55 protein-coding genes (1 of these 55 cut by a window edge) are annotated in these 57019 nt (G+C 65.1%); 21 read left to right on the forward strand and 34 right to left on the reverse strand.

Annotated features, from left to right (window positions below; genetic code table 11):
* From QM712_RS22645 to QM712_RS22660, 4 genes are all read left to right on the forward strand, one after another.
* The coding region (locus tag QM712_RS22645; protein ID WP_415025363.1) for an adenosylcobinamide-GDP ribazoletransferase at positions 1 to 321 on the forward strand (321 nt) is incomplete at its 5' end.
* Positions 322 to 325: 4 nt separating this feature from the next.
* The gene (gene bluB, locus QM712_RS22650) at positions 326 to 958 is read left to right on the forward strand and encodes a 5,6-dimethylbenzimidazole synthase (protein ID WP_415025364.1); all 633 of its coding nucleotides are present in this window, start codon (positions 326 to 328) and stop codon (positions 956 to 958) included.
* Between the two features lie 328 nt (positions 959 to 1286).
* On the forward strand, positions 1287 to 2330 hold the full coding sequence (locus tag QM712_RS22655) for an ABC transporter substrate-binding protein (protein WP_415025365.1): 1044 nt from the start codon (positions 1287 to 1289) through the stop codon (positions 2328 to 2330).
* Positions 2327 to 5020, forward strand: a complete 2694-nt coding sequence (locus QM712_RS22660) for an ATP-binding protein (RefSeq protein WP_415025366.1) — start codon at positions 2327 to 2329, stop codon at positions 5018 to 5020. Before QM712_RS22655 ends, QM712_RS22660 begins: the two co-directional genes overlap by 4 nt.
* 9 nt (positions 5021 to 5029) lie before the next feature.
* Here QM712_RS22660 and QM712_RS22665 read toward each other — a convergent pair whose 3' ends face one another.
* Positions 5030 to 5653 (reverse strand): TetR/AcrR family transcriptional regulator, encoded by a 624-nt coding sequence (locus tag QM712_RS22665; protein WP_415025367.1) that lies wholly within the window; start codon positions 5651 to 5653, stop codon positions 5030 to 5032.
* Positions 5654 to 5778: 125 nt separating this feature from the next.
* On the opposite strand from QM712_RS22665, the gene QM712_RS22670 reads away from it, so the two are divergent.
* Positions 5779 to 6660 carry an alpha/beta fold hydrolase gene (locus tag QM712_RS22670; RefSeq protein ID WP_415025426.1) on the forward strand — a complete coding sequence of 294 codons (882 nt, stop codon included), beginning with the start codon at positions 5779 to 5781 and terminating at the stop codon, positions 6658 to 6660.
* Between the two features lie 143 nt (positions 6661 to 6803).
* On the forward strand, positions 6804 to 7370 hold the full coding sequence (locus tag QM712_RS22675) for a hypothetical protein (RefSeq protein WP_415025368.1): 567 nt from the start codon (positions 6804 to 6806) through the stop codon (positions 7368 to 7370).
* Positions 7371 to 7396: 26 nt separating this feature from the next.
* On the opposite strand, the gene QM712_RS22680 is transcribed toward QM712_RS22675, so the two are convergent.
* A complete protein-coding gene (locus tag QM712_RS22680; RefSeq protein WP_415025369.1) occupies positions 7397 to 8308 on the reverse strand; it encodes a LysR substrate-binding domain-containing protein in 912 nt (303 codons plus the stop codon).
* Between the two features lie 129 nt (positions 8309 to 8437).
* Between QM712_RS22680 and QM712_RS22685 the strand changes: the two genes are divergently transcribed.
* Positions 8438 to 9376, forward strand: a complete 939-nt coding sequence (locus tag QM712_RS22685; protein ID WP_415025370.1) for a ring-cleaving dioxygenase — start codon at positions 8438 to 8440, stop codon at positions 9374 to 9376.
* Positions 9373 to 9999: an alpha/beta hydrolase gene (locus QM712_RS22690; RefSeq protein ID WP_415025371.1), complete on the forward strand. Its 627-nt coding sequence runs from the start codon at positions 9373 to 9375 to the stop codon at positions 9997 to 9999. Before QM712_RS22685 ends, QM712_RS22690 begins: the two co-directional genes overlap by 4 nt.
* A 6-nt stretch (positions 10000 to 10005) precedes the next feature.
* Here the strand turns inward: QM712_RS22690 and QM712_RS22695 are convergent, their stop codons facing one another.
* Positions 10006 to 10581 carry an amino acid synthesis family protein gene (locus tag QM712_RS22695; RefSeq protein WP_415025372.1) on the reverse strand — a complete coding sequence of 192 codons (576 nt, stop codon included), beginning with the start codon at positions 10579 to 10581 and terminating at the stop codon, positions 10006 to 10008.
* A 16-nt stretch (positions 10582 to 10597) separates the two neighbouring features.
* Positions 10598 to 11272, reverse strand: a complete 675-nt coding sequence (locus QM712_RS22700) for a GntR family transcriptional regulator (protein WP_415025373.1) — start codon at positions 11270 to 11272, stop codon at positions 10598 to 10600.
* A 298-nt stretch (positions 11273 to 11570) separates the two neighbouring features.
* Between QM712_RS22700 and QM712_RS22705 the strand changes: the two genes are divergently transcribed.
* The 7 genes from QM712_RS22705 to QM712_RS22735 all read left to right on the forward strand — a co-directional run bounded on the left by QM712_RS22705 (position 11571) and on the right by QM712_RS22735 (position 17606).
* On the forward strand, positions 11571 to 12410 hold the full coding sequence (locus tag QM712_RS22705) for an alpha/beta fold hydrolase (protein ID WP_415025374.1): 840 nt from the start codon (positions 11571 to 11573) through the stop codon (positions 12408 to 12410).
* A gap of 116 nt (positions 12411 to 12526) precedes the next feature.
* Positions 12527 to 13312 (forward strand): ABC transporter permease, encoded by a 786-nt coding sequence (locus tag QM712_RS22710; RefSeq protein WP_415025375.1) that lies wholly within the window; start codon positions 12527 to 12529, stop codon positions 13310 to 13312.
* Positions 13302 to 14084, forward strand: a complete 783-nt coding sequence (locus QM712_RS22715; RefSeq protein WP_415025376.1) for an ABC transporter permease — start codon at positions 13302 to 13304, stop codon at positions 14082 to 14084. The genes QM712_RS22710 and QM712_RS22715 overlap by 11 nt, the downstream gene beginning before the upstream one ends.
* Positions 14085 to 14096: 12 nt before the next feature.
* Positions 14097 to 14876 (forward strand): ABC transporter ATP-binding protein, encoded by a 780-nt coding sequence (locus QM712_RS22720; protein ID WP_415025377.1) that lies wholly within the window; start codon positions 14097 to 14099, stop codon positions 14874 to 14876.
* 26 nt (positions 14877 to 14902) lie between these two features.
* Positions 14903 to 15856, forward strand: coding sequence for an ABC transporter substrate-binding protein (locus QM712_RS22725; protein ID WP_415025378.1), 954 nt, complete (start codon positions 14903 to 14905; stop codon positions 15854 to 15856).
* Between the two features lie 60 nt (positions 15857 to 15916).
* Positions 15917 to 17050: an FAD-dependent monooxygenase gene (locus QM712_RS22730; RefSeq protein WP_415025379.1), complete on the forward strand. Its 1134-nt coding sequence runs from the start codon at positions 15917 to 15919 to the stop codon at positions 17048 to 17050.
* Between the two features lie 100 nt (positions 17051 to 17150).
* Complete coding sequence (locus tag QM712_RS22735) at positions 17151 to 17606, forward strand: YbhB/YbcL family Raf kinase inhibitor-like protein (protein WP_415025380.1); 456 nt, start codon at positions 17151 to 17153, stop codon at positions 17604 to 17606.
* 226 nt (positions 17607 to 17832) lie between these two features.
* Here the strand turns inward: QM712_RS22735 and QM712_RS22740 are convergent, their stop codons facing one another.
* Entirely contained in the window at positions 17833 to 18807 is a 975-nt protein-coding gene (locus QM712_RS22740; RefSeq protein WP_415025381.1) for a magnesium transporter CorA family protein, read from the reverse strand.
* Between the two features lie 303 nt (positions 18808 to 19110).
* Between QM712_RS22740 and QM712_RS22745 the strand changes: the two genes are divergently transcribed.
* Positions 19111 to 19485: a hypothetical protein gene (locus QM712_RS22745; RefSeq protein ID WP_415025382.1), complete on the forward strand. Its 375-nt coding sequence runs from the start codon at positions 19111 to 19113 to the stop codon at positions 19483 to 19485.
* On the opposite strand, the gene QM712_RS22750 is transcribed toward QM712_RS22745, so the two are convergent.
* From QM712_RS22750 to QM712_RS22885, 28 genes are all read right to left on the reverse strand, one after another.
* On the reverse strand, positions 19460 to 21118 hold the full coding sequence (locus QM712_RS22750) for an amidase family protein (RefSeq protein ID WP_415025383.1): 1659 nt from the start codon (positions 21116 to 21118) through the stop codon (positions 19460 to 19462). The genes QM712_RS22745 and QM712_RS22750 overlap by 26 nt on opposite strands.
* Before the next feature lie 490 nt (positions 21119 to 21608).
* On the reverse strand, positions 21609 to 23105 hold the full coding sequence (locus tag QM712_RS22755) for an ABC transporter substrate-binding protein (protein WP_415025384.1): 1497 nt from the start codon (positions 23103 to 23105) through the stop codon (positions 21609 to 21611).
* 54 nt (positions 23106 to 23159) lie between these two features.
* Entirely contained in the window at positions 23160 to 24170 is a 1011-nt protein-coding gene (locus tag QM712_RS22760; protein WP_415025385.1) for an ABC transporter ATP-binding protein, read from the reverse strand.
* Positions 24167 to 25174: an ABC transporter ATP-binding protein gene (locus QM712_RS22765; protein WP_415025386.1), complete on the reverse strand. Its 1008-nt coding sequence runs from the start codon at positions 25172 to 25174 to the stop codon at positions 24167 to 24169. The genes QM712_RS22760 and QM712_RS22765 overlap by 4 nt, the downstream gene beginning before the upstream one ends.
* Positions 25171 to 26064 carry an ABC transporter permease gene (locus QM712_RS22770; RefSeq protein WP_415025387.1) on the reverse strand — a complete coding sequence of 298 codons (894 nt, stop codon included), beginning with the start codon at positions 26062 to 26064 and terminating at the stop codon, positions 25171 to 25173. Before QM712_RS22770 ends, QM712_RS22765 begins: the two co-directional genes overlap by 4 nt.
* A complete protein-coding gene (locus QM712_RS22775) occupies positions 26061 to 27011 on the reverse strand; it encodes an ABC transporter permease (protein ID WP_415025388.1) in 951 nt (316 codons plus the stop codon). The genes QM712_RS22770 and QM712_RS22775 overlap by 4 nt, the downstream gene beginning before the upstream one ends.
* A gap of 85 nt (positions 27012 to 27096) precedes the next feature.
* Positions 27097 to 28518 carry an amidase gene (locus QM712_RS22780; protein ID WP_415025389.1) on the reverse strand — a complete coding sequence of 474 codons (1422 nt, stop codon included), beginning with the start codon at positions 28516 to 28518 and terminating at the stop codon, positions 27097 to 27099.
* 124 nt (positions 28519 to 28642) lie between these two features.
* On the reverse strand, positions 28643 to 29578 hold the full coding sequence (locus QM712_RS22785; RefSeq protein WP_415025390.1) for a carbohydrate kinase family protein: 936 nt from the start codon (positions 29576 to 29578) through the stop codon (positions 28643 to 28645).
* A gap of 4 nt (positions 29579 to 29582) precedes the next feature.
* Positions 29583 to 31229, reverse strand: coding sequence for an FGGY-family carbohydrate kinase (locus QM712_RS22790; protein WP_415025391.1), 1647 nt, complete (start codon positions 31227 to 31229; stop codon positions 29583 to 29585).
* Positions 31230 to 31266: 37 nt separating this feature from the next.
* On the reverse strand, positions 31267 to 32040 hold the full coding sequence (locus tag QM712_RS22795) for an SDR family NAD(P)-dependent oxidoreductase (protein WP_415025392.1): 774 nt from the start codon (positions 32038 to 32040) through the stop codon (positions 31267 to 31269).
* A gap of 34 nt (positions 32041 to 32074) precedes the next feature.
* The gene (locus tag QM712_RS22800; protein ID WP_415025393.1) at positions 32075 to 33082 is read right to left on the reverse strand and encodes an ABC transporter ATP-binding protein; all 1008 of its coding nucleotides are present in this window, start codon (positions 33080 to 33082) and stop codon (positions 32075 to 32077) included.
* 14 nt (positions 33083 to 33096) lie between these two features.
* Positions 33097 to 33927, reverse strand: coding sequence for a carbohydrate ABC transporter permease (locus QM712_RS22805; RefSeq protein ID WP_415025394.1), 831 nt, complete (start codon positions 33925 to 33927; stop codon positions 33097 to 33099).
* Positions 33928 to 33930: 3 nt separating this feature from the next.
* The gene (locus QM712_RS22810; RefSeq protein ID WP_415025395.1) at positions 33931 to 34803 is read right to left on the reverse strand and encodes a carbohydrate ABC transporter permease; all 873 of its coding nucleotides are present in this window, start codon (positions 34801 to 34803) and stop codon (positions 33931 to 33933) included.
* 99 nt (positions 34804 to 34902) lie between these two features.
* Positions 34903 to 36216, reverse strand: a complete 1314-nt coding sequence (locus QM712_RS22815; protein ID WP_415025396.1) for an ABC transporter substrate-binding protein — start codon at positions 36214 to 36216, stop codon at positions 34903 to 34905.
* Positions 36217 to 36491: 275 nt separating this feature from the next.
* Entirely contained in the window at positions 36492 to 37442 is a 951-nt protein-coding gene (locus QM712_RS22820; RefSeq protein WP_415025397.1) for a sugar-binding transcriptional regulator, read from the reverse strand.
* Positions 37443 to 37449: 7 nt separating this feature from the next.
* Complete coding sequence (locus tag QM712_RS22825; RefSeq protein WP_415025398.1) at positions 37450 to 38115, reverse strand: HAD family hydrolase; 666 nt, start codon at positions 38113 to 38115, stop codon at positions 37450 to 37452.
* Positions 38116 to 38252: 137 nt separating this feature from the next.
* Positions 38253 to 39443 carry a multiple monosaccharide ABC transporter permease gene (gene mmsB / locus QM712_RS22830; RefSeq protein ID WP_415025399.1) on the reverse strand — a complete coding sequence of 397 codons (1191 nt, stop codon included), beginning with the start codon at positions 39441 to 39443 and terminating at the stop codon, positions 38253 to 38255.
* Positions 39440 to 41017, reverse strand: coding sequence for a multiple monosaccharide ABC transporter ATP-binding protein (gene mmsA, locus QM712_RS22835; protein ID WP_415025400.1), 1578 nt, complete (start codon positions 41015 to 41017; stop codon positions 39440 to 39442). The genes mmsB and mmsA overlap by 4 nt, the downstream gene beginning before the upstream one ends.
* 135 nt (positions 41018 to 41152) lie before the next feature.
* The gene (chvE, locus tag QM712_RS22840) at positions 41153 to 42226 is read right to left on the reverse strand and encodes a multiple monosaccharide ABC transporter substrate-binding protein (protein ID WP_415025401.1); all 1074 of its coding nucleotides are present in this window, start codon (positions 42224 to 42226) and stop codon (positions 41153 to 41155) included.
* Between the two features lie 71 nt (positions 42227 to 42297).
* A complete protein-coding gene (locus tag QM712_RS22845; RefSeq protein WP_415025402.1) occupies positions 42298 to 43176 on the reverse strand; it encodes an SMP-30/gluconolactonase/LRE family protein in 879 nt (292 codons plus the stop codon).
* On the reverse strand, positions 43176 to 44255 hold the full coding sequence (locus tag QM712_RS22850) for an aldose epimerase family protein (RefSeq protein ID WP_415025403.1): 1080 nt from the start codon (positions 44253 to 44255) through the stop codon (positions 43176 to 43178). The genes QM712_RS22845 and QM712_RS22850 overlap by 1 nt, the downstream gene beginning before the upstream one ends.
* Before the next feature lie 2 nt (positions 44256 to 44257).
* Positions 44258 to 45184 carry a Gfo/Idh/MocA family protein gene (locus QM712_RS22855; RefSeq protein WP_415025404.1) on the reverse strand — a complete coding sequence of 309 codons (927 nt, stop codon included), beginning with the start codon at positions 45182 to 45184 and terminating at the stop codon, positions 44258 to 44260.
* Complete coding sequence (locus tag QM712_RS22860) at positions 45181 to 45951, reverse strand: FadR/GntR family transcriptional regulator (protein ID WP_415025405.1); 771 nt, start codon at positions 45949 to 45951, stop codon at positions 45181 to 45183. The genes QM712_RS22855 and QM712_RS22860 overlap by 4 nt, the downstream gene beginning before the upstream one ends.
* Before the next feature lie 273 nt (positions 45952 to 46224).
* Positions 46225 to 47397, reverse strand: a complete 1173-nt coding sequence (locus QM712_RS22865) for a fumarylacetoacetate hydrolase family protein (RefSeq protein ID WP_415025406.1) — start codon at positions 47395 to 47397, stop codon at positions 46225 to 46227.
* A 111-nt stretch (positions 47398 to 47508) separates the two neighbouring features.
* Complete coding sequence (locus tag QM712_RS22870) at positions 47509 to 48486, reverse strand: HEAT repeat domain-containing protein (protein WP_415025407.1); 978 nt, start codon at positions 48484 to 48486, stop codon at positions 47509 to 47511.
* A gap of 2 nt (positions 48487 to 48488) precedes the next feature.
* Positions 48489 to 48722: a ferredoxin family protein gene (locus QM712_RS22875; protein ID WP_007593252.1), complete on the reverse strand. Its 234-nt coding sequence runs from the start codon at positions 48720 to 48722 to the stop codon at positions 48489 to 48491.
* A 34-nt stretch (positions 48723 to 48756) separates the two neighbouring features.
* Positions 48757 to 50499 carry a fumarate reductase/succinate dehydrogenase flavoprotein subunit gene (locus QM712_RS22880; protein WP_415025408.1) on the reverse strand — a complete coding sequence of 581 codons (1743 nt, stop codon included), beginning with the start codon at positions 50497 to 50499 and terminating at the stop codon, positions 48757 to 48759.
* Between the two features lie 103 nt (positions 50500 to 50602).
* The gene (locus QM712_RS22885) at positions 50603 to 51376 is read right to left on the reverse strand and encodes a ferredoxin--NADP reductase (RefSeq protein ID WP_415025409.1); all 774 of its coding nucleotides are present in this window, start codon (positions 51374 to 51376) and stop codon (positions 50603 to 50605) included.
* A gap of 190 nt (positions 51377 to 51566) precedes the next feature.
* Between QM712_RS22885 and QM712_RS22890 the strand changes: the two genes are divergently transcribed.
* The 5 genes from QM712_RS22890 to QM712_RS22910 all read left to right on the forward strand — a co-directional run bounded on the left by QM712_RS22890 (position 51567) and on the right by QM712_RS22910 (position 56264).
* Positions 51567 to 51863 carry a gamma-butyrobetaine hydroxylase-like domain-containing protein gene (locus QM712_RS22890; RefSeq protein ID WP_415025410.1) on the forward strand — a complete coding sequence of 99 codons (297 nt, stop codon included), beginning with the start codon at positions 51567 to 51569 and terminating at the stop codon, positions 51861 to 51863.
* A gap of 255 nt (positions 51864 to 52118) precedes the next feature.
* Positions 52119 to 52895: a Crp/Fnr family transcriptional regulator gene (locus QM712_RS22895; RefSeq protein WP_415025411.1), complete on the forward strand. Its 777-nt coding sequence runs from the start codon at positions 52119 to 52121 to the stop codon at positions 52893 to 52895.
* A gap of 179 nt (positions 52896 to 53074) precedes the next feature.
* Positions 53075 to 54496 (forward strand): ABC transporter substrate-binding protein, encoded by a 1422-nt coding sequence (locus QM712_RS22900; protein ID WP_415025412.1) that lies wholly within the window; start codon positions 53075 to 53077, stop codon positions 54494 to 54496.
* A complete protein-coding gene (locus QM712_RS22905; RefSeq protein ID WP_415025413.1) occupies positions 54493 to 55395 on the forward strand; it encodes an ABC transporter permease in 903 nt (300 codons plus the stop codon). Before QM712_RS22900 ends, QM712_RS22905 begins: the two co-directional genes overlap by 4 nt.
* Positions 55392 to 56264 (forward strand): ABC transporter ATP-binding protein, encoded by an 873-nt coding sequence (locus QM712_RS22910; protein WP_415025414.1) that lies wholly within the window; start codon positions 55392 to 55394, stop codon positions 56262 to 56264. The genes QM712_RS22905 and QM712_RS22910 overlap by 4 nt, the downstream gene beginning before the upstream one ends.
* A gap of 249 nt (positions 56265 to 56513) precedes the next feature.
* Here QM712_RS22910 and QM712_RS22915 read toward each other — a convergent pair whose 3' ends face one another.
* On the reverse strand, positions 56514 to 57019 hold the 3' portion of the coding sequence (locus tag QM712_RS22915) for a YeiH family protein (RefSeq protein WP_415025415.1). Its footprint extends 553 nt past the window's final position; only the last 506 of its 1059 coding nucleotides appear in the window; its start codon lies beyond the right edge, outside the window — the gene reads right to left on this strand; the stop codon is at positions 56514 to 56516.

The raw sequence follows: 57019 nt of genomic DNA on the forward strand, positions 1-57019 counted from the left end.
GCCGCCGCCCGCGCCGGCGTCCCGGCCTTCATGTCGCTGGTGCCGCCGGCGCGGCCCGACGGACTGTCCGCCAGCGCCGGGCAACCGCCGGGCCGCAGCGTCGCCATTGCCTTTGCGCTCGGAATCCTCGCCCTCGCCCTCGCGCTCGGACCCGGCAAGGCGCTCGCCGGTCTGATCCTGCTGTCGCTCACGGGCCTGATCCTGGCGCGGCTTGCCATTCGCCAGATCGGCGGCCAGACCGGCGACATCCTCGGCACGTTCGAGCAGGCCGGCGAGATCGTGATCCTGCTGGTGGCCGCCTCCATCCAGATGGGACGATGAGCCGATGGCCGCTTTCGACGACGCATTTCGCCGGCAGTTGCGCGAATTGTTCGTCTGGCGTCGCGACGTGCGCCGTTTCCGGACCGATCCGCTTCCGGCCGGCGCGATCGACCGGCTGATCGAGACGGCGTGCCTTTCGCCATCCGTCGGCCTCAGCCAGCCATGGCGCTTCGTCACCGTCGACGAGGCCGCGAGGCGCCGGGCCGTGATCGACGACTTCAAGGCTTGCAACGCCGACGCGCTGAGCTGCTACTCCGGCGAACGCGCGGCGCGCTACGCCGCGCTGAAGCTGTCCGGCCTCGAACAGGCGCCGGGCCATCTCGCCGTGTTCGCGGACAAGGCCAGCGATATCGGCCACGGCCTCGGCCGGGCGACCATGCCGGAGACCACCGAATATTCCGTGGTCGCGGCGATCACCGCGATGTGGCTCGCGGCGCGCGCCGACGGCATCGGACTCGGCTGGGTTTCGATCCTCAATCCCGCGCGCATCCACGTCATCCTCGACGTGCCGGCTTCCTGGAAATTCGTCGCCTATCTCTGCATCGGCTATCCCGAGGCGGAATGCGACCAGCCCGAACTCGAGCAGGCGAAGTGGGAACACCGGCGCGGCGCGGACGACGTCACGCTGCGGCGCTAGTCGGCTTCCGTCACTGCGGGCGCAGCAAAGCAATCCGGAATCCCATCGTGGAGACAGTCTGTATTGCTCCGTCGCAAGAGCTCTTCGCAATGACAACAGAGAGGACGCAGTTCTCGGCTGCGATCGGCCCTTGCCCACAGCCTGTACGGCACGGCACGAAGCGTGACGGAGGCGACAAAGCTCGAAACGCCGACTCTTTGCGCGCAGTCCTCGGTATCCCGCTGCCGGACCTTGCGAACGAACATTCACAGGCGCTTTCTTTGATCAATTGTGGACGTCAGCCTTTCGCGTTATTCACGTCCGCGGGGATCATCTTGCGAAACATGTCATGACCGAGCGGTCCGCTCCTGCCCGCGCGATGCCGGCGGTCGGCCGCCGCGATTTCATCCGGCTCGCCGGTGCGACTGCCGCGGGCTGGCTTGCGCTCGGCGCAGCGGCGGATCGCATGCGGGTCGTCGCCTCGATCACGGGATTGCCGCTCGACGACGAACTGACCCGGCGCAACATGACGGATACGACGACGTCCCGCCTGGGCGGCCTCATTGGAGGCCTGAAACAGCGCGGCTGGGTCGAAGGCGTCAATATCCGCTTCGAGGTCCGTTCGAGCTTCGGCGCGCCGGCGAAGCTGCAGGCCGCGATCCGGGAGCTGCTCGACCTCAAGCCGGACGTGATCCTGACAAGCTCCACGATCGAAACCGCTGCCGTCATGGCAGCCACCACGACGATCCCGATCGTATTCGCGACCGCCAACGATCCCGTCGGCAACCGCTTCGTCGCAAGCCTCGCGCATCCCGGCGGCAACGTCACCGGCTTCACGAGCAGCACCGCCGAAATGGGCGGCAAATGGCTTCAGCTGATCGAGGAGGCCGTTCCGGGTCTCACGCGCGTCGGCATCCTGTTCAATCCGGCAACGACGCCCCGTGCCGGACGGTTCTTCCTCGACTCCATCGAGCAGGAGGCTGCCGCGTCCGGCATGACCGTGGAGGCAGTGCCCGTCGACAGCGCGGCAGATATCGACGCGGCGATCAGTCGCTTCTCCAATCCGCCCAGGGCGGCGATGATCGCCCTGGTCGACAGCTTCCTCGTCATCAACCGCCAGGCGGTCGTCGCGGCTGCGGCCAGATATCGCGTCCCGATGATCTACCCGTTTCACTACTTCGTGGATGCGGGCGGGCTGATGAGCTACGGGCCGACGCTCGAAGTGCGCGCGGCCGACTATGTCGACCTCATCCTGCGCGGCACCAGGGCCGGCGACCTGCCGGTGCAATCGCCACGCAAATACGAGCTCATCATCAATCGCACGGTCGCCTCTTCGCTCGGGTTGAAACTGCCCTTCACCCTGCTCGCGCGCGCCGACGAGATCCGCGAGTGAACGAGGCGATCGACCAGAAACGGATGCGAACGCCGCTCGGCCGGCTGTTCCGCAAATACCTCTATTCGATCGTGGCGCTCGCCTTCGCCTCGCTCGCCATCAACACGGCGTTCGACGTCTGGTTCTCGTACCGCGAGCAGAAGCAGCTTCTTGCGGCAACCCAGCGCGAGCAGGCCGCATCCGCCGCGATCCAGATCGGCCAGTTCATCAGCCAGATCGAGAACCAGCTTAAATGGCTGTCGCGCCTGCCCGCCGAGCTCTCGACACACGAAGACGATCGCCTGAATGCCATTCGCCTCCTGCGCCTCTCGCCCGCGATCGCCGAGATCGCGCAGCTTGACTCGCAAGGCCGCGAGCAGGTCCGCGTCTCGCGCCGTGTCGCCGACAGGGTCGGCAGCCACGACGACCTCTCGGCCTCGCCGGCCTTCCGCGGCGCGAATGACAGCGCGACCTATTACGGGCCGGTCTACTTCTTCGGCGGCACCGAGCCGTTCATGACGCTCGCCGCGCGCGGCACCGGGCGCGATCCCAACGTGATCGTCGCCGAGGTCAATCTGCGCTTCATCTGGGACCTCGTCGCCGGGATCAAGGTCGGCAATACCGGCAAGGCTTATGTGGTCGATCGCATGGGACTTCTGATTGCGCATCCCGACCTGTGGCCGGCGCTGCGCCGCACCGATCTTTCCACGCATCCGGACGTCCGCGCCGCGCTCGATGGCGCGCCGCCGCCCGCGGCGGGTCTGGTCAAGCAGGATCTGTCCGGTCAGCGCGTCCTGTCGACATATGCGACGGTGCCCTCGCTCGGCTGGCTGGTGTTCGTAGAGCTTCCGGTCAGCGAAGCCTATGAGCCGATCTACGCATCGATCGGACGATCGACATTTCTCCTGATCGTCCTGCTGGCCTGCGCCGTCCTGGTCGCCTTCCTGCTCAGCCGCCGCATGACCGTGCCGATCCAGATGCTGACCCAGGGCGCACGGCGGATCGAGAACGGCGATCTCGGCCAGCGGCTCGCGATCAGGACGGGCGACGAACTGGAGGCGCTCGGCGACCAGTTCAACCGGATGGCTGCGCATCTTCGCGAGTCCTATGCCACGCTCGAACGCAAGGTGGCTGAACGGACCTCCGAGCTCGAAAAGGCGCGCGATCACGCGCTTGCCGAGCATGACGCCGCCGAGCGCGCGCGCAGTGCCGCAGTTGACGCCAACGAAACCAAATCCCGCTTTCTCGCCGTCGTCAGCCATGAGCTGCGCACCCCGCTGAACGGCGTGATGGGGGTGCTGCAACTGCTCGACGACGGCAATCTCGGCGAGGTCCGGCGACGCCACCTCGCCACCGCGGCCGCATCGGGCGAAACGCTGGTCGCGCTGGTCGACGCCATCCTCGAATATGCGCGCCTGGAGGCCAGCGCGGAGACACTCGAGACACGCGACTTCCGCCTCGACCAGCTCATCGAGACGGCGGCCGATTTGATGCGTCCGCAGGCGGTCGGCAAGCACCTCGCCTTCGACCTCGCTTGCGATCCGACGATCGACACTTCCGTGCACGGCGATCCCGTGCGGCTCAACCGCATCCTGCTGAACCTGATCGGCAACGCGATCAAATTCACCCCGCATGGCGGGATCAGCCTGAGCGCGACCGCGCGGCAGCACGACGACCACGTGCTGGTTCGCGTCGTGGTTCGTGATACCGGCATCGGGATCGCGCCCGAGATGCACGAGCGGATCTTCGAGGACTTCGTCCAGGCCGACGACAGCATCGCCCGGCGGTTCGGCGGAACGGGCCTCGGGCTCGCTATCGCCCGCCGCCTCACGCACCTGATGCGCGGCGAACTGAAGGTCGAGAGCACGCCGGGCATGGGCAGCGCGTTCACGCTCGAAGTGCCGCTCGGCCATGCCGCGAGCGGCATGGCTCAAGGTAACCTTCAGCCATCGTCGCGCCGGCTTCGCGTGCTGCTGGTCGACGACGATCCCGTCAATTGCGAGGTCGGCGAGGCCATCCTGAACCGGCTCGGCCACCGCACCACGATCGCGCGGAACGGCGCGTCCGCCGTCGCTCTCGCGCGCGATCAATCCTTCGACGTCATTCTGATGGACCTTCACATGCCCGACATGGACGGCGTGGAGGCGGCATCCCGCATCGGCCAGCTCGGACTGGCGCGAATGCCGCGCATCATCGCCGTGACGGCCGACGTGTCGCGCGGCGCCCGCGAGCGATTGGCGGGTGCCGGCATCGCCAGGATCGTCAGCAAGCCGATCCTGATCAATGCGCTCCGCGAAGCCATCGAGGACGATTCCGGCGACGAGGCGGCCGCGGCACCGTTCGCGGCAGGCGCATTGATCGACCGCCACTTTCTCGACGACCAGAGGGCGCTGCTGGGCGCCGCGCAGATCGCCAAACTGCACCTGCTCCTGCAGCAGACGAGCGAAGAGCTGATCGAGGACATCATCGAGGCCGCTGCGATCGGCGATCGCAGCCAGCTTGCCCGCATGGCTCACCAGCTCGGCAGCGCCGCAGGTGCGCTCGGCCTCGTCCGCCTGTTCGAGCGTTGCCGCGACGTCGAGCTGGCCGCCGCATCGATGTCCCTCGCCGCGTGCGAGGGCGCAGCCCGCGAGCTGGCATTGCTACGACAGGCCTCGATGAGCACGCTGGATGAACTGCTGCGGCCGGTCGAGCAGCGTCCGCTCGACTGACCCCGCGCATCAGGACGATGCGTTCCGCTTCCGGCGGGCGCGGTTCGTCTTCGGCCAGTGATTGAGAGCGACGTCGGCAACTCCCTGCAGCTGGCTTCGCGTGGCCCCGCCTGCCGCCAGCACGGCCATGCCGTAGATCAGGGCCGAAAGATAACGCGCGAGGTCGGCGGGATCGTCGTCGTCGGCCAGGTCACCGTCTTTCACCGCCTTCTGCAGCCGGCGCCGTATCGTCGCCTCGCCACGATCGCGGCGTGAGGCCAGATCCCGGCGGATCGGTTCGGATTCGACGCCGCAGGCGAGCGCTCCCTGAACGCCGAGGCACCCGGGCGGGTTCTTCTTGTCGCCGTGAAGCTCGACCGGTCCGTTCAGCCAGAGCTGGACAGCTTCGAGAGACGTCGGCGCCTGGTCGGCTTCGGCCCTGTAGGCGCCGGCCTTCGCCTCGTACAGGTCCATCACGCGCTGAAACAGGCCCTCCTTGCTGCCGAATGCGGCATAGAGGCTCGCGCGCGTGATGCCGAGCGCTGCGGTGAGGTCGAACAGCGACGTTCCCTCATAGCCCTGCCGCCAGAACAGTCCCAGGGCACGCTCGACGGCCTGGTCCATGTCGAATTCGCGAGGTCGTCCTGCGCTCATGATCCACCCTTGTACATCGTCCCGCTTGCCAATTATAGATCGATCGATCTACAATTGACCTCGCTTGCTGAAACACAAGATGATGGGAGCCGCCGGTGCGCGCAAGTTGCCTCGCAATGATCTTCATGCTGCTCGCACCCGCCGCCCGCGCGGACAGCGATCAGTTCCCCGCCGGCTTCCGGACCAGCACGGTCGCGGCCAACGGCGCCCAGATTCACGTTCGCGTCGGCGGCAAGGGGCCTGCCGTGATCCTGATCCACGGTTTCGGCGATACCGGTGACATGTGGGCCAAGCTCGGGGCGGACCTCGCACGCGATCACACCGTCGTGGTGCCGGATCTGCGCGGCATGGGTCTGTCGAGCAAGCCCGATGGCGGCTACGACAAATGGAATCAGGCGGCCGACATGCGCGCCGTTCTGCAATCGCTCAACATCGACAAGGCGGTCGTCATCGGACACGACATCGGCACCATGGTGGCCTATGCCTATGCGGCGCGGTATCGCGACCTGACCGAGAAGCTCGTCGTCATGGATGCCCCGGTGCCAGGGGTGCCGCCGTGGGACGAGATCGTCCGCAGCCCGCAGCTCTGGCACTTTGATTTCGGCGGGCCGGACATGGAACGGCTGGTCAAGGGCCGCGAGCGCATCTATCTCGACCGCTTCTGGAATGAATTCGCCGGCACGCCCTCCAAGGTCACCGAAGCGACGCGGCGTCACTACGCGGAGCTCTATGCGCGGCCGGGCGCGATGCATTCCGCCTTCGCGCAGTTCAGGGCGATCCGCACCGACGCCGAGGACAACAAGAAGGCGATCGCAACCAAGCTGACGATTCCCGTGCTCGCCATCGGCGGCGAAAAATCCTTCGGCAAGATGGAGGCCGTCGTGATGCGAAATGCGGCGACCGACGTCACCGAGGTGGTCGTTCCCGGCGCCGGACACTGGCTGATGGAGGAGGATCCGGCGGCGACCGTGAAGGCGGTTCGTCAGTTCGTCGGTGACGGGAAATAGGACGACGAGCCGGGCTGACATGTCTCAGCTCGGCTCTTCCCTCGACAGGGGCGTCGAATGAGCCGAGGCGCGTCTTCCGCTCTTGACCAAGCCGGACATTTCTCGTTCGACGAAGCGCTCTGAACTGTCTACGCTGGCCCGAAGTGAGGAAGTTCGCGCGGGAGCCTGGAATGCTGCTAGCCTTTGCGCCGTTTATTGCCTTCGCAGTTCTCAATCATTTCTTGTCGCCGACCGCCGCATTGACCGTGGCAGCCCTGGTTTCGTTTGGATTGATCGGGAAGGAATTGTTGTCCGGGCACTCGGCCAAGATGCTCGAAGTCGGAACTTGCGTCTTGTTCGGCGGCTTGGCCGCCTATGCCTTTCTGACCAACGCGGATTGGCCGATCGTGGGTGTCAAGCTGGCGGTCGATGCCGGGCTGTTCGCCATCGTCCTCATCTCGCTGCTGATCCGGCGTCCCTTCACAATTCAGTACGCGCGCGAGACTGTGCCCCAAGAGCTGTGGGCAAGCCCGCAATTCTTCCGGACCAATCAGGTCATCACGCTGGTTTGGCTGGCCGCGTTCGCGGCCATCATCGCTGCCGACCTCATCCTTCTCTATCTGCCCGACGTGCCGCACAAGATCAGTGTGTTCCTGACGATCGGAGCCTTGTATGGCGCCTACAAGTTCACGATGTCCTATCCCGAAACGGCGCGTGCCGGCGCCCGCTGACGGCCGCGTGACGCGATCACCTGCCGTCAGCGCATCGCGGCGGCCGCCTCGTCCTCGCGGGCGAACCGTTCGACCAGGAAGTCGATGAAGAGCCGTACCTTGACCGACAGATGCCGCGTCGGCGGATAGACCGCATAGAGCGCGAGCGGCGGCGCCGAATAATCCTCGAGCACGGCGCGCAGCTCTCCCTTGTTCAGGGCATCGGCGGCGATGAAGCCCGGCAGCAGCGCGAGTCCCCTGCCCTTGATCGCGACATCGCGCAGCACCTCGGCATTGTTGACGCAGAGCGACCAGGCCGGCTGGATCCAGTGATCGCCGTCGGCACCGGTCAGCTTCCACTGATTGCCGGTGAGCAGGAAACCGTAGGTCAGCGAGGCGTGGTCGCGCAGATCCTGCGGATGCCTCGGCGTGCCGTGACGCGCCAGATAATCCGGCGAAGCGCAGATCATGCGTGCAACCGGCATGATTTTTCGCGCGATCAGGCTCGACGATTCCAGTTCCGCGATGCGCAGGGTCACGTCGAAGCCGTCCTGCACGGGATCGAGCAGATCGTCGCTGAGCACGAGCTGGAGCTGAAGTTCCGGATATCTCGCCATGAAATCGGCCAGCACCGGTCCGAGCCGCATGGTGCCGAACGACATCGGCGCGTTGACGCGCAACAGCCCGCGCGGCGCCGACTGGGCCTGCGTCACCGCCTGGTCGGCAGCCTCGATCTCCGACAGGATCACGACGGCCCGTTCGAAATAGTGCTGGCCGCTCTCGGTCGGGCTCGCATGCCGGGTGGTCCGGTTCAGGAGCTGTACGCCGAGGCTCTCCTCGATATCGGCGATGTATTTGCTGATCGCCGAGCGCGACAGCCGCAGCTGCCGGCCCGCCTCGGCAAAGCTGCCGCTTTCGACCACCTTCACGAAGGCCCGGAGACTGGCGACCTTATCCAAGGCTTTGCCCCGGCGATTGTTTCCAAATCGTAGACATAGCCGTCATATTTGCATGGATTGTCTCCAATCCAAAGCCGAACGATATTTCCGGGCAGAGCAAGACCGCTCCCCGAATTCTGGAGGACGACAATGTCTGGACTGCACCACGTGACCGCCATCGCCGGCGACCCCATCCGCAATTTCAGCTTCTACACGCGGGATCTTGGGCTGCGCTTCGTCAAGAAGACCGTCAATTTCGACGATCCCGGCACCTACCATTTCTATTATGGCGACGAGACCGGCCGCCCCGGCACCATCCTGACCTTCTTTCCGTGGGCCGGTGTGCCCGCGGGACGGCGGGGCGTCGGCGAGACCCATCAGACCGCCTTCCGCGTGCCGCAGCGTTCGCTCGGCTACTGGACGCAGCGCTTCACCGAGAAGGGCATTCGTTACGAGGCGCTGGAGAAGCGGTTCGGTGAATCCGTGCTGCCGTTCACCGATCCCGACGGGATGGCGCTCGCGCTGGTCGGCATTCCCGGCGCCGAGAACGAGCCCGGCTGGAGCAACGGCGACGTGCCGGCCGAACATGCGATCCGCGGCTTCCACGGCGTGACCTTGCTGCTCGACAGCGCGGCGAAGACGGCTGCCGTCCTCACCGACGTGTTCGGCTTCAAGGAGACGGCGCGCGAGGGCTCCGTGATCCGCTTCAAGGCGCCCGGTGATGCCGAAGGCAGCGTCGTCGACATCTACGAAGCCAAGGGATTCCTGCGCGGGCATCAGGGCGGCGGCTCCGTGCATCACATAGCCTTCCGCGCGGCCGACGACGCCGAACAGGGCCGGATGGCGCAGAAGCTCGTGAGCGATCACGGCCTGCATCCGACCGAGCAGCGCGACCGCAACTACTTCCGCTCGATCTACTTCCGCGAGCCCGGCGGCGTGCTATTCGAGATCGCAACCGACATTCCCGGCTTCGCCGTCGACGAGCCCGTCGCGACGCTGGGACGAGACCTGAAGCTGCCGAGTTTCCTCGAAGCACAGCGCAAGCAGATCGAGGACGTGCTGCCGAGCCTGGAAGAGAGCGTGTCATGACCTCAAGTTCATTCATCCACCGCTTCGAGCCCGCGACCAACGCGGGCTCTCCCCCGCTCCTGCTGCTGCACGGCACCGGCGGCGACGAGAACGACCTGCTCGGGCTCGGCCGCATGATCTCGCCTGGCTCCGCCCTGCTGTCGCCGCGCGGCCGCGTGCTCGAACACGGCATGCCGCGATTCTTCCGCCGCCTTGCTGAAGGCGTGTTCGACGAGGAGGACGTGCGCCGCCGCGCGCTCGAGCTCGGCGACTTCGTCGCGGAAGCGCGGCAGCAATACGGCATCGCCGCGCCGATCGCGGTCGGCTTCTCCAATGGTGCCAACATCGCTGCTGCGCTGTTGCTGCTGAAGCCCGAGGTGCTGGCGGGCGCCGTCCTGCTGCGCGCCATGGTGCCGCTGTCGGAGCCGCCGAGCGCGGAACTCGGCGGCAAGCCCGTCCTGCTGCTCTCCGGTCAGGCCGACCCGATCGTGCCGCCGAGCAATTCGGCAAAGCTCGCCGCGCTGTTGTCCGACGCAGGCGCGGACGTGGTGCAGAAGGTGCTGCCGGCCGGTCACCAGCTCTCGCAGGCCGACGTCACGCTGGCCCGCAACTGGATCGGTGAGATGGAGGTGAAAGCGGCGTGAACCGGACTAGGCGCGTCTTGCCACTTCTTCGTGGGTCAGCCCTCCGACGCGGGCGTTCAACCTCGCGCCGCTGACCATGCAGAAGATGATCGCGATCTCGTCCGGCATCGGAGTGTCCTGCAACGCCAGCGTCACCCCGTCGTAGTGCGAGCGGACGTAGACGTCGTCGATGTGGTTCATCGGAATGTCGATCGCGGCGCCCGGCGAGGCCTGTTTCACCATCGAGGAGATCCAGGCCTTGCCGCCGCCGATCGCTTCGCGGATCGGGTTGGCGTAGGCCGTCGTCAACAGCGCGCTCGCATGCTCCGCCTCGCCGAGCAGACCGACGAGGCCGCCCTTGCCGTAACCCTGCGCCTTGTGCGGGCCCAGCGCATCCAGCGCCATCCGGGCCATGTGCTTTCCGAGATCGACGCTCGCTTCGATCAGCGGGCTGAGGTCCTCGACGTAACGGCCGACATAGGGATTCTCGAGAACGGTAACGACCGACACCTTGCGAACGGGCTGGGCAATCCTGCGGCCGGCCAGTTCGCTCCTGTCCTCGATCTGCGAATAAGAGCGGCGAATCCTGAGCAACGAATGCATCGACGAGTCCTGTGGGTTAGGCCTGGTTGTCCGGCTGGTTTTCCTTGAACGCCTCGCGGGCAGCCTCGCGGGCGTTCTGCACATGCAGCTGCGCGATCTTCCGGGCCGCCTTGGGATCCCGGTCCTTGATCGCGAGATAGAGAGCGTTCATCTCCTCGTAGCTCGCCTTGGTGCGGCCGGACAGCGACATCGACCTGGCACGCAGGAAGTTTATCCGCGCGTGCAATCCATGCAGCGTCTGCTTGATGATCTCGTTGCCGCAATTGCGCAGCAGAACCTCGTAGAAATTCGTCGCGCATTTCAGCTTGTCGGCGGCATCGTTGGTCTTCACGACCCGGCGCAGCGTCTGCACCGTCACCGAGAGGGACTGGATGTCCTCGTCGCTGATGGCGGTTGCGCACCGAGCGGCCGCCTCTCCCTCGAGAAGCGCGCGCAGTTCGTAGATGTCTTCCGCTTCCTTCCAGGACAGCACCGGAATCTGCGGTCCCCTGTTCGGAATGAAATCGATGAGCCGCTCCGACTGGAGACTGCGGAGCGCTTCGCGGAGAGAGGCGCGGCTGACGCCGAGTTGCTCGCACAGATCCGTTTCGACCAGACGGTCTCCCGGCTGGAAGACGCCGGCCATGATCGCGTCCTTGAGCTTCTCGAACGTGCCTTGCTGCACGGTTTTCCGGCTGACACGCAGGTCCATCTTCAAATCGTCTCGTCTTGTTGGCCCGTCGCCGGCGAACAAGCGACATGATGCCTGCGCGAACCGGTCGCACGCGAATGTATAGCAGCGCCCGCGCGATGCGCGACAAAAAATGTTGCACTACGCTGAAAATCTGTGCAGCATAATCACATCATGTCCGATTGTCGGACAATAACAAAAATAGTCAGATCCGGGCCAACCGGCTGACTGGGTTGAGGAAACGGCTTCATCTCGCGCGTCGCCGGGCTTGGCATGTGCCTTGCTCTGAGGTGAGGACCATCTGAGGAAGGACTGCCGCATGCTCACGACCGCCCCTGCACCGACCGAATTGCCGATCAAGGAGCATGTCATCGACACGGGCCGGATCGCCCTCAATGTGCGCGAAGCCGGAAGCGGGCCCGTCGCCATCTTCCTGCATGGCATCACCGCCGTCGGCGCCGTCTGGGACCCCATCCTGCGACTGGTCGGGGGCACCGTCAGGGCGATCGCCGTCGATCAGCGAGGGCACGGGCGCAGCGGCAAGCCCGAGGGCGACTATTCGGCCGACGCGTTCGCGAAGGACGTCGTGTCTCTCATCGAGACTCTCGATAGCGGGCCGGCCATCGTGGTCGGCCATTCGCTCGGTGCGCGCAATGCGGTCGTCGCCGCCGTGCAGCGTCCCGACCTCGTTCGCGCCGCGGTCGCCGTCGATTTCACGCCCTATATCGAGGACGAGGTGTTCGAGGCGCTCGAAGCGCGGGTCAATGGCGGCGATCGCCCCTTCGCGTCGGTTGAGGAGATCGAACACTACCTGCAGAACAGATACGTCAACCTGCCGCCCGATGCGGTGCGGCGGCGCGCGATGCATGCCTATCATCGGCTCGGCGAGCAATACCGCCCCCTCGCGAGCCCCTCCGCGATGACCGCGACGGCTCGCGGCCTTCGCGAGGATCTGGTTTCGGCGTTCACGGCCGTGAAGGTGCCGGTGCAGCTCGTCAGGGGCGCCGAGAGCAAGCTCGTTTCCCCGGCGGCCTGGGACCGCACCAAGAAGCTGCGGCCGGACCTTCCCGCCGTCGAGGTCGGCTCGACCGACCACTATGTTCCCGAAGAAGCACCGGCGGCGATCGCCGCTGCCACTCTGAACGCGGCGGCGACCTGATCGTGGCGCCGATCAGCCCTTCTCCGAGACACGCCGGAACGGCAGAGGCATCGTCGCCTCTGACCGCGGCCTTTGGAGCGAGGGCAACGGTCAATCGCCACCATCCGGGAGCAGCAATGTCGGGCGTCCTGCGCCATAAATCCGTGGTCAAATATGCAAGGGCCCTGGGTGGCTTCGGCATCTGCATCCTCTGTTGGGAGATCGTTCGCGCCCTGCAGTTGATCGACCCGCGAGATCTGCCGTCGGTCGTCACCATCGTGCGCACGGCGATAACAGAGCTGGCCGATGGCCCGTTGCTTCTGGCGGTGATGTCGAGCCTCGCCGCATGGGCGCCGGGGCTGCTGCTTGCCGTCGTGATCGGGACCGCGGTGGGCATCGCCCTCGCATTGCTGCCGACCCTCGAGATCGCCACCCGGCCGATCCTCGAATTCCTGCGGCCGATTCCGTCCGTGGCGCTCATCCCGATCGCGCTGCTGACGCTCGGCATCGGCATCGAGATGCAATTGACGATGATCGTGTTCGCCAGCGTGTGGCCGATCGTTTTCAGCGTCAAGGCGGGCGTCGAAGCAGTGGACCCGCGCTTTCAGGAGACCGGGCGAATCTTCGGCGTGACCGGAGGAGCCGGCATTCGGAGGATCATCATTCCGAGCGTGCTGCCCGCCTTGTCCACCGGCATCCGCACGGCGTCCGCGATTGCGCTGGTCCTGACCATCACCGTCGAAATGCTGACCGGCCGCCCGGGCATCGGCCGCTACATCGACGAGGCGCGTCTGAACGGCCTCGTCGCGCAGATGTGGGCGGCGATCTTCATGACGGGGGTCGTGGGTTATCTCGTGAACGCGGTGATGCTGGCTGCCGAACGCCGCCTTCTGCCCTGGAGCGCTGACAACCGTGACAATTAGTGCACAACGCATCCGCGCGCTGTCTCTGCAGATTGTCCTGCTCGCGGGGCTGCTGGCGATCTGGCAATGGGCGTCCACCACGTTTCCGGGCCCTACGCTGCCCTCGCTGCAATCGATATGGCGGGTGTACTGGCGGCTGGTGCAGGGTGATCTGCTCCACTCGGCCGTTCTGCCGAGCCTGTATCGGCTGGTCGTCGGATTCCTGATCGCCGCAGCCGGAGGCGCCGTCCTCGGCCTTGCGATCGGCTGCTCGCGGACGCTGGATGCCTGGTCGCGCCCGATGCTCGAATATCTCAGATACATCCCCGCCATCGCCATACTGCCGCCCGCGCTTCTCATTCTCGGTCCGACCGACACGATGCGCATCTTCGTCATCGCCTTCGGATGCATCTTTCCGGTGCTTCTGGCCGCGATCGACGGCGCGCGGCGGGTCGAGCCGACCTTTCTGGAGACGGCCCGCATCAACGGCCTCGGCAAGATCGAGCAAATTCGCCGCGTCGTGCTGTTTGCGGCGATGCCGTCGCTGTTCGCCGGACTCCGCATCGCACTGGGGCTCGGCCTCATCATGATGGTGATTTCCGAGCTCATCGCCGCGGACGACGGCATCGGCTTCTTCATCCTCCGCAGCCAACGCCTGTTCCAGAGCGCGGGCGTCTATGCCGGCGTTCTCGTCATCGGAACCATGGGCTGGATGCTGACTGCCGGACTGCTGCTCGTGGAGAAACGCGTTCTCCATTGGCATCGCGGCTGGCGCGGACTGCCGGTCAATTAGGGAGCGTGCACCATGACGATGGAAGCGGACGGCGCAATCCTGACGGTCGAAAACATCTCGCGGACCTATCCCGGCGCCGAGGTGCCGATTCTCGACGGGCTGACATTCCGCCAGCAGCCGGGCGAATTCGTCGCGATCGTCGGTCCTTCCGGATGCGGCAAGACCACCTTGTTGCGCTGTTGCGCGGCGTTGATGCAGCCGGACGGCGGCAGCGTGCTGCACGCGGGGCAGATCCTGCGCGACCCGCCGCCATGGCTGTCGATCGTGTTTCAGGACTACAACAGGAGCCTGTTCCCCTGGCTCTCGGTGAAGCAGAATGTCGGCTTCGGCCTCGCCCATGTGAGCAAGCGCGAGCGCGACGAACGCGTGGCCGCGGCGCTGAGCGCGGTCCGCCTTGAACACGCCGCCGAGCTCTATCCCTGGCAATTGTCGGGCGGCATGCAGCAGCGATGCGCGCTCGCCCGTTCGATCGTGGTCCGGCCGAAGCTGCTTCTGCTGGACGAGCCGTTCGCGTCGGTGGATGCGCAGACCCGGTTCGACTTGCAGGATCTCGTCATGGAGATCTGCAGGGACATGTCGTTGTCGACCCTTCTGGTCACCCACGACATGGAGGAAGCGGTGTTCATGGCCGACAAGGTCGTCGTCCTGTCGACCAAGCCCGCAAGGGTGGTCGACGAGGTCGCGATCGATATCCCCTATCCCCGCGATCAACTCGCAACGAAAGAATCACCCGAATTCCTGCGGCTGCGGCACCAGGTCTACACGCTGGTCCGCCAGCAGATCCGTAACTGACAACGATCTACAATCTGGAGGCTATCATGAATCTGAGAGCATTTGGCGTTGGTCTCGCTCTGCTGGCGTCGGCATTCACCCTGTTGCCGGCCCAGCGGGCCAGCGCCGAGGATACCGCCGTCACCAAGCTGCGGGTCGGCTACATTCCCATCGGCATCTATTCGTACTTCTGGCGCGCGCGCGATGCCGGATATTTCAAGGACGCAAAGCTTGACGTGGAGCTCGTGCCGATGGCCGGCGGCGGCCAGATCATTCCGGCATTGCAGTCCGGCTCGCTTCAGTTCGGCATCTCCGATGCGCTCGGCCTGCTGAACGCGCGAAACGGCGGCATTCCCGCGACATACGTGTCGTTCAATTTCTCGCAGGCGTCGAGCGACCCCGTGCACGCCGTCCTGACGACCGACCCCAACATCAAGACCGCGGAGGATCTCAAGGGCAAGTCCGTCGCGACCAATCTCAGCTACAACACGGACTGGACCATGATGCGCGCGTGGCTGCGCAAGAACGGCGTCGACCTGAAGTCGGTGACGTTCCGCGAAGTCCCCTTCCCCGACATGCTGGCCGCACTGCGCAACAATACCGTGGCGGCGGTCGGAGCGAGCGAGCCCTTCGTCACGATGGGCAAGGAACAGGGCGCGCGCGTGCTCGGCTACTACTTCACGGATGTCCAGAGCCCCATCGTTCTCTCGGGGATCGTGGCGCTCACGCCCTACATCGAAAAGAACAAGGACGTCGTCAGGCGTTTCGTCCAGGCGATCAACCACGCGATCGACGACTACAACTCGGACCCCGCGATCGCACGCAAGACGATCGAGGCCAACACCAAGGTCCCGCCGAGCGTGATCGAGAAGATGGGCCTCGGGAAGTGGCAGACCCGCGTTCCCGCGGAGCAGATGCAGTTCTGGGTGGACGCCGCCAAGAAGGAAGGCGTGATCAGCGACACCGCCGATCTGAATACCCTGGTCTGGCAGGACAAGTGAGCGCAAACGCCGCGCGGGGTCCGCGCGGCACTTCGTTTCATATCTCGGTGATGAAGAGTGATGACAAACGTAAACAGACACAGCGGCAAGACACGACACGCGGAAATCGCCGGCGCAGGCTTCGCCGGCCTGACGGCGGCGATCGCACTGCGACAGCGCGGCTGGAGCGTCCGGCTGCACGAGAAGGGACCGGAGCTGCGGGCCTTCGGTGCCGGCATCTACCTCTGGCACAACGGCCTCAGGGTCCTGGAGGGGCTCGGCGTGCTGGAGGACGTGCTCACGGGAACCCATACGCCGCCGACCTACGAGACCTGGATGCACAACAAGAGCGTCTCGCGCGAGACGTTCAACGGCCTGCCCTGGCGGATCATGACCCGTCAGCACCTGCACGATGCGCTGGCACGAAAGGCACGCGCTGAAGGCGTCGACATCTCGGTCAACTCCGAGGTGGTGAAGGCCGATCCGTCCGGCCGGATCACGCTCGCCTCCGGAGAGGTCAACGAGGCCGACCTCGTCGTCGGCGCGGACGGCGTCGGCTCCAAGGTCCGCGACTCCATCGGCTTCGAACAGGACCGCTGGATATCGACCGACGGATTGATACGGTTGATCGTCCCGCGCAAGAAGAAGGAGCTCGGCCACGGCGAGTGGGACAACACCATCGACATGTGGAATTTCTGGCCGCGTGTGCAGCGAATTCTCTACTCTCCCTGCAGCAAGGATGAACTCTATCTGGGCCTGATGGCTCCGGCGGCCGATCCCAACGGCTCCCGCGTGCCCATCCACCTCGATTGCTGGATCGAGATGTTTCCGTTTCTCGAACCCGTGCTGGTCGAAGCCGCCAAGCTGCAGACCGCTCGCTACGACCGCTACGAAACGACGAAGCTCGACGTCTGGACGAAAGGAAAAGTCGCCCTGGTCGGCGACGCCGCGCACGCGATGTGCCCGGCCCTGGCCCAAGGCGCGGGCTGCGCGATGGTCAACTCCTACAGCCTGGCCATGGAGCTCGACGACATCGCTGACGTTCAGGAAGCGTTGCCGTCATGGGAGAAGCGCATTCGGCCGATCACGGATCGCTGTCAGGAAATCTCGGGCGAATACGCCGCCAACCGTTCGCTGTCCAAGGGCAACATGTTCACGCCGAGGGCACTGGAAGCGGCTCGCTACGATCCGACCCGACGCCTGTTCTCCTGGTGACTTGGTCCGTCGCCCGCTGATCCCACCCCCCAGATCGCATCAACCTGCCGGCCTCGCAGAGGCCGGCATCCGTACGTCCGCATAACCCAAGGAGTGTTTAGTGCCTCTCAACATCAAGGACCTCAAGATCGAAAGCCCGGATTTCGCGCCGCTCGGCCTCATGGCCGACAAGCATGCGGGCGACAAGGGAAACGTGATTCCGCGCCTCCACATCTCCGGGGTGCCGTCCGGCACGGTCGAACTCGCGGTCATCTGCCACGACCCCGACGCGCCGCTCGCCCACGGGTTCACGCACTGGACCTTGTACAATGTGCCGCCGTCAGTGACGGACCTCGACCAGGCCGAGCAGCGGTATTCGGTCGGGCCGAACGGCGCAGGCCAGCACAGCTATTACGGCCCGCAGCCCCCGGCCGGTCACGGCCTCCACCATTACTATTTCTGGGTCTATGCGCTGGATGTCCGTGTCGACGGAACGCCCACGCGTGAGCAATTCCTGGAGCGGTACGGCCAGAACATCATCGAGCAAGCGCGACTGGTTGGGACTTACAAGAACTAGCCGCTCGAAGGACGCCCGGCCGTACGCGAAGTGCGGTCCGCCGGCAGCCATCGCCGCGAGCGCGCATCCTTCCAGTCAAAACCGCGAACGGGGAAGACGGCTGCTGCTGCCGCCTTCCCCTGTATCCTGCGGACCGAATGGAAGGCCTTTATGGATGGCGACACGGGTCCTCAGCCGCATCGTCCCATGAACCGGAGGCTCGCCGCGCAATCCGCACGCCCGGTGCTCACTCGAACCATCCCCGTCGCTTGAACCAGATCAGCGGCAACAGGCCGCTTGCGATGATCGCAAGCCAGGCCAGCGGGTAGCCGAACGTCCAGTCGAGCTCCGGCATCTTCTTGAAATTCATGCCCCATATGCCGACCAGGATCGTGGGCGGGACGCCGACGACGGACACGATCGTCAGGATCTTGAACAGCTCGTTCTGCTGGATGTTGATGAAGCCGAGCACCGCGTCGAGCAGAAGCTGGACCTTGTCGGTCAATCGCGTCTCGTAGTCGCTGAGCGAGGCGACGTCCTTCGTGACGGCCTCGAGGCGCTTCTTCGACCCGGCCGTGATCCACTCGTTGCCGACATCGCCGGCATAGGAGGCGATGCGCCCGACTCCGAGCAGGACATCTCGCGCCTTGGCGAGGCGATCCGCCAGCTCCCCGATGTTTTCCAGCGCCTCGCGCATCCTGCGGCTGGAGCGGACCGGCCGCTTGGTGCGAACGAGACCACCCTTGAAGACGCCGCGGGAGAGTTCGTCGACCCGCGCTCCGAGATGCTCCAGAACATCGGCGCCGCGGTCGATCATGGCCTCGAGCAGGCTGGTGAACACGCACATGCCGTTTTCGAGACTGTCGTCCGAGCCGACGCGCTTGCTGACCTCGTCGAAGATCGGCAGCGCTGCGAAGCGCACCGTCACCAGCACATGGGGGCCGATGACGAATCCCACCGGCGTGATTTCGGCCTCCTTGTCCTCGTTGAGCCGGACCGCCGGTGAGCTGAGATAGAGCGTGCCGTGGTCGCGGATCAGGCGGCTGGAAGCTTCGATCTCGCTGAGGGACTGCTCGGAGGGAATGCGTATCCTGAGCAATCGCTCGACGAACTGCTTTTCCTCGTCGGTTGCGTTGAGGAGATCGGCCCAGATGACCTCCGAGGGCATTTCCGCGCCGATATCGTGCCAGTCGTCGGTCGGCCATCTATGCAGTTTGAGCAACGACCGAACTCCTTGGTTGCGTCAGCGCCGGATCGCGAGTCGGGATCATGATCCGCCCCGCTAACGCACGAAAGTTCCAAACGTTCAACGCAGATATGCCGACGGAGACGTTCGCTGGTCTCGCCTCGCCGATGATCCCGGCGACGGCAGGCCGAAAATCCCGCTCGTGCTCATCCTCACGACAAGACAGGTCGATCGATCGCGGGCGCGATTCGTTGATTCCGCATTGAACCTTTTGGGCTGGCGGCCATACCAAGGATATTCAGCCCTTGACGGCGCGTTCATTCTTTCCCGGGAAAAATCATGATCGGAACTCTGATGATGCGCGTCAGCGCAGTCATTCTTTGCGTTGGTATGGTGGCAGGCATCGCCATGGGCATTGCCGAAGATTTCAGGCTGGCATCGGCGCATGCGCATCTCAATCTGATTGGCGGCGTCCTGCTCTTCATCTGCGGGCTCTTCTACAATCTCAATCCACGGGCGGGCCGGAGCAGGCTCGCATTCACGCAAGGCATGCTGCACATCGTCGCCGCGATCATCTTCCCGGTCGGAATCGGCGCGGTCATGCTGTTCGGTCACGCTCTCGTGGTGCTTCCCATCGTGGGATCGTTCGCCGTCATCGGCGCGATGCTGCTGTTCGCCGTCGTTGTCTTCAAGTCGACCGCCGGCGCGACCTAGCTGCTGCGGACAGGCCGGGCGGCGGCCTGCGCATGTTGCAGGCCTGTTCGAAGGCGTAGGCCAGGCGCAGCAGCTTGTGCTCGCTCCAGGCCCGGCCCGCGAAGGTGATGCCGAGCGGATAGTCGGGGGTGTCCTTGCCATCGACTTCCGAGACGAGACCGCCCGGCACCATGACGCTGGGATAGCCCGCCTTCGCGCTGATCACGCAGCCCGCGCTGCCGGGGAACAGCACCGCGTCCAGCCTGTGCCGGTTCATGTAGGCGTTCATGCCGCGTGTTTTGGCGGAGAGCAGGTCCATGGCGCGCGCCGACTTGTACTCGCGTTCGCTGAGATCGCCCCGCGTCATCTCGGCGGCGAGGAAATGGTCCTGGCCGAAGCGCAACGCCCTGTCCGCATGCGCCGCGTTGAAGGCGACGATGTCGGCCATCGTCCTGATCCCGGTGTCGGTCGCCCAATCCCTGAGGTAGAGGTTCAGGTCGCGCTTCAGTTCGTAGAGGAAGACGACAGGCGGCCGCGCCACGGTGCCCGCGTGGCGGCTCAGCGGATTGGTGTTGAGCACGGCCATGGTCGTGCCCGGCCCGCCGATCCACCCAGCCGTCGGCATGTTCGCACGCACGATGACGGCGCCGAGATCCTCCAGCACCTTGATCGCCGAGGTCATCACCTTCACCCAACCAGGCGCCAGCTTGCCGTAATAGCAGTCGTTCAGCGGGTCGGAGGGGTCGCTCGGCACACCGATGCGCGCGCCCTTCATCGCATCGCTTGCGAGGCCTGCGGTGTAGTCGGCGGGCCGCTTCTGCCGCTCCGTCGCGGGATCGAGCGGATCCTTCGCCGCCAGCACGTTCAACAGCAGCGCGGCGTCGCGCACCGTCCGCGTCATCGGGCCCGCGGTGTCCTGGCTGTGCGAGATCGGCACGATGCCGGCACGGCTGATCAGCCCGACCGTCGGCTTCACCGTGACGAGGCCGTTCTGGCTGGCGGGATACAGCAGCGAACCCGAGGTCTCGGTGCCGATCGAGGCCGCGCACAGGCCGGCCGTCACGGCGACAGCCGAACCGGAGCTCGATCCGCCCGGCGAGACGACCGGAATGCCGTGATCGCCCTCCAGCGCCGGCGCGTAGGGATTCTTCACCTGGCCGCCGAGCGAGGAATATCCGGCGTGCATGTCGATCGCGAGCATGTTGGCGAACTCCGTCAGGTTCGCCTTGCCCAGGATCACCGCTCCGGCGTCGCGCAAGAGCTTGACGACCGTGGCGTCGTCCCTGGCGCGCGCGCCCTCCAGCGCCAGCGAGCCCGCCGTCGTCGGCTGCTTGTCACCCGTCGCGATGTTGTCCTTCAGCAGGATCGGGATGCCGGACAGCGGACGTTCGATCGAGGGCCTGATGCCGTCGAGCGCGGCTGCGATCGCAAGAGCATCCGGATTGAGCGCGCGGACGGCGTTGAGCCTGGGCCCGTCGCGGTCATAGGCCTCGATGCGCGCGAGATAGTTCTCGGTCAGCGCGCTGGCCGTGATCCGGCCGCTCGCAAGGGCCTCGGCGATCTCGCTCAGGGGGGAATGATCGAGCTGCGGATCGGTCGGCGGCGCGGCACCGGCCGCGGCGAATTCAGCGTCGCTGCGGATGGGCTTCTTCATGGCTGCCTCGCCTGACGGCGCGTCTCGAACCATGAGGCCGCGATGATGGCATCATGCCGGTGTTTTGCCCGACGGGTCAATGGCGCCGCGAACGGCCCGAACCATCGAGCCGGCCGCGCACGCCGTTGAGCGGACGATGCCAGCCGTTGAAATGCCTCCCCCGGCTACTGTGCATGGGGTTGTTTTTCAGATTCTGGTTTGGAGCGCTGGCGATCGGCTCCCGCCGGCACAGCTGTCGCGAAAAGAGCCTGGCTGAAAGCCGGCTTTTGGCCATCCTTCGAGATGCCCACCTGCGCCGGTTCTTCAGGATGAGATCAGCTTTCACCACGAAATATCAGGCCATCATGGTGAGGAGCACGCGAAAGCGGGCGTCTCGAACCATGCAGGCCGAGCACACGCACTTCCTCCCACCCATCATAAACGATTGGCCTCTTCCCGGGCGGGAAGAGGCCAATGTCGAGGCGGCCGGATCGACCTGCTCGCGCGGTCCCTACTCCCAGGACCAGGTCGAGAAGTCGTTCTCGAACTGCGGGACTTCCTTCCAGACGCCCTTCAGCTTCTTGCTGGTGATGGTGATGAGTTGCGGCTGGAAGAGGAAGCCCGCGACCGCATCGGTGGCCAGCATGCGCTGGGCATCGCCGAGCAGCTTCGCGCGGGCCGCCTCGTCCGGCGTCGACACGATCTGCTTGTAGAGCGCGTTGAAGGCCTCGTTGTTGTAGCCGAGATAGTAGTCGGACTCGGTGATCTTCACGAGATCGATCGGCTCGACATGGCTGACGATGGTGAGATCGAAATTGTGCGGGCCGTTCGGCGCGAACACCTGCGACAGCCACTGCGCCCATTCGACGTTCTCGATCTTGGCGACGATGCCGACCTTGGCGAGCTGGGCCGCGAGGATCTCGCCGCCCTGCCGCGCATAGGACGGCGGCGGCAGCTTCAGCGACAGTTCGAGCGGCGTGGTCACGCCGGCCTCGGCGAGCAGCTTCTTGGCCTTCTCGGGATCGTAGGGGTTGATGCCGGTGGTGTCGACGTAGCCGGGCGCGCCCGGCACGTAGAAGCTGCCGATCGGCGTGCCGAAGCCGTCGACCGCGCCGTCGATCATGGCCTTGCGGTCGATCGCGGCGAGGATGGCGCGGCGCACGCGAACGTCATCGAGCGGCTTCTTGCGTTCGTTGATGCCGACGATGGTCTTGGCCCGCGAGCCGCCAACCATGACGTTGAAACGCGGATCGGCCTTGAACTGGTCGATGGTGCGCTGAGCCGCCACGCGCGGAAACGCGTCGACGTCACCCGAGAGCAGCGCAGCGGTCTGCGCGGCCGGATCGGAAATGAAGCGGATGGTCACCTTCGACAGCTTGATCGCGGAAGCGTTGCGGTAGTCCGCCCATTTGTTCAGGGTGATCGAAGATCCCTTCGCCCAGGCGCCGAGCTGGTAGGGACCGGTCCCGACCGGCTGCGTGACGTCGGTCGGCGCGCTCTTCGGCTCGACGATCGACGCACTCGCCTGCCCGAGCAGGAACGGCAGGTTCGGCTCGGGATATTTCAGGGTGATCACGACGGTGTCGGCATCGGGCGCCTCGACCTTCTCGAAACCCTGGAACAGGCTCTTGTCCTTGTTGGTGCTGGTCGGCACCGCGTTACGCTCGAACGAGAACTTCACCGCCGCGGAATCGAACGGCTCGCCGTTGTGGAATTTGACGCCCTTGCGCAGCTTGAACGTGTAGGCCTTCAGGTCCGGCGATGCGGTCCAGCTCTCCGCCAGCAGGGGCGAGGCCGAGCCGTCCTCGTTGATCTTGGTCAGCGTCTCGTAGATGTTGTAGAGCGTGACTTCCGCGATTGCAGCCGCGGCCGCATTGGTCGGATCGAGCCCCGGCGGCTCGAGCGCCATGCCCATGACGACGCTGTCTTTCTTGCCCTGCGCCAGCGCCGGCAGGGACGTCGCGGCGAACGCGGCGGCGAATGCGACGATGGATAGTTTCCTGAACATGCGTAACTCCCCGGACTTCTCTCTTCCCAGCCTACGCCAATCCGGCCCCGGACACTAACCGTCCATGGCCGGCTGCGGCATCGCCATCATCGCCTCCGCCTTGTGGCAGGCGGCGAGATGGGCCTCGCCGACCTTGCGTAACTCAGGCGGAGCCTCGCGGCAATGCTGGTCGGCGAACGCGCAGCGCGAGACATAGGGACATCCGGTCGCGGCCGCCGATTGCGAGGCGATCGCCTGGGCCCCGCGCCGCCGCCGGCCGCCGCCGGCAAGGGCGCGCGGCACCGCCTCGAGCAGCGCGCGCGTGTAGGGATGGGCGCAGCGCTCGAACAGGTCTTCCGCCCGGCCCTGCTCGACGATCCGGCCGAGATACATCACCGCGACCTCGTCGCAGAGATAGTCGACGACGGCCAGATCGTGGCTGATCAGGATGTAGCTCAGGCCGAACTGCTCCTGCAGGTCCTGCATCAGGTTCAGCACCTGCGCCTGCACGGAAACGTCGAGCGCGGAGACCGGCTCGTCGGCGACGATCAGCTTCGGCTGGGTGATCAGCGCGCGCGCGATCGCGATGCGCTGCCGCTGGCCGCCGGAGAATTCGTGCGGGTATTTGTCCATGTCCGCATCGCGCAGGCCCACCTGACGCAGCACCGCGGCCACTCGCTCGCGGAACGTCGAGCGGTCGGCATCCTCCAGCACGCTCAGGGGCTCGGCGACGATGCGCGCGACGGTCTGCCGCGGATCGAGTGATCCGTAGGGATCCTGGAACACCATCTGGAAGTCGCGGCGGGCGCGGCGCAGTTCGTCGGCGGAGATGCGGTTGAGATCGCGTCCGAGCAACGCGACCTGTCCTGACGTCGGCCGCTCCAGCGCCATCACCACCCGCGCGAAGGTCGACTTGCCCGAACCGGATTCGCCGACGATGCCGAGGCTCCTGCCGGCTTCGACGCGGACGCTCACGCCGTTGAGCGCATGCACCTGCCCCGGCGGCCGGAACAGGCTCTCCCGCGGCAGCATGTAGCGCTGCACCAGGTCCTTCACGTCGAGAAGCGGCTCGGCTGCGGCGCTCATGCGGAGGTCGCTCCGACATTCGCGGCCATCGAGACGTCGGTGCGCACGCAGCGTACCACATGGCCGGCGCCGACCTCGACCATCGGCGGCAGCGCAGCGCGGCATTTGTCCTCGACCAGCGCGCAGCGATCGCCGAACGCACAACCGGCCGGCAGGTCTGCGAGTTCGGGCACCGTGCCCGAGATCGTCTGCAGCCGCGTTCCCTTGCGCGCGCCGAGGCGCGGGCGCGCCCGGAACAGGCCCTGCGTGTAGGGATGTCCCATGCGGCGGAACACCGCGTCGGTCGGCCCGCTCTCGACGACCGTGCCGCCATACATCACCATCATCCGCTGCACGTTTTCGGCGATGACGCCGAGATCGTGCGAGATCAGGATCATCGACATGCCGCGCTCCTCGACGAGATCAGCGATGAGGTCGAGGATCTGGCCCTGGATGGTGACGTCGAGCGCGGTCGTCGGCTCGTCCGCGATCAGGAGATCGGGCTCGCAGGCGAGCGCCATGGCGATCGTGACGCGCTGGCGCTGGCCGCCGGAAAACTGGTGCGGATAGGCATCGACGCGCCTGGCCGGATCGGGCAGCCCGACCCGGTCGAGCAAGGCGATCGCTTCCTTACGCGCCTGCGCCGCCGAATATTTCTTGTGACGCCGCAGCGGCTCCGCGACCTGATGGCCGATCGTGTGCATCGGGTTCAGCGCGGTCATCGGCTCCTGGAAGATCATGCTGATGCGGTTGCCGCGCAGGCGGCAGTAATCCGCGTCGGCAAGCCCGGCCAGTTCGCTGCCGTCCAGCTTGATGCTGCCGGTGATGACGGCGCTGTCGGGCAACAGCCCCATCAGCGACAGCGCGGTGACCGACTTGCCGCAACCGGACTCGCCGACGAGCCCGAGCGTCTCGCCACGCTTCAGGGCAAAGCTGACGCCGCGCACGGCCTGGGCGGGGCCCCGGCTGGTGTTCAGGCGGACACCGAGATTATCGACCTCGATCAGCGGCGCGTTCATCGTCATCGCTCCCGCGCCAGTCTTGGATCGAGCAGGTCGCGCAACCCGTCGCCGAGCAGATTGAGGCCGAGGACGGCGATCGCGATCGCCACACCCGGATAGACCGCCAGCATCGGCGACTGGAACAGCAGCGTCTGTGCGTCGTTCAGCATCCGGCCCCAGGAGGGCTGCGGCGGCTGCGTTCCGAGACCGAGATAGGACAAGGCGGCTTCGGCGAGAATCGCGAGCGCGAACTGGATGGTTGCCTGCACGATCAGGATCGACAGGATGTTCGGCAGCACGTGCTCGATGGTGATGCGGAACGTCCCCTTCCCCGCAGCGCGCGCCGCCAGCACGAATTCCCTGGCCCAGATCGCGTTGGCCGAACCGCGCGTCAGCCGGGTCAGTGTCGGAATCTGGAAGATGCCGATCGCGATGATCGACGTCACCATGCCCGGCCCCGCCACCGCGGCGAGCATGATGGCGGAGAGCACGGCCGGAAAGGCAAAGGTGAAATCGGAGAAGCGCATGATGATCTCCTCCGTCCAGCCGCGCCTGGCGGACGCGACCAGGCCGAGGCAGACGCCGAAGGTCAGGCCGATGGCGACCGCGATGATGCCGACCAGAATGGTCGAGCGCGCCCCGGCAAGCAGCAGCGAGACGATGTCGCGGCCGAAGGAATCGGTGCCGAGCCAGTGCGCAGCCGATGGCGGCCTGAGCTTCGAGGCGATGTCGATCTCGTAGGGCGACCACGGCGTCCAGACCAGAGACAACAACGCCGATGCGAGCACGATCAGGCTCAGCAGGCCGCCGACGACGAAACTGCGATGACGCAGGGCCCGGCGCCAGAAGGTTCGGACCGGCAGAGGACGCGTTGCCATCGGCGCGTCGATCGGAGTGGTCAGCGGCGTGCTCACAGGTCGTGGACCTTGATGCGGGGATCGACAAAAGCATAGAGCACGTCGACGACGAAATTGACGATCACGACCATGGCCGCCAGCAGCATCACGCAATTGCGCACCACGATCAGGTCGCGGTTGGCGATCGACTGGAAGATCAGCCGGCCGAGGCCGGGCAGATAGAACACGTTCTCGATCACGATGGTGCCTGCGAGCAAATTGGCGAATTGCAGTCCCATCACCGTCATCACCGGAATCATGGCGTTGCGCAGCACGTGGCGCCACAGCACCTCGCGCTTGCCGAGCCCCTTCGCGCGCGCGGTGCGGACGAAATCCTCGCGCAGCACCTCCAGCACGGCCGAGCGCGTGACGCGGGCAAGGATCGCGGCCTGCACCACCGCGAGCGAGACCGCCGGCAACAGCAGCGACTTGATGCCGGGCCAGATGCCTTCGTCCCAGCCTGCGAAGCCGCCCGCCGAAAGCCATCGCAGCCTGACCGCAAACAGCAGGACCAGGAGGATCGCGAACCAGAAATTCGGCAGCGCGATGCCCACCTGCGTCAGCGACATCACGCCGATGTCGCCGATCTTGTTGTGGTTGGCGGCGGTGTAGATGCCGGCGGAGAGCGCCAGGACCACCGTGATCAGCATGGACATGATCGCGAGTGGGATGGTCAGCACCATACGTTCCGCGATCAGGCCCGCGACCGGCGTGCCGTAGACATAACTGTTGCCGAGATCGCCGACGAGGAGGCCCCTGATCCACTGCAGGTAGCGGACGGCCAGCGGCTGGTCGAGCCCGAGCTTGACGGTCAGCGCACGCACCGCGTCCGCCGATGCGTCGGCGCCCATCAGCATCTGCGCGGCGTTACCGGGAAGAGCATCCAGCACCAGGAAGATGATCACGGATGCCCCGACCAGCGTCGCCAGCAGGGTCAACAGACGTCGGAGGACAAATACGCTCATGCGCGCTCGGATTCAGGGCTCACCCGCGGACGATCAACATGTCCGGGCGCCGGACGCAAGCCCCTTGCGGCACGTCATCAACGCTTCAGCCGGGCCGCCGGGACAGGAGATCCTGCGAGGCCTCGAACAGCGCGCTGACGCGGAGCAATTCCGCGTCCGCACGGAAGCGGCCGACGAGCTGAAGCCCGATCGGCAGGCCGTCTCCGCCAAAGCCGCAAGGCAGGCTGACGGCGGGATGTCCCGTCATGTTGAACGGCATGGTCCAGGGGAACCAGTGCGGCCGTACGCTGTCGAAGTGCCTGCCGTCGATCTCGATGGTGCCGAACAGATCCTGGTCGATCGGCAGCGCGGTACGGGTGATGGTCGGCATCGCGAGGAAATGCCCGCGCACCAGCAGGGATTGCACGCGGCGGAACAGCGCCGTGCGCGCGAACATGGCTTCCTGATAGTCGACCCCGCTGACATTCGTCGCCAGCGCGATCTGCTTGACCAAGGTCTCGCTGAGGACGTCGCGGTGCTCCGCCACCAGCTTCAGGAATCGCGAACGCCAGACGGTGTGGTTGATGGCGCGCCAGATCGGCTCGACATCATATCCCTCGCCGGAGAATTCCTCGAGTTCGGCACCCAGGCTCGCGAGACGATCGAGGCTCGCCTTGAAGGCGGCTGCGACATCGGCGGATACCGGACGGCCGGGCGGCGAGGCGCAGAACAGGATCCTCTGCCCGCGTAGGTCGCCGCGCGGGACGGCGGTGCCGATGAAGTCCGGCACGGGAACACCGATCGACCAGGGATCGCAGGCGTCCTCGCCGGCCATCGCCTGCATCATCAGGGCGGTATCGGCAACCGTGCGCGTGGTCGGCGTGACATAGGTCTGGTTGCCGAAAGCATCCAGCGCCTGGCTATGCGCGATCACACCATTGCTCTGCTTCAGTCCGACAACGCCGTTGCAGGCAGCCGGAATGCGCGTCGAGCCGCCGCCATCGGTCGCGATCGCCAGCGGCGCGATGCCGCTCGCCACCGCCACGGCTGCGCCGCCGCTGGAGCCGCCGGAGGAACGTTCCGCGCTCCAGGCATTGTGGGTACGGCCGAACAACGGCGAATCCGTCAGGCATTTGCTGCCGAACTCCGGCGTCGTGGTCTTGCCGATCAGGATCGCGCCTTCGGCCCGCAGCTTCGCAACCGCGACGGCATCCTCGGCCGGGACATTGTCCCTGTAGGGAACGGCGCCGAAAGTGGTCTTCACGCCCCTGGTGTTGACGATGTCCTTCACCGTGACGGGAAGTCCATGCAGAAGGCCCAGCGGCTCGCCCGCCATCACCTTGCGCTCGGCCTCCCGCGCCTCCGCCATCGCCTCGTCGCCGCAGATCGTAATGAAGCAATTCAATTCGGGCTGGAGCGCCTCGGCACGTGCGAGCACGGCGCGCGTGACCTCGACAGGGGACACTTCCTTGCGGTCGATACGTGCGCGAAGTTCGGTAGCGGACAGGAAACAGAGATCGTTGCTCATGAAGGACAGGCTCGCGTCAGGATGCGCGAACCTTGCCAGCCTGCGCCGGTCCTGTCCATTTCGGCCGGCGCATGGCCGCAGTCCACCGGGACATCTCGGCAATCGTGCGACCTTGACGCGCCGCCTACCAGTTCGCGGCGACCTCGTGGCTCCAGGGCGGATCGGCGCCCGGACGGGTGCAGGTCAGGCCGGCGCAATTGGCGGCAAAGGCCAGAGCGCGGCGAAGCTCGTCGGCGCCGATGTTCTTCAGTTGCTGCCGCGGCAGGCGCCCCTGCTTGTAGAGGGCGAACAGCAGTGCCGCCTGGAAACTGTCACCGGCTCCGATGGTGTCGGCGACCTCGACCTTCGGTGCAGGCACTTCGATCTGCCCTGCTCCCGCATGCCAGGCAACCGCGCCGTTGTTGCCGCGGGTGATGACCACGAGGCTCGTGCCCTGCCGCAAGAGCGCACTCGCGCGCTGCTGATAAGGTTCCTCGCCGAAGAGATACGCGAAGTCGACATCCGACATCTTGATGAGATCGGCGCTGCCGGCGAATTCCGCCATGCGCGCGAGATAGGCCGGCTTGTCCCTGACGAGATTGGGTCGGCAGTTCGGATCGAAGGAGATCGTCGACGACGCCCGCGCCTCCGCGATCAGGGCTTTCGTCTCCGCGGCCCCCTGGTCGTTCACCAATGTCGTCGATCCGACATGGACCGCTTCCGCATTCGCGAACGGAATCGTCCCGCGCCGGTAGGTCCAGTTCCGCGTCGCGGTCTCGGCATCGTAGAATGCATAGTGCGACTCGCCCGCGACGATGCGGACGAAAGCGAGCGTGGTCTGATGATCGCTGCGCGTGGCAAATCCGAGTTCGACATTCGAGGCAGTGGCATGATCGGCGACCATCCGGCCGAACATGTCCGTCGAAATGCCGCCGACGAAACCGGTCGGCGCACCGAGCCGCGCCATGCCGATCGCGACGTTGAGACAGGAGCCGCCGACCGCCGGCATCACCGCTTCCCGCCCCTCGGCGTTTCGCGTCGGCACGAAATCGATCAGCGCGTCGCCGCAGGCAATCAGCATGTCGTCAACCCTTCGCGACGTCGCGCATCGCTGCGCGGCTGCTGCGGTCGACCTCGCGCAGAAGTCCGTAGACCTCGCGTTTGCGGGCGTGAAACGCGGCCATGTCTGGCGCGGTCGGCTCGCTCTTCTTGCCCAGCGCCGACATCCTCGCCATGGTCTCGCCGATCGAGGCATAGGCCCCCCCGGCAACGGCACCGAGCATCGCGGCGCCGAGCAGCACGGGTTCTTTCGTCTGTGGCAGCGCCACGGTGAGTCCCGTCGTATCCGCCATGATCTGCCGCACCAGCGGACTGCGGCTTGCCCCGCCGCCCATGATCATGATGCTGGAATGAACGCCGTGCGCGGCAAATGCCTCGATCACCTCCGCGAGCCCATAGGCGAGCCCGCAGAGACCGGCAACGAACAGACGTTCCATCGAGCCGGTGTCGGTGTCGAGATCGAGGCCCGCGATCACCGCGCGCGTTTCGGGGTCGGCATAGGGCGAGCGGTTGCCGATGAATTCGGGCAGCACATGGACGTCGCGGGCGAGCAGCGCCGCGCGGCTCACGCTGCCGGCGCGCGCGATGATGCGCCGTTCGAGGAATTCGATGATATCGAGCCCCTCCTTGCGCGCCGCAGCGCTCGCCTCGCCGAAGCCGGGATGCGACTTGAGCAGATGGTCGATCGCAGCACCGGCGGCCGACTGCCCGCCCTCGTTGAGCCAGAAGCCCGGCACCATGCCGGAGTAATACGGCCCCCACACGCCGGGAACGAAGCACGGCTCTTTCGTCGTTGCCATGATGCAGGCCGACGTCCCCATGATGTAGGCGAGCCGGTCGCAAACGTCGGCCGCTCCGCCCGCTCCGTCGCGTCCGCCAATCGCCCCGATGCCGCCGGCATGCGCATCGATCAGGGACGCGCCGACAGGCGTGCCCGGCGACAGGCCGAGTTCCGCGGCCGCGGCACTGGTCAGGCCTTCGCCGAGCCGCGTACCCGGCGCGACGATCTCGGTGCCGATCCGGGCATATTTCTCGTCGGTGAAATCAGCCAGTCCGATGCGCTGGAAGAATGGCGCGCTCCAGCCGCCGCCGTCATGTGCCAGATAGTTCCATTTACAGGTGACGGTGCAGGTCGAGCGTTGCAGCGATCCGGTCGCGCGCCAGGTCAGATAGTCCGCCAGATCGAAGAAATGACCGGCGGCATCGAAGCTCGCACGCAGATGCCGCTTGAGCCACAACAGCTTCGGCATCTCCATCTCCGGCGAGATCGAGCCGCCGACGTAGCGCAGCACGGGATCGCCGGTTTCGTTGATCAGCCGTGCTTCGGCCGTGGCGCGATGATCCATCCAGACGATGACGTTGCGCTGGCTGTCCCCGGAGTAACTGACGGTGACGGGCTCGCCGCGGGGATCGAGCAGCACGAGGGAGCAAGTGGCGTCGAAGCCGATGCCGCCGACATCATTTGGTGCGATGCCGGCCTCCGCCATCGCGGCCCTTACCGAGGTCGCACAAGCCTGCCAGATGTCCGAAGACGACTGCTCGACGATATCGCCGGCCTCGTGCCAGGTCCGGATCGGATGCCGCGCGGTCGCCAGAAGGGTTCCGGCTGCGTCGAAGACCCCTGCCCTCGTGCTCGTGGTCCCTACGTCGACGCCGATGTACGCTCGCGGCATTGTCACTCCCGGTCGCTTCGTCAGTTTTGACGCAAGCCTACCAGCAAGTGTAGCCGCCATCCACCAGCACGATGCTGCCGGTCATCAGGCTCGCGGCATCGGAGGCGAGGAACAGCACGACCGAGGCGATCTCGTCGACCTGCCCCATCCGTGCCATCGGGGTTCCGCCGATCCAGGCGTCATACATCCGGGGATTGCTCTTGACGAAGGCGTTGAGCGGCGTCTCGATATAGGTCGGCGCCACCGCGTTGACGCGGATGCCCCGCGCGCCCCATTCGGCGGCCAGCGACTTGGTCAGGTGGTGCACCCCGGCCTTGGAGGCGTTGTAGAAGCACTGCTCCTGCGGCTTGTTGACGATGAAGCCGGACATCGAGCCGATATTGACGATGGCTCCGCTCTTCGCCTTCAGCATGTGCTTGCCGAACTCGCGGCAGCACCAGAAGGTGCCGTTGAGATTGACGTCGATGACGTTGAGCCAGTGCTCGTCGGTAACCGTCTCCGCTGGCGTTTCGCTGCGGGCAATGCCGGCATTGTTGACGAGGATGTCCACCTTGCCGTGGCGGGCGACGAGGTCGCCGGCAACCTCGGCCACACGCTTGGTATCGGTGACATCCATGATCGCAGTCTCGGCGTCATAGCCCTTGGCCTTCAGACTGGCCCGCGCGTCGTCCGCGACCTTGGCGTCCCGGTCTCCGATGACGACCTTGGCGCCCGCTTCGGCCAGCGCCTCGGCACAGGCAAGGCCGATGCCCTGCCCGCCGCCGGTGATGAACGCGGTCTTGCCGTTGAGCTTGAATTTTTCCAGGTACATGGTGGTCTTCCCGTTTCTTGTTCGTTCCAGCCGGTCAGCCCCGAATGGCGTTGCCGCTCGCATCGAAGCGGTGAATGCGTGCGGGATCCGGTACGAGCGACACCCGATCGCCGGCATGCAGGCTCAATTCACCGATGTAGCGCGCTGTCAGCATGCCGAGCGGACCGGCATCGACATAGAGAAAGGTGTCACTGCCCAGATGCTCGGCAACCGCGATCGTGCCCGGCCATCCGCCGGCACCGTCGCGCTCGATCTTGAGATGTTCCGGCCGCACGCCGATCGTCGCGGCATTGCGCTGCGCGGCGGATTCGCCCGTCACGAAATTCATCTTGGGAGAGCCGATGAAGCCGGCGACGAACAGATTGGCCGGCTTCTCGTAGAGCTCGAGCGGCGAGCCGTACTGCTCGATCTTGCCGCCGTTGAGCACGACGATCTTGTCGGCCATCGTCATCGCCTCGACCTGGTCGTGGGTGACGTAGATTGCCGTGGTGCCGAGCTGCTTCTGCAGCCGCGTCACCTCGATGCGCATCTGCACACGCAGCGCCGCATCGAGGTTCGACAACGGCTCATCGAACAGGAACGCCTTCGGCTCGCGGACGATGGCGCGGCCGATCGCCACGCGCTGGCGCTGGCCGCCGGAGAGCTCGCGCGGCTTGCGGTCGAGATATGGCGTCAGATTCAGGGTGGCAGCGGCGGCCTCGACCTTGCGGTTGATCTCGTCCTTGGAGAGGCCCGCCATCTTCAGGCCGAAGCCGATATTGCCGCGCACGCTCATATGCGGATAGAGCGCGTAGGACTGGAACACCATCGACAGGCCGCGCTTGGCGGGCGGCGTATCGACGACGTTCTTGCCGTCGATCAGGATCTTGCCGCCGCTGACGTCCTCGAGCCCGGCGATCAGCCGCAGCAACGTGGTCTTGCCGCAACCCGATGGGCCGACGAACACCACGAAGGAGCCGTCCGCGATGTCGAGGTCGGCGCCCTTGATGATGTGTACGGGCCCGAAGGATTTCTGCACATCCTGAAGTGTGATCTGACCCATGATCCGGCAGCCCCCTACTTCACCGCGCCGAAGGTGAGCCCGCGCACGAGCTGCTTCTGGCTGAACCAACCGAGGACGAGAATGGGCGCGATTGCCAGCGTCGAGGCCGCCGACAGCTTTGCCCAGAACAGTCCTTCGGGACTCGAATAGGACGCGATGAAGACCGTGAGCGGCGCGGCGTTCGAGGTCGACAGGTTGAGCGTCCAGAACGCCTCGTTCCAGGCGAGGATCAGGTTGAGCAGCAGCGTCGATGCCAGTCCCGGGATCGCCATCGGCGTCAGGACATAGACCAGCTCGCGGCCGATGGTGGCGCCATCCATCCGTGCAGCCTCCAGGATGTCGCGCGGAATCTCCTTGAAATAAGTGAAGAGCATCCAGATCACGATCGGCAAATTGCCGAGGCACAGGATGAAGATGAGGCCCATCCGGGAATCCAGCAGGCCGAAGGTCTTGTAGATCAGGTAGATCGGCACCAGCACGCCGACCGGCGGCATCATCTTGGTCGAGAGCATCCAGAGCAGGATGTCCTTGGTGCGCTTGGTCGGCGAGAATGCCATCGACCAGGCAGCCGGAATCGCAATCAGCAGCGCGATCAAGGTCGAGCCGCCGGCGATGGCGATGGAGTTCAGCGCGTGGTGGAAATAGTCGCTGCGCTCCTGCACGGTCGCGTAGTTCTCGGTGGTCCAGTGGAAGAACAGGAACGACGGTGGAATGGCGAAGGCTTCGAGCTCGGTCTTGAAGCTCGCCAGCACCATCCACAGGATCGGGAAGAAGATCAGGAAGCCGAACAGCCACGCCGCCGCTGTCGATATCACCACCTGCCGCGTCGTCGCCATTCGCGCCATGGCTCAGGTCTCCAGGTTGCGGCCGACAATGCGGACGAGGAAAAAGGCGACGATGTTGGCGATCACGACCGCGACGAGACCGCCCGCGGACGCGCTGCCGACATCGAACTGGATCAATGCCTGCGAGTAGATCAGGAAGGCGATGTTCGTGGTCTGCAGGCCCGGCCCTCCTCCGGTCGTGACGAAGATTTCGGCGAACACGGTCAGCAGGAAGATGGTCTCGATCAGGATCACCACCGTGATCGGGCGCGCCAGATGCGGCAGCGTGATGTAGATGAAGGTCGAAACCGCGCTGGCGCCGTCCATCTCGGCCGCCTCCTTCTGCTCCTCGTCGAGCGACTGAAGCGCGGTCAACAGGATGAGCGTCGCGAACGGCAGCCATTGCCAGGCGACGATCAGGATCACCGAGAACAGCGGCACGTCGTTGAACCAGTCGATCGGCGTCAACCCGACCAGCGAGGCGAGCCACGCAAACAGGCCCGACACCGGGTGCATCAGCAGGTTCTTCCAGACCAGCGCGCTCACCGTCGGCATCACGAAGAACGGCGCGATCACCATCAGCCGCACGAAATTGCGCCCGACGACCGGCTGATCGAGCAGCAATGCCAGGGGAATTCCGAGCAGGATCGTCAGCGCCAGCACCGATCCGACCAGCACGAGCGTGTTCCGGAGCGAGGCGAGGAAAGCGGGATCGGTGAGGAAGTAGCGAAAATTCTCCAGCCCGACGAACTCTTCCGAGCCGGGGTCGAGCAGGCTGTAATGCAGCGTCGAGAAATAGATCGTCAGCGCCAGCGGGACGATCATCCAGATGAACAGCAGCCCGACGGCCGGGGTCAGAAGCGACCGCGCGAGAAACTGCGTCTGCCGGGTTGCCATCCACGCTTCTCCGCTTGCGGGAAGAAGGCGGCCATCCATCCGGGGATGGAGGATGGCCGCAGGTTTGAGCTCAGGAGAGAAAGAGCTCGGGTTTTGCTTTTACTTGATGTAGCCGGCGCGCTTCATCTCGCGCTCGGTCGAGGATTGTGCGGCGGAGAGGGCCGCGTCGACGGTGGTGGAGCCGGCGAGCGCCGCCGAGAACTGCTGGCCGACCTGCGTGCCGATGCCCTGGAATTCGGGGATCGCGGCGTATTGCACGCCGACATACGGCACGGCCTTCACGGTCGGCTTGTTCGGATCGGCGGCGTCGATCGAGGCCAGCGTCAGCTTCGCGAACGGCGCGACCTTCAGATAGTCCGGGTTCTGGTAGAGCGAGGTCCGCGTTCCCGGCGGCACGTTGGCCCAGCCTTCCCGCGACGCCACGAGCTTGGTGTAGTCCTTGCTCGTCGCCCAGGCGATGAACTTCTCGGCCGCTTCCGTCTTCTTCGAACCGGCGGGGATCGCCAGATTCCAGGCCCACAGCCAGTTGGCGTTTTTGCCGAGCCCCGTGTTGGGCGCGAGCGCGAAGCCGACCTTGTCGGCGACCCGGGATTCCCGCGGATTGGTCACGAAGGACGCCGCGACCGTGGCGTCGATCCACATCGCGCACTTGCCGGCGTTGAACAGCGCGAGATTCTCGTTGAAGCCGTTCGAACTCGCGCCGGGAGGTCCGGCTTCCTTCATGAGGTTCACGTAGGTCGTGAGCGTCGTCTTCCATTCCGGCGTGTTGAACTGGGGCTCCCACTTCTCGTCGAACCAGCGCGCACCGTAGGAATTGGCCATTGCCGAGAGGAACGCCATGTTCTCGCCCCAGCCGGCCTTGCCCCGCAGGCAGATGCCGTAGACGCCGGCGCTCTTGTCGGTGAGCTTCTTGGCGGCGTCGATCACGAAGTCCCAGGTCGGCTTTTCCGGCATCTTCAGGCCCGCCTTCTCGAACAGGTCGGTCCGGTACATCACCATCGAGCTCTCGCCGTAGAACGGCGCGGCGTAGAGCTTGCCGTCGACGGACACCGCATCGCGGATCTTCGGCAGCAGGTCGGCCACGTCATAATCGGCGCCGAGATTGGCAAGCGGCACCAGCCAGCCCTTCTTCGCCCAGATCGGCACCTCGTAGGTGCCGATGGTGAGCACGTCGAACTGGCCGCCCTTGGTGGCGATGTCGGTCGTGACGCGCTGGCGCAGCACGTTCTCTTCGAGCGTGACCCATTTCACCGAGATGTCGGGATTCTGCTTGGTGAATTCGCCGGCCAGCCCCTGCATGCGGATCATGTCGCCATTGTTCACGGTGGCGATGGTCAGGGTGGTTTCGGCGATCGCCGGGACGGACAGCAGCAGGCAAGACGCGCCGCAGACGGCGCCCAGAACGTGTTTCACGGTGACCTCCCTCTAAGCTCGCGCTTTTGAGCATATGCCCACGCGTTGAGCGTATGTTCAACCGAGAGGTCAACCTTGTCAAGCAGGCGCACGCGCCTTCCCGCAACTTCTGAGTGCTGCGCTGCGGGAGGGAACGGGGTCGTCATGCATGCGCTGTCACGCGCACGAAGCCTGCAGTTCCCCGTCATCCGGTTCGCCCAAAGCCGATCCACGGCGTGCGAGACCGCGCGCCTTCGCCAACGTTGATGGAGGATTGGCCGCGTGGACCGCCGGCCCTAGCGTTCCAGGATCGCGCGTGCGGTGGTCTCGTCCGTGATCAGGCCGTTGATCAGGCGCCCGTTCAGCGCAGCTGCGATCGCGGGCACCTTCGCCGCACCGATCGCCGCCGCGATCGTGGTGGTCTTCGCCGGGACCTCCGGCGGAATGCTGGTGAGGCGCTTGTTCGTACCGGCCTTCAACAGGCGGCCCCTGCCGTCATAGGCCCAGCCGGTGATCTCGCCGATCGCGCCCAGACGCATCATCTCGAACAGTTCATCCCGGCTGACGAAGCCGTCGACATGGACCTGTGCCTTCTGGTCCATCTGGCCGACGCCGACGAGGCGCAAATCGGCCTTCGCGGCAATCGCCTTCACCTTCGCGATCGGCTCGATCCGCACCATCTTGTTGCGCTCGTCCTCGGACGACATCAGGAACGGCAGCGGCATCGGGTAATGCCGCGCTCCGGTGCGGTCGGCGAGCCGGCCGACGGTGTCGTAGAAGCTCGCCGAACCGTCGGCCGAAATGTTGCCGACCAGCGAAACGATCTGGTGATTGGGCCGGTCGATCGGCGTGACGCGCTCGACCGCGGCACGCACCGCGCGCCCTGTCCCGAGCGCGACGATGACCGGCGTCTCCGAGCGCAGCGTCGCGTCCAGCAGGTTGGCGCAGCGTTCGGCAATCCCCGCAGCCGCCTGAGGCGCCGCCGGATCGGCCGGCACCACCTCGCAATGGGCAAGATCGAAACGCTCCCTCAGGCGCGCCGCCAGCTCCATGCAGGCCGCGATGGGGTGTTCGAGCCGGAACGTGATGAGGCGTTCTGCGAGGCATAGCGACACCAGCCGCTGCGCCGATGCGCGCGACACCTGAAGCATCCTGGCGATCTCGTCCTGGGTATGGCCGGCGATGAAATAGAGCCAGCCGGCGCGCGCCGCGTCGTCGAGCCTTGATTTTTCGTTCTCGGCGGCCATGGCGGCCTCACGCCTCTTTCCAGAAATCGCTCATATGCGCGAAGACCCGATCGGCTCCGGCGTCGGCGAGTATAGCGTGCCCGTCACGCGCCCGATAATGGCTGCCACCGACAAATCCCCAGACGGTCATGCCTGCGGCCTTGGCGGCCGCCACACCGCTAACGCTGTCCTCGATCACCAGCGTGCGCGAAGGTTGCGCGTCCATCTTTCCCGCTGCGTAGAGAAAGAGGTCCGGGGCCGGCTTGCCGTGCTTCACCATCTGCGCCGTATAGAGCCTGCCGTCGAAATATCGCGCGAGACCCGCCACGCTCAACGACAGCGAGACCCGATCGATATCGCTCGAAGAAGCAACGCAGCACGGCCTGTCCAATTCGGAGACCACCGCACCGATCCCTGGAATGGGCTGCAGCAAGCCTGCAAATCGCTCCAGCACACGCGACTTCAGACGCGGGAGGAAGTCGTCGGGCAGGATCCGTCCGCGCTCCCGGTAATACTGCCCGATCGCCGACGTGCTGCGGCCGAGAAAGAGTTCGAGCGCCTGTTCTACCGAGAGTTCGATCCCGGACTCCGCCAGAACCTCGGACAGGCAGCGGCAGCTCAACAACTCGCTATCGACGAGGACTCCGTCGCAATCGAAGATGACGAGATCGGGCTTTGGCCGGCCGTGGTCCATCCGGTCATTCGATCATATACTCAAGTCGTGAGCAATAGCTCACCCCGGCCACGACATTCCGCCGCAGTCGGCCGCATGGCGCAGAGGGCGGAGGAAGCCTTCCTCCCGCGCACCCGCTTCATCCGGGATGCGGGACATCATCTGCGCTGGTTGTAAACGTCGATGCAGACCGCCCCCAGCAGCACGAGACCCTTGATCACCTGCTGATAATCGATGCCGATGCCGAGGATCGACATGCCGTTGTTCATCACGCCCATGATCATGGCGCCGACCACGGCGCCGCCGACGCGCCCGACCCCGCCATAGGCCGAGGCGCCGCCGATGAAGCAGGCGGCGATGACGTCGAGCTCGAAGCCCAGGCCGGCCTTGGGGGTCGCGGTGTTGAGGCGAGCGGCAAAGACGAGGCCGGCCAGGGCCGCGAGCACGCCCATGTTGACGAAGGTGAGGAAAGTCAGCCGCTCGGTCTTGATGCCCGACAGCTTCGCCGCCTTGGCATTGCCGCCCACCGCGTAGATCTGCCGCCCGATCACGGTGCGGCGGGTGACGAAGCCGTAGAGCGCGATCAGGGCGCTCATGATCACCAGCACGTTCGGCAGCCCGCGATAGGTCGCGATCAGATAGGTGAAGTAGAGCACGGCACAAGCCAGCACGACGCTCTTGCCCAGGAAGAATGCGTAAGGCTCGACCTCGATGCCATGCGATTGCTCCCGCGTGCGGCTTTTGGCGCTGGCATAGACCAGCCCGAGCGCCAGCACCGCGCCGATCAGCATCGACGTCGGATGCAGCGTGCCGGCTTCGGGCAGCAGCTCCGGGATGAAGCCGGACGACAGTTTCTGGAAGGTCGGCGGAAACGGCCCGAGCGACTGCCCCTGCAGGACAGCCAGCGCGAGCCCCTTGAACACCAGCATGCCGGCCAGCGTCACGATGAAGGACGGGATCTTGAAGTAGGCCACCCAATAGCCCTGTGCCGCGCCGATGGCGGCGCCGACCGCGAGGCAGGCGATGAAGGCGAGCGTGTAGTCGATCTTGTAGGTCACCATCAGCACGGCGGCCACCGCACCGACGAAACCGGCAACCGATCCGACCGAGAGATCGATATGGCCGGTGACGATCACGAGCAGCATGCCCAGTGCCATGATGACGATGTAGCTGTTCTGGAGCACCAGATTGGTGAGGTTGAGCGGCTGAAGCAGCGTGCCGCCGGTCATGACCTGGAAGAACAGCATGATCGCGATCAGCGACAACAACATGCCGTAGTTGCGCAGATTGTTCTTGATGAAGCTGCCGTGCCGGCGCTCCTCGGGCAGCGAAACCGTCTTGTCGGTCATGGCTGCGATCCTCCCATCTCGGCGGTGCGCGGCGAGCCGCCGGCAAAGTTTCTGTCATTGCGCATGATCGCACGCATGATCTTTTCCTGGGTCGCCTCTGCGCCCGCAAACTCGCCGACAAAGGCGCCGTCGCTCATGACGCAGATACGATCACAGATGCCGAGGAGTTCGGGCATCTCGGACGAGATCACAACGACGCCGCGGCCGGCCTCCGCAAGTTCGTTGATGATACAGTAAATCTCGTATTTGGCACCGACGTCGATCCCGCGTGTCGGCTCGTCCAGGATCAGCACCTTCGGATCGGTCATCAGCCATTTCGACAGCACGACCTTCTGCTGGTTGCCGCCGGAGAGCTGGCCCGTTTCCTGGTAGACGTCGGAACAGCGGATGCGCATGCGGTTGCGATAATCGCTCGCGACCTTCAACTCGGCGATGTCGTCGATCACCCGGCCGGGCGCGACCTGATCGAGGCTCGCCAGCGTGATGTTCTTGCGAACGTCGTCGGCGAGGATCAGCCCGAGCTGCTTGCGGTCCTCGGTGACATAGGCGAGGCCGGCATCGATCGCGACCGCCACGTTCGGCAACACGATCTCCCTGCCCTCGAGGCTGAGGCGCCCGCTGATATTGGTGCCCCAGGAACGGCCGAACAGGCTCATGGCGAATTCGGTGCGGCCGGCGCCCATCAGCCCCGCGATCCCCACGACCTCGCCGCGCTTCACGCTGAAATCGACGTTCTTGATCACCTGCCGCTCGGGATGAACGGGATGATGGACCGACCAGTTCGCCACGGTGAAGACGGCCTCGCCGATCCGGGCGTGGCGCTCCGGAAAGCGATGGGCAAGATCACGGTTCACCATGCTGCGGATGATGCGGTCTTCCTCGACCGGCTCGGCCCGGCAATCGATGCCGTCGACGGTGCGGCCGTCGCGCAGCACCGTGATGTGGTCGGCGACGCGCGCGACCTCGCTCAGCTTGTGCGAGATCAGGATCGAGGCGATGCCCTGCTCCCGGAACGCCGTGAGGCGGTCGAGCAGCGCCGCACTGTCGGCCTCGTTCAGGCTGGCGGTCGGCTCGTCAAGGATCAGCATGCGCACACGCTTCGAGAGCGCCTTCGCGATCTCGACGAGTTGCTGCTTGCCGACACCGAGATCGGTAATGAGCGTATCCGGGGATTCCCTGAGGCCGACCTGCGCCAGCAGGTCCTGCGTCCGCCGGTAGACCTCGTCGCGATCGATGACGCCGAGCCGCGAGGGCGGATGCGACAGGAAGATGTTCTCGGCGATCGACATCAGCGGGATCAGCGCCAGCTCCTGGTGGATGATGATGATGCCGAGCGCCTCGGAATCGTTGATGTCGCGGAAGCGCCTCTCCTCGCCATCGAAGACGATGGTGCCTTCGTAGCTGCCGTGCGGATAGACGCCGCTGAGCACCTTCATCAGGGTGGATTTGCCGGCACCGTTCTCTCCGACGAGGGCGTGGATCTGACCGGCCTCAACCGAGAAATTGACGTCGCGCAGCGCCTGCACACCGGAAAAGCTCTTGCTGACGTTACGCATCTCCAGCATTTCGGCCATCGTCCTCGTTGTGCCAAGACAGCGGTCGTTCCGGGACGCCCGAAGGGCGAACCCGGAACCTCGAGACTCCCATGTGCGCGAGGGCGCACCATGGTTCGACGCTATGCATCGCCCGGAATGACGGGGTCGTCACTCCTACTGAAACTGCGACTTCTTGTAATAGTTGCTGTCGACCAGAAGCTTCTCCCAATTGTCCTTGTAGACCACGACGGGCTTGAGCAGGTAGGACGGCACGGTCTTGACGCCGTTCTCGTAGGTCTTGCTGTCGTTGACGGTGACTTCCTTGCCGGCGAGCGCCGCATCGACCATGTCGGCGGTCACCTTGGCGAGGTCGCGGGTGTCCTTGAAGATGGTCGAGTACTGATCGCCGCGCAGCATCGCCTTGATCGAGGGCACTTCGGCGTCCTGGCCGCTGATGATCGGCATCGGCTGATCCGCGCTGCCGTAGCCGACCCCCTTGAGCGAGGAGATGATGCCGATCGAGAGACCGTCATAGGGCGACAGCACGGCGTTCAGCTTCTTGTTGCCGTAATAGGCACTCAGCAGATTGTCCATGCGGGCCTGCGCGGTGGCGCCGTCCCAGCGCAAGGTGGCGACCTTGTCCATGCCCATCTGCCCGGACACCACGACGAGCTTGCCGCTGTCGATGTAGGGCTTCAGCACGCTCATCGCGCCGTTGTAGAAGAAGTAGGCATTGTTGTCGTCGGGCGAGCCCCCGAACAGCTCGATGTTGAAGGGGCCCTTGCCGTCCTTCAGCCCAAGTCCCTTCTCGATCGACTGCGCCTGCAGCACGCCGACCTGGAAATTGTCGAAGGTCGCGTAGTAATCGACGTTCGGCGTGCCGCGGATGAGGCGATCATAGGCGATCACGATGATGCCCTTGGCCTTGGCCTGCTTGAGCACATCAGAGAGCGTGGTGCCGTCGATCGCGGCGATCACCAGCGCCTTGGCGCCCTTGGTCACCATGTTCTCAACCTGCGAAAGCTGGTTCGGGATATCATCCTCGGCGTATTGCAGGTCGGTGTTGTAGCCGCGGTCCTTCAGCACCTTGACCATGTTGTTGCCGTCGTCGATCCAGCGCGCGGAGGATTTGGTCGGCATGGCGATGCCGATCGTCGCCTTTTCCTGAGCGTCGGCGATCACGGCCGAAGCCATCGTCGCGGCACCGGCCAGCGCCAGCGCGAGGAACGTCGTCTTCAGTCTCAGCATGTTTCACTCCCTTGGGTGCGGTATTTTTTCGTTTCGTTCGAGAACGCTCGTGTGTGCCGTTCCGCGATCTCCTATGCGAGCTTGACGTCTGGCTCCGCGCGGCCGCGCGCGGAAGCTTCAAGCAGGAAGGTGCAGCCGGCCTGCGGATCCGCGGCACGCGCCGCATCATCCATGCCCTGCCAGGCCGAGGTGACGAGGAGCCGTGACAAATCGGAGCCGACGAAAGCCGGACAGCTCGCCTGTCGTGCCGGCACGCGCAGCGAGCGCAGCCGCTCGCCCAGCGGACTGTAGATATCGATGCGGCTCGCGCCCCAGCAAGCATTCCAGATCAGCCCGTCGGCATCGACCACGGAGCCATCGAGGCCGCCGATGCCGGTGTGGCGCAACAGCACTTCCGGCTCGCCGCGCGGCAAGCCGGTCGCGGGGTTGAGCGGGACCGCGTAGAGCACGTTGCGCGGGGTGTCCGCGAAATAGCCGATGGCGCCATCCGGCGAGAAGCAGATCGAATTGGGAATGCTGATGCGGGTGAACAGCGTCGAGATCTTGCCCCGATGCAGCGCATAGATCGCGCCGGCGCCGGGTTCGGCCTTGCGGCCCATGGTCCCGATCCAGAACGTGCCGGACTGATGCACTCGGGCATCGTTGGAACGGTTGCCAGGATTGTCGGCTTCGAGCGGCTGGAACAGCGTCATCGCGCCGTCGGCGAGCCGGCGGATGTAGAGACCATCATCCGCGACGATCAACTGTCGATCGGCATCGATGCGCCCGAGCGCGCTCGCCATCCGGCCGAGCGCGTGGGTGCGGATGCCGCCGCCGCCGAGCTTCGCTTCGAACAGCCGTCCTTCGCGGATGTCGAACCACCAGGCGGTATCGGTCGTCACGTCATAGGTCGGCCCTTCGCCGAGATGGCAATGCTCGGCGGAGAGCACCGAAATCGGCACCTCTTCCATCATGGCCTCCTCGCTGCGAACCGATAGACGGTGTGATGCCGATAGGCTTCGCCGGGATCCAGGCGCGGGCTCGGAAAATCAGGACGGTTCGGCGCGTCCGGCCAGATGTGCGGCTCGAGGCAGATGGCATCCGACTGCCGGTACAGCTTGCCGCCCTTGCCCGAGATCGTGCCGTCGAGATAGTTGCCGGAATAGACCTGAAGGCCGGGTTGATCGGTCAGGAGCTCCATGATCCGCCCCGAGATCGGCGCCTCCAGCCGCGCGGCAAGATGAAGCTTGCCGTCGCCCGCGAGGCAATAGGTGTGATCGTAGCCCTTGCCGTTGCGCAATTGCTGATCGCTCTCGCGGATTCGTTCGCCCACCGGCCGGGCCTCGCGAAAATCGAACGGCGTGCCGGCGATCGCGCGCGGCGGTTCGGATAGCGGAATGGCGGTCGGATCGATGGCCAGGAAATGCGCGGCGGCGACCATCAGGCGATGGTCGAGAATGGACCTACCCGATGTCGCGCCTTCGAGATTGAAGAAGCTGTGGTTGGTCAGATTGACGATGGTCGGACGATCGGTCCGCGCCTCCATGGTGAGCGAGAGTTCGGCCTGGCCGGTGACACGGTAGGTGAGGCGCACATCGAGCCGGCCGGGATAGTTCTCTTCGCCATGCGGGCTGACATAGGAGAGCGTGACGCCGGGCTCCGCACCACCGTGCAGTTCGGCAATGTCCCAGAGCTTGCGGTCGAACCCGTCCAGCCCGCCATGCAGCGCATTCGGGCCGTTGTTGACGGGAAGCTGCACCGTTTCGCCGTCGAGAGAGAACCGTCCCCCGGCGATGCGATTGGCGTAGCGGCCGACCGTGGCCCCGAAGAACTTTCGTTCGGCGAGATAGCCGGCGAACGCATCGTGTCCCAGCACGATATCGTCGCAGCTCCCCTTCGCGTCCGGCGCGATCAAAGCCTGCAGCACCGCGCCATGGGTGATGATACGCGCTTCGAACCCGCCCTCGCCGCAGAGCACGATGCGCTCGACGTCACGGCCATCCGGCAGCGTTCCGAAGAGGTCTTTTTCCAGTCTTCTGGAACCAGCCATGTTCAATCCACAAATGGTTCGACGACGTTGCGCCTGCCGAGCAGGAATGCATCGGCAACGAGACGAAGCGGCGCCAGATCGACGTCGCTGGCACCGGTCGCGGCGAGTTCGACGAAGCGCCGGTACAGTTCGCGATATTCCTCGTCCGGCGCCTCGGCAACGGCCTCGTCGTCGATGGCCATGCGCCTGCCGCCACGCGACAACGTCATCCGGCCCCGGTCGCTTTCGACGACGATGTCCCAGCTCTGCGGGCCGGTCTGACGGAAATCGAACGTCGCAGTCACAGGCAGGCCGTCAATGTCGGAGAGGGTCAGGTCCGCCGCAATCGGCGCCTGACAGTTGGACGGAAAAGCGAGTTCGGCCGAGGTGACGAAGACCGGCTTCGGCAGGATGCGGGTCAGGATCGAGAGCGCGTTGATGCCGGGATCGAACACGCCGAGCCCGCCCGGCTCCCATATCCACGCCTGCCCGGGATGCCAGACGCGGACGTCTTCCTTCCAGTTGATATGCACGGAGACGATGCGGCGCGCGGCGAGCCACGCGCGCGCCGGCTCGACCGCCGATGCGTAGCGTGAATGCCATGTCGCAAACAGCGTCCGCTTCATATCCGCCGCCATCGCGACCAGCGGATCGAGTTCGGCGACACCGGTGCCGGGCGGCTTCTCCAGCATGACGTGCTTGCCGGCAGCGAGCGCTGCGGCCGCCTGCGCGCGCCGCACCTGCGGCGGCGTGCAGAGCGACACCGCATCGATCGGCGGTCCCTTCTCCAGGAGATCCTCGATGGACTCGAAGTGCGGCAATCCCGGCAGCGAGGCGTTGCGGCTCGCAACCGCCGCCAGAGTCGCACCCGGCGTCGCGGCGATCGCGCCGACATGCTGGTCGCGTGCGATCTTGCCGAAACCGACGATGGCGATGCGAAGCTCGGTCACGCCGCCCCTCCCGTCTCAACGGACGCCTCGGCCGTCGCGGTCTCGATCACCGTGCCCTCATGGCGGCGCATGCCGTTGTGGATGACGTAGACCATCGCACCCGAAGCTGCTTCGGCATCGCCGGCCGCGATCGCATCGACGATCTTCTGGTGCCAGAGCAACACGGTGTCGCGGTCAGCCGGTTCGACCGGCGCGCTCAGCAGAAACGACGTGCGCAGGGCCGCCTCGATGACGTGACCGATCGAGCGCATGAACAGATTGCCGGATGCCCGGGCCACGGCGACATGAAGCGCGAGGTCCGCGTCGGCAAAGCCGGCCGAATTGGAAGCTTCGAGCCGCATGTGCTCCATGCTGCGGCGAAGTTCGGCAACGTCTTCTTCCGTCCGCCGCGAAGCCGCGAGCACAGCCGCCCGCGGCTCGACCGCGAGGCGGATTTCGGCGAGATCGTTGAGAAAGCGCTTGTCGATGCCGGCGTCCAGATGCCAGGCGAGCACATCGGCATCGAACATGTTCCAGGCGCCGCGCTCGCGCACGACGGTGCCGACCCGCGCTTTGGTGGTGAGCAGCCCCTTGGCGACCAGCGTCTTCACGCTCTCCCGCAACACAGGACGCGACACGCCGAACGTCGCCGTCAGCTCTGCGTCGCCCGGTAACCGCGCGCCTTCCGCGTGACGGCCGGCGATAATGTCGACGCCGATCGAGCGCGCGACTTCCGCGTGATTGGAATGCGCCCGTTTGGTCGGAATGACCACGATGCGCGACGTCATGAAGCGCCTCTCCCAGAATGCCAGCGAGCGCCATCTCGGTATGATGGCACCTACGCGCCGCCCGTTCGGGCATTTTGAGGTACTATTTCATGGGAGCGGCGGACTTACTAGTCATATTATCTGACTTTTAGTGGCCGCCGCTGAGACCTGCCGGGCGACTGTCCTATGACACGCGCTGCGCGATTTTGTTCCAGCTCCGCAACGCGAAGATGAAGAGATATGGACGCGTGCAGACCGGCCGGAATGTTCGGCCGGTCTGGGATGCGATGGGGCCTAGAGCAGCTTCCGCTGAGAAAGATTCTTCATCAGCGCGCCGATCCCGAAGGTCCACGGCTCGCACTCGTCACTGGTGCGCATGCGGTTGACGAGCTTGCCGAGTTGCGGCGCCGAGATCGTGACGATGTCGTCGCGCTTGTGGGTGAACCCCTGCCCCGGCGCATCGCGATCCTTGACCGGCGCGAACATCGTGCCGAGAAACAGCACGAAGCCATCCGGGTACTGATGCACCTTGCCGATGGTCTGCTCGACGAGATCGGTCGGATCGCGGCTGATCTTGCTGATCGAGGAATGACCGTCGAGCACGAAACCGTCCGCACCCTTCACGTTGAGGCTGATGTCCAGCTTGCGCGCATCGTCGAGCGAGAAGCTGTCGTCGAACAGCCGCAGCAGCGGGCCGATCGAGCACGAGGCGTTGTTGTCCTTGGCTTTCGACAGCAACAGCGCCGAGCGGCCTTCGAAGTCGCGCAGGTTCACGTCGTTGCCAAGCGCGCCGCCGACGATCTTGCCGCGGCTCGAGACGAACAGCACGAGTTCGGGCTCGGGATTATTCCAGGTCGATTTCGGATGAAGGCCGGCATCCATGCCGGTGCCGACCGAGGACAGGGTCGGCGCCTTGGTGAAGACCTCGGCGTCCGGACCGATGCCGACTTCCAGATACTGGCTCCAGGCATTCTGGTCGATCAGCACCCGCTTCAGGTGCATCGCCTGGTCCGAGCCCGGCTTGAGCTTCGACAGATCGTCGCCGATCAGCCGCGTCACTTCCTTCCGGATGGCCTCGGCCGAAGCGGGATTGCCCTTTGCCCGCTCCTCGATCACGCGCTCCAGCATCGAGATGGCGAAGGTAACGCCGGCGGCCTTCAGGGTCTGGAGATCGACCGGCGCGAGCAGCCACGGCTTTTTCGGGTCGCGACGGTCCGGCGGGGTGTTGGCGACGATGGCTTCGAGGTCGCCGATGCACTCGCCCCTGGCGGCCGCCAGCGCCTTGGCCGGATCATTCTCCTCGCAGAGCGCGCTGATGGTCGGAAATGTCGCCGTGACGTCGAAGACGCCATCGCCACGCACCGCAACGACAGCAGGACCGTTCACCTGCGGCAGCCAGACGCGGCCGGCCAGCGTCCCCTTCGTTCCGTCCTCGGGGAGAAGGTCCCGAACAGTCAGTGTCGTCATGGCCGCGCCCTCGCTGTTTTTCGGATCGGCCGCATCCCGGCGGCCGATCACATTGGCGAAGACCAATAAACGTCTGGCAGGGGAAGTCCAGAGCGGCACCGCGCCGCGCGGTTAAGCCCCCGCCCGCGCCTTTCGTGCCGCGATCTGCTGCAGCGCCCACCGCGCGTTCTTGCGCACGTCGGGGTCCAGATCGTCGGCGATGACGGCCAGAAACGCCTCGCCATCGGGATGGGCGATCTCGCCAAGCGCAGCGGCGGCTTCCTTGCGCAGATTGGCCTGATCGTGATTGATGCAATTGCCGATCGGGCGCACAGCGCGCTCGATCTTCATCTTGCCGAGGCTGCGGATCGCCTTCAGACGCACCTGCCAGAAGTCGTCGGCGAGCGAGCCGACGAGTTGCTCGGCGGCGAGCGAGCCGTTGACGTTGAGGCCGAGCGTCTCTGCCGCCATCTCGCGCACCATCCAGTCGGCATCCCTGAGCGCGCGCGTGATCGTCTCGGCCGCGGGCTTCATCTGCGAGAACGCCAGTGCGCTGACGGCCGCGCGGCGGACATGAGCGTCGGGATCGCCGATCAGCGCGGTCAGCGCCGGAATGGATTCTTCCAGCTTGAGGAAGCCGATCACGCCGATCGCCTGCACGCGTACGGCGGCATCGGGATCCTGGAGGGCTTCCAGCGCCGGCTTCAGCGTATCCTTGCGGCGCAGCTCCTTCAGCGCACGCAGCGCGCCCATGCGGACGAAAGCATGAGCGTGCTTGACCAGCGGCAGGATGACGTCCGCACAGGCCGGATCCTTGAACTCGGCCATGCTGTCGGCTGCGGCCGCAGCGACGATGCGCTCCGGATCGACCAGCAGCTTCACCAGTGCGGTCGCGGCTTCCGGACCGTCGAACTCGCCGAGCGCCATCGCGACCTGCTGCCGCACGCCGGCATCGGGATCGGACACCATGTTGGCGAGGTGGCCGACCGCGGCGGGATCGCCGGAATGACCGAGCGCGATGATGGCGACGCGGCGCTCGGCGGGATCGGCGGCCTGGAGCCGCTCGTCGGCGTCTTCGAGGTCGTCATAGGACTCGAACGGGCTCGACATGACTACCTCAGCAGATAGGGAATGTTGACGGTGACCGCGCCGGTCGGACAGTCCGCCTCGCAGGGCATGCAGTACCAGCACTCGTCATAGGCCATGTACGCCTTGTTGGTCATGTCGCTGATGCGGAGCACGTCGAGCGGGCAGACGTCGACGCAGACGGTGCAGCCCTTGTCCGCGATGCATTTGGCGTCGTCGACGACCACCGGAACCGATGTCTGATAGGAAGCGAGAGGCATCGTTGGTCTCCTGTTGCTTGCGTTTGGCGGTGGATCAGGCGGTGGCGCGGATGCGCTGCTTGTCGTAGAGGTCCTTCTCGTCGTCTGCGATCGGCACGACATAGGGCTCGACCGCGCGCTTCTCGCTGGTCATCTTGCCGTTCTGTTTGCTCAGCAGCGTGTGGCAGAACCAGTTCTCGTTGTCCTTCTCCGGAAAATCCGTGCGCCAGTGGTACAGACCCCAGCGGCTCTCCTCGCGGTAGAGCGAGGCGTGCGCGGCCATGTCGGCGCAGTCCATGATCGACTGCACCTCGAGCGCGCGCAGCAGCTCGTGCGAATTGCGCGCGATCATGTGCTCCTGCATGTCCTCGCGAACTTCCGCGAGGCGTCGCATGCCGAGCTCGTATTTGCGGGTGACCTTGGGCGGCTGGAGATAGTCGTTGACGAGACGGCGGGTCTTGTACTCGACCTGGTTCGGCGGGATGCCGTCCTCGCGCCTGGTCGGCGCCATCACGCGGTCACGCTCCCTGGCGACCTCGGCTGCGTCGAATTCGGCGAAATCGTGGCTATCTGCGAACTCCATTGCGTCGATGCCGGCCACCGAGCCGTTCGTGAACGCACCCAGCATGTAGTTGTGCGGCACGCTCGCCATGTCCCCGGCGGCGTAGAGGCCGGGCACGGTCGTGCGCGCATTGTCGTCGACGAACACACCGGAGGCGCTGTGACCGGAGCAGAGTCCGATCTCGGAGATATGCATCTCGATCGACTCGCTGCGATAGTCGACCCCGCGCCCCTGCTGGAACAGCCCGCGCGTGGGACGCTCCACCTTGTGCAGCGTGGACTCGATCTCCGAGATGGTCTCGGGGTGGAGATGCTTGAGCTGGAGGAACACCGGCCCCTTGCCGGACAGAAGCTCGTTGTAGAACTCGAGCATCATCTGGCCGGACCAGTAGTCGCATTCGATGAAGCGCGAGCCCTCGTTGTTCGCCGTGAAGGCGCCGAAGGGACCGGCGACATAGGCGCAGGCCGGGCCGTTGTAGTCCTTGATCAGCGGGTTGATCTGGTAGCATTCGAGGTTCGCCAGCGCCGCGCCCGCATGATAGGCCATGGCATAGCCGTCACCGGAATTCGCCGCATTCTCGTAGGTGCCGAACATGTAGCCGGAGGTCGGCAGACCAAGCCGGCCGGCCGCGCCCATGCACAGGATCACGGCCTTGGCCTTGATGACCAGCATCTCGGCAGTGCGGGTGTTGACGGAGATTGCGCCGGCGATGCGGCCGTCGGCGGATTTGAGGAGCCGCGTCGCCATGTAGCGGTTGGAGATCAGGATGCGGGCGCGGCGCAGTTGGCGGTAGAGCGCCTTCTTCACGGTCTCGCCGTTCGGCATCGGCAGCACATAGGTGCCGATGTGATGCACCTTCTTGACGGCGTAGTCGCCGTTTTCGTTCTTGAGGAAGCGGATGCCGAAGCTATCGAGCTCCTCGATGATCTTGTAGCAGTTCTGTGCGTATTTATAGACCGCCTTCTGGTCGACGATGCCGTCGTTGGCGATGGTGATTTCCTTGGTGTACTGCTCCGGCGTCGCATAGCCCGGGATGACGGCGTTGTTCAAGCCGTCCATGCCCATCGAGATCGCGCCGGAGCGCTTGACGTTGGCCTTTTCGAGCAGGACGACGTTGGCCTTCGGATTCCTGAGTTTCGCCTTCAGCGCCGCCATCGGTCCGGCGGTGCCGCCGCCGATGACCAGCACATCGCAGGAAACCTCCGAAAGTCCGTCGACGATCTGATCTAGTGCCATCGCTTGCTCCTGGTTCGCCGGCAGGTCCGGCGCCTTTGCATCAGACTTGTTGAATTGGCCTTCCGGCGATAGCAATTAGTTGTCGCCGGGACGCGATTTGATCTCAGCGCTCGACGAAGGCCTTCTCGATCACGAAATGGCCGGGCCGGCTGTGATTGCCCTCGACGAAGCCACGCGCGGAAAACATCGCGTGCAGTTCCTCGAGCATCCCAGGGCTGCCGCACAGCATGATGCGATCCGTCTCGATATCGAGGCCGGGCTGTTCGATGTCGTCGAACAGCTGGTTCGAGGCGATCAGGTCCGTGATACGGCCGCGGTTCCTGAAAGGCTCGCGGGTCACGGTCGGGTAGTAGACGAGCTTGTCGCGGATCAGCGGCCCGAAGAATTCGTGGTTGCGCAGGCCATCGACGAGATGTTCGCCGTAAGCGAGCTCGGAGACCTGCCGGCAGCCATGGGCGAGCACGATGGTCTCGTAATTCTCGTAGACGTCGGGATCCTTGATCAGGCTGGCGAAAGGCGCCAGGCCCGTGCCGGTCGAAAGCAGCAGGAGGCGCTTGCCGGGAACAAGGTTGCCGGTGATCAGGGTGCCCGTTGCCTTGCGGCCGACCAGGATGATGTCGCCTTCCCTGATCTTCTGCAGTCGCGACGTCAGCGGGCCGTCCTGTACCTTGATCGAGAAGAACTCGAGCGCCTCCTCGTGATTGGCGCTGGCCATGCTGTAAGCCCGCATCAACGGCCTGCCTTCCACCTCCAGCCCGATCATCGCGAACTGGCCGCTCTGGAAACGAAAGCCGGGATCGCGCGTCGCGGTGAAGCTGAACAGGGACTCGGTCCAGTGCCTGACCGACAAAACCGTTTCCTTCTGAAATGCGCTCATCCGTCGTCTCTCCATGCCTCGATCGCGCACAAGGTTTCGGAGTGACGGCATTCCGGCAACGCGGAACTGGAATTGCCGGTCGATTAGTTTCACATTTGGCCGGCGGGGATCGAAGAGGAGGCACCGCAACCGCGACTGCTTTGGCAATTAGTTGCTATTCGCATTCGCCCGCGATCGCGTAGAAGCAGGCATGACCCTGGTGGCACCGACAGTGGCCAACTACGAAGCAAGCGCCGATCTCGCGACGCTGCAGGTCCGCACCACCCTTGGCGATCAGCTCAACGTACCCGCGGAGCGACTCCGCCTCTCCTGCAAATGCGCCCACTGCACGCGCGCCCGCTTCGACGGCCGCTTTCCCGAGCGGTTTCCGGGGATCGCGATCACGGAGATCGGTGATCTCGGCTACGGGCTGAACATCTCGTTCTCGGATGGCCACAACCGGGGCATCTATCCGAAGCCGTACCTGATGAGCCTGGCGGGACGTTAGGGCGCAAAGTCGCGATCGGCCCAGCAGCAGCAAACCCCGCCGTCATTCCCCGCGAAGGCGGAGAATCCAGTACGCCGCATCGCCTCCGTATCCTCTTGCGGTCTTTGGGAGACGAGATCGCCCGACTACGCCGGCGATGACCGCAGAGTGAGCGGCGCCAACCTGCCACACCCCCGCATCCAACCGCCGTCCGTTCCCCCTCATCTGGCACGGACATTGCTCCTCTTTAGAACGGTTTCAACGTTCCGGAGGCGAATGATGTTGCAGGCGGCAAATACGGGGCGCGGGACGGTTCCCGTAACGATCCGGCCTGCCGGCAGCTCCTCGTTGCTGCTCACCGAGAACCAGCAATGGATCGGAGGCCCACCGCCGCTGATGGACAAGCTCAGTCAGCGCGAGCGGGAACTGGTGCTCAGGCAGGGCCGCCGCAAGGTGCTCAACCGTGGACAGACCCTGTTCAGCCAGGGTGGCAAGCATGACGGCATCTGGCTGATCGAGAGCGGCCGTATCCGCGTGTTCTACACGTCCCCGCTTGGACGCGAGATCACGCTCGCTTACTGGCATGTCGGCAATTTCGTCGGCGGGCCGGAGGTGTTCGAAGGCACCGTGCATCAATGGTCCGGTGTCGCATCCAGCAATTGCAGCGTCGTGCACCTGCCCGGCAAGGAGCTGCGATCGCTTGCCGCGGAGATCCCGAACCTCGCCATCGGATTGATCGAGGGTCTCACCTTCAAGGGCAAGTGCTATTCGGCGTTGGCGCAGATGCTGGGAACGCGATCGATCACGCAGCGCCTCGCGCACCTCCTGCTGCATCTCGTCGAACTCTACGGCGTCGAGGATTCCGACGGCCGGGTGATTGCCGCAGCCTTCACCCATGCCGACATCGCCCACATGGTCGGCGCCACCAGGCAGTGGGTCACCATCAGCCTGAAGCGCATGCAGGAAAAGGGAATCGTGCAGACCAAGCGGTCGCAGATCGTCGTCTGCCGAACCGACGTGCTGGAGGAGATGCGCGGCCACGCATCCGACTGAGAATGTGCGACCACCGCCCATGCACAGGCAAGGGGCTTTATAGTGCAGAACTGCTCAAGGAGTATGCAATCAGCTTTTCCCGGCAACTAATCGACTGCGGCGGTCACTCCGGATTTGCCCTGCCCGCGCCGTCACCCAATCATGGCAACCACAGCACATCCAACCGAATGAGGATGAGAATGGTCCGCCATCTTCCCACGCTCTCGATCGCGATGTCGGTGACGTCGCTTGCGCTCTTCGTTGCGCAGCCGGCCTCGGCGGAAACCGTCACCCTCGGAATCGGAACGCAGGACACCACGACCAACACGGTGACCGCCGGCGTCGTCATCCGTCAGCTTCATCTCCTCGAAAAATACCTGCCGAAAGACGGCAAGTATGCCAACATCAAGTTCGAGCTGGAATGGCAGAACTTCACCTCCGGTCCGCCCGTCACCAATGCGATGATGGCGAACAAGCTACAGATCGGCATGATGGGCGACTATCCGCTGATCGTGAATGGGTTCACCTTCGACAGCAATCCCGAGAGCAAGAGCCGGCTGATCGGCATCGCCGCCTACAGCCTGTCCGGATCCGGCAACGGCATCGTCGTCCACAAGGACTCGCCCTACTACGATCTCGCCGATCTCAAGGGCAAGCTCGTCAGCGTTCCGTTCGGCTCCGCGGCGCACGGAATGGTACTGAAGGCGATGCAGGATCGCGGTTATCCCGCGGATTTCTTCCAGCTCGTCAGCCAGAGCCCGGAGGTCGGCTCGACCAATCTCCAGGAGAAGAAGATCGACGCGCACGCCGACTTCGTTCCCTTCGCCGAGTTGCTTCCGTTCCGCGGCTTCGCGCGCAAGATCTTCGATGGCGTCGAGACCAATCTGCCGACATTCCACGGCATCGTGGTCCGCACCGACTTCGCCGAAAAATATCCGGAAGTCGTGGTCGCCTACATGAAGGCGCTGATCGCCGCCAACCAGTGGCTGCGCGACGACCCCAAGCTCGCCGCCGAGAAAATCCAGGAATGGACCGGCATCAACAAGGAAGTCGTCTACATCTTCCTCGGCCCGAGCGGCAACATGACCACCGATCCCACGGTCAAGCCCGCGTTGATCGACGCGGCCGCGACCGACGTCAAGGTTCTGCAGAATCTCGGCCGCATGAAGGAGTTCGATCCGAAGAAATGGGTCGACGACAGCTACATCCGCAAGGCCTACGCCGAGATGAAGCTCGACTACGACGCGCAGTTGGCCAGCACGAAGAATTACGAGATCTCGGGTGAGGACGCTTTCTGCAAGAAGCCGATCACCGATCCGCGCAAGGCCGGCGAGGTCTGGGTCGACGACGCCGGCATCCTGCCGTTCTCGTCGGCGGCCTGCACGCTCGGTGCCTATGCCGACTTCAAGGCCAAGGGCAAGAAGATCAACGTCGCCTATGTCTTCGACAGCACCCGCGGCATCAAGCTGTTCGCTGACCAGGCCTTCTTCGCGGTCGGCAACGGAGAGGTCGCCCCGTTCCTGTTGAAAAAGGACGCCGAAGCCTATGCGGCCAAGATCAGCGGCAAGGTGCTCGGCTTCGATGACGCGGTGAAGGCGGCCGTCGGCGGAGGCAAGACGTGAGCAGCCCCGCCATCCTCCGACATCCCGAGGACAGCATGCCGGCAATTGCGGAGGCGGGCCCGGTGCCCGCCGTCACCACGCCAGCGGCCCCGCCGTCCTTCGGCACGCTCGCGCTGCGCTGGTATCGACTGAACCGGAGCCGGTTGCGCGCAACTGCGATCGGCATCATTTCGCTGCTCGCGTTCCTGCTGGTCTGGCACCTGCTCACGACCTATCGTGTCGTGTTCTTCGTGCGCTTCACCAACGTGCCCTCGCCGCTCGCGGTCTATGCGAGCTTCACCAAGGCGATCCACGATCCCAAGTTCCTGATGCATGTCGTCCTGAGTTGCCGGCGTATCTTCATCGGCTTCTCGCTGGCCGCGATCGTCGGGGTGCCGCTCGGCCTGATCATGGGCCGCTTCAAGCTGATTCATGAGATCATCTTCCCGGTCGCGGAAGTCCTGCGGCCGATCCCCGCGATCGCCTGGGTGCCCATGGCGATCATGCTGTGGCCGACCAACGAGCAGAGCATCGTCTTCATCACTTTCCTCGGCTCGTTCTTCCCGATCCTGGTCAACACGCTGCATGGCATGTCGCTGGTCGACCCCGTGCTGGTGCGCGCCGCGCAATGCCTCGGCGCGCGGGAACGCTCGATCTTCCGCGATGTGTATTTTCCCGCCTCCCTGCCGCACATCTTCACCGGCCTTACGGTCGGCATGGGCGTGGCCTGGGTGTCGCTGATCGCCGCCGAGATGATCTCGGGTCAGTACGGCATCGGCTACTTCACGTGGGAAGCCTATTCGCTGGTGCAGTATCCGGATATCGCACTCGGCATGATCGCGATCGGCGTGCTCGGTCTCGGATCGAGCCTGCTCATCAGGGGCGCGGGACAATTGGTGATGCCGTGGAGCGCGAAATGAACGAAATATCGGCCGGCCCGCCGAAGGGCCATATCGAGGTCAGGAACTTCTCCCTGAGCTATGAGAGCATCGAGGGTCCGGTCCAGGCCGTCACCGACACGCAGATCCATGTGAAGCCCGGCGAGTTCGTCTCGATCGTCGGTCCCTCCGGCTGCGGAAAATCGACGCTGCTCAATGCGGTCGCAGGCTTCCTCAAGCCGACCACCGGCATCGTCACCGTCGACGGCGAAAGGGTCAGCGGCCCCAGCGCCGAGCGCGGCATGGTGTTCCAGCAATACTCGCTGTTTCCGTGGAAGACGGTGCGAGAGAACGTCGAATTCGGGCTGAAGATGCGCGGCATGCCGCGCTCCCAGCGCGAACGCGCCGCACGGACGTTGCTGGGGCTTGCCGGGCTGGAAGCCTTCGAAAAGCATTATCCGGAGAAGCTCTCGGGCGGCATGAAGCAGCGTGTCGGCATCGTCCGTGCGCTCGCCACCGGACCGAAGGTGCTGCTGCTGGACGAGCCCTTCGGCGCGCTCGACGCGCAGACCCGTGTCATCATGCAGCAGATCCTCACCAACATGTGGCAACGGCTGAAGATCTCGGTCCTGTTCGTCACCCACGACATCGACGAGGCGATCTTCCTGTCCGACCGCGTCTACTGCATGACGGCGCGTCCGGGCTCGATCAAGGCGGAAATCCCGATTCCGCTGGAGCGGCCGCGGCAGCAGTCGATGATGATGTCCTCGGAATTCCTGGCGCTGCGCCGCGGACTGATGTCGCTGATCCGCGAGGAAAGCCTGAAGGCGATGGGCGGCGAGATCAACGACATGGGCATGCAGGGACTGAACATCGACCTGCACGGCCATTCGCTGGCGGATGTGATTTGATCTGACCGCGCCCTGCTTTTGGGCCCGATCTTCTCTTTCTGCGGCAAAGGGTGGCACAGGCGGCCCTTGGCTGCCGTTCCTGAGAACGCCGACGCTTCGCATCGGCTACGGCGCCGGATGAGGCGTCCTTGTCAGCGCTGACTTATCAAGAGAGTCACACGCGGATAGACACCCCTCACCCGTCTCGCCGCTCACGCGGCGAGACACTTTCTTCCACAGCGGGAGAGGGTAAACCGCGGCAGCTCAATCTCACTTGAACCAGTGCACCAGCGCGATGCTGATCCCGAGCAGGAGCAGCAGCGACAGCGTCACCGCGGCCGTCACGCGTCCTCCGACATTCGCCAGCACGCGCACATCGACGCCGAGACCGAGCGCCGCCATCGACACCACCGTGAGAAAGCCGGTGATCCTGGTCACCGGGCCGACCACTGTCGCCGGCACGATCTCCAGCGAGCGCAATGTCGCGAGCGCGAGGAAGCCGAGGATGAACCAAGGCACGAGGCGGAAGAAGCCGACATTGGTCTTCTTGGCACCGGTCTGCCAGCGCGGGGCGAGCAGCGACAGACCGACGACGACGGGCCCCAGCATCAGGACGCGCATCAATTTCACGAGCGTACCGATCTGCGTACTGACGAGGCCGGCCGGCACCGTCGCCGCCAGGACCTGCGGCACCGCGTAGACGGTGAGGCCCGCGAGGATGCCGTATTGCGTCGCCGACAATTGCAGGAGCGGGATCAGGAGCGGCAGGCCCAGCA

It is taken from the genome of Bradyrhizobium sp. (assembly GCF_047605465.1).
Taxonomy (GTDB): Bacteria; Pseudomonadota; Alphaproteobacteria; order Rhizobiales; family Xanthobacteraceae; genus Bradyrhizobium.

What these genes read in the sequence shown, in the direction of transcription:
- QM712_RS22665 (WP_415025367.1), bottom strand. Translation starts at nt 5,653, where the DNA reads ATGAGCGCAGGACGACCTCGCGAATTCGACATGGACCAGGCCGTCGAG.
- QM712_RS22825 (WP_415025398.1), bottom strand. Translation starts at nt 38,115, where the DNA reads ATGGACCACGGCCGGCCAAAGCCCGATCTCGTCATCTTCGATTGCGAC.
- QM712_RS22885 (WP_415025409.1), bottom strand. Translation starts at nt 51,376, where the DNA reads ATGAGCGCATTTCAGAAGGAAACGGTTTTGTCGGTCAGGCACTGGACC.
- QM712_RS22765 (WP_415025386.1), bottom strand. Translation starts at nt 25,174, where the DNA reads ATGACGATGAACGCGCCGCTGATCGAGGTCGATAATCTCGGTGTCCGC.
- QM712_RS22870 (WP_415025407.1), bottom strand. Translation starts at nt 48,486, where the DNA reads ATGTCGAGCCCGTTCGAGTCCTATGACGACCTCGAAGACGCCGACGAG.
- QM712_RS22865 (WP_415025406.1), bottom strand. Translation starts at nt 47,397, where the DNA reads ATGACGACACTGACTGTTCGGGACCTTCTCCCCGAGGACGGAACGAAG.
- QM712_RS22860 (WP_415025405.1), bottom strand. Translation starts at nt 45,951, where the DNA reads ATGACGTCGCGCATCGTGGTCATTCCGACCAAACGGGCGCATTCCAAT.
- QM712_RS22670 (WP_415025426.1), top strand. Translation starts at nt 5,779, where the DNA reads ATGCTGCTCGCACCCGCCGCCCGCGCGGACAGCGATCAGTTCCCCGCC.
- QM712_RS22775 (WP_415025388.1), bottom strand. Translation starts at nt 27,011, where the DNA reads ATGAGCGTATTTGTCCTCCGACGTCTGTTGACCCTGCTGGCGACGCTG.
- QM712_RS22810 (WP_415025395.1), bottom strand. Translation starts at nt 34,803, where the DNA reads ATGGCAACCCGGCAGACGCAGTTTCTCGCGCGGTCGCTTCTGACCCCG.
- mmsA (WP_415025400.1), bottom strand. Translation starts at nt 41,017, where the DNA reads ATGGCCGAAATGCTGGAGATGCGTAACGTCAGCAAGAGCTTTTCCGGT.
- QM712_RS22875 (WP_007593252.1), bottom strand. Translation starts at nt 48,722, where the DNA reads ATGCCTCTCGCTTCCTATCAGACATCGGTTCCGGTGGTCGTCGACGAC.
- QM712_RS22695 (WP_415025372.1), bottom strand. Translation starts at nt 10,581, where the DNA reads ATGCATTCGTTGCTCAGGATTCGCCGCTCTTATTCGCAGATCGAGGAC.
- QM712_RS22800 (WP_415025393.1), bottom strand. Translation starts at nt 33,082, where the DNA reads ATGGGTCAGATCACACTTCAGGATGTGCAGAAATCCTTCGGGCCCGTA.
- QM712_RS22900 (WP_415025412.1), top strand. Translation starts at nt 53,075, where the DNA reads ATGGTCCGCCATCTTCCCACGCTCTCGATCGCGATGTCGGTGACGTCG.
- QM712_RS22690 (WP_415025371.1), top strand. Translation starts at nt 9,373, where the DNA reads ATGACCTCAAGTTCATTCATCCACCGCTTCGAGCCCGCGACCAACGCG.
- QM712_RS22710 (WP_415025375.1), top strand. Translation starts at nt 12,527, where the DNA reads ATGTCGGGCGTCCTGCGCCATAAATCCGTGGTCAAATATGCAAGGGCC.
- mmsB (WP_415025399.1), bottom strand. Translation starts at nt 39,443, where the DNA reads ATGACCGACAAGACGGTTTCGCTGCCCGAGGAGCGCCGGCACGGCAGC.
- QM712_RS22705 (WP_415025374.1), top strand. Translation starts at nt 11,571, where the DNA reads ATGCTCACGACCGCCCCTGCACCGACCGAATTGCCGATCAAGGAGCAT.
- QM712_RS22890 (WP_415025410.1), top strand. Translation starts at nt 51,567, where the DNA reads ATGACCCTGGTGGCACCGACAGTGGCCAACTACGAAGCAAGCGCCGAT.
- chvE (WP_415025401.1), bottom strand. Translation starts at nt 42,226, where the DNA reads ATGCTGAGACTGAAGACGACGTTCCTCGCGCTGGCGCTGGCCGGTGCC.
- QM712_RS22805 (WP_415025394.1), bottom strand. Translation starts at nt 33,927, where the DNA reads ATGGCGCGAATGGCGACGACGCGGCAGGTGGTGATATCGACAGCGGCG.
- QM712_RS22780 (WP_415025389.1), bottom strand. Translation starts at nt 28,518, where the DNA reads ATGAGCAACGATCTCTGTTTCCTGTCCGCTACCGAACTTCGCGCACGT.
- QM712_RS22755 (WP_415025384.1), bottom strand. Translation starts at nt 23,105, where the DNA reads ATGTTCAGGAAACTATCCATCGTCGCATTCGCCGCCGCGTTCGCCGCG.
- QM712_RS22725 (WP_415025378.1), top strand. Translation starts at nt 14,903, where the DNA reads ATGAATCTGAGAGCATTTGGCGTTGGTCTCGCTCTGCTGGCGTCGGCA.
- QM712_RS22880 (WP_415025408.1), bottom strand. Translation starts at nt 50,499, where the DNA reads ATGGCACTAGATCAGATCGTCGACGGACTTTCGGAGGTTTCCTGCGAT.
- QM712_RS22850 (WP_415025403.1), bottom strand. Translation starts at nt 44,255, where the DNA reads ATGGCTGGTTCCAGAAGACTGGAAAAAGACCTCTTCGGAACGCTGCCG.
- QM712_RS22685 (WP_415025370.1), top strand. Translation starts at nt 8,438, where the DNA reads ATGTCTGGACTGCACCACGTGACCGCCATCGCCGGCGACCCCATCCGC.
- QM712_RS22785 (WP_415025390.1), bottom strand. Translation starts at nt 29,578, where the DNA reads ATGCTGATTGCCTGCGGCGACGCGCTGATCGATTTCGTGCCGACGCGA.
- QM712_RS22655 (WP_415025365.1), top strand. Translation starts at nt 1,287, where the DNA reads ATGACCGAGCGGTCCGCTCCTGCCCGCGCGATGCCGGCGGTCGGCCGC.
- QM712_RS22730 (WP_415025379.1), top strand. Translation starts at nt 15,917, where the DNA reads ATGACAAACGTAAACAGACACAGCGGCAAGACACGACACGCGGAAATC.
- QM712_RS22760 (WP_415025385.1), bottom strand. Translation starts at nt 24,170, where the DNA reads ATGAGCGCCGCAGCCGAGCCGCTTCTCGACGTGAAGGACCTGGTGCAG.
- QM712_RS22845 (WP_415025402.1), bottom strand. Translation starts at nt 43,176, where the DNA reads ATGGAAGAGGTGCCGATTTCGGTGCTCTCCGCCGAGCATTGCCATCTC.
- bluB (WP_415025364.1), top strand. Translation starts at nt 326, where the DNA reads ATGGCCGCTTTCGACGACGCATTTCGCCGGCAGTTGCGCGAATTGTTC.
- QM712_RS22745 (WP_415025382.1), top strand. Translation starts at nt 19,111, where the DNA reads ATGATCGGAACTCTGATGATGCGCGTCAGCGCAGTCATTCTTTGCGTT.
- QM712_RS22910 (WP_415025414.1), top strand. Translation starts at nt 55,392, where the DNA reads ATGAACGAAATATCGGCCGGCCCGCCGAAGGGCCATATCGAGGTCAGG.
- QM712_RS22750 (WP_415025383.1), bottom strand. Translation starts at nt 21,118, where the DNA reads ATGAAGAAGCCCATCCGCAGCGACGCTGAATTCGCCGCGGCCGGTGCC.
- QM712_RS22820 (WP_415025397.1), bottom strand. Translation starts at nt 37,442, where the DNA reads ATGGCCGCCGAGAACGAAAAATCAAGGCTCGACGACGCGGCGCGCGCC.
- QM712_RS22895 (WP_415025411.1), top strand. Translation starts at nt 52,119, where the DNA reads ATGATGTTGCAGGCGGCAAATACGGGGCGCGGGACGGTTCCCGTAACG.
- QM712_RS22790 (WP_415025391.1), bottom strand. Translation starts at nt 31,229, where the DNA reads ATGCCGCGAGCGTACATCGGCGTCGACGTAGGGACCACGAGCACGAGG.
- QM712_RS22720 (WP_415025377.1), top strand. Translation starts at nt 14,097, where the DNA reads ATGACGATGGAAGCGGACGGCGCAATCCTGACGGTCGAAAACATCTCG.
- QM712_RS22700 (WP_415025373.1), bottom strand. Translation starts at nt 11,272, where the DNA reads ATGGACCTGCGTGTCAGCCGGAAAACCGTGCAGCAAGGCACGTTCGAG.
- QM712_RS22795 (WP_415025392.1), bottom strand. Translation starts at nt 32,040, where the DNA reads ATGTACCTGGAAAAATTCAAGCTCAACGGCAAGACCGCGTTCATCACC.